This is a genomic window from Streptomyces sp. NBC_01267, assembly GCF_036241575.1.
GTDB lineage: Bacteria > Actinomycetota > Actinomycetes > Streptomycetales > Streptomycetaceae > Streptomyces.
The window spans coordinates 1-54989 of sequence record NZ_CP108457.1; the positions used below are offsets into that span (position 1 = coordinate 1).

At 69.0% G+C, this 54989-nt stretch carries 68 protein-coding genes and 1 pseudogene (1 of these 69 running past the window's edge); 48 read left to right on the forward strand and 21 right to left on the reverse strand.

What is annotated here, in order from left to right; all coding sequences use genetic code 11:
- Positions 1 to 971 precede the first annotated feature (971 nt).
- The 6 genes from OG709_RS35600 to OG709_RS35625 all read left to right on the forward strand — a co-directional run bounded on the left by OG709_RS35600 (position 972) and on the right by OG709_RS35625 (position 3957).
- A complete protein-coding gene (locus OG709_RS35600; RefSeq protein ID WP_329169374.1) occupies positions 972 to 1673 on the forward strand; it encodes a hypothetical protein in 702 nt (233 codons plus the stop codon).
- A complete protein-coding gene (locus OG709_RS35605) occupies positions 1670 to 2116 on the forward strand; it encodes a helix-turn-helix domain-containing protein (RefSeq protein WP_329169375.1) in 447 nt (148 codons plus the stop codon). Before OG709_RS35600 ends, OG709_RS35605 begins: the two co-directional genes overlap by 4 nt.
- A gap of 345 nt (positions 2117 to 2461) precedes the next feature.
- Positions 2462 to 2944 carry a hypothetical protein gene (locus tag OG709_RS35610; protein ID WP_329156310.1) on the forward strand — a complete coding sequence of 161 codons (483 nt, stop codon included), beginning with the start codon at positions 2462 to 2464 and terminating at the stop codon, positions 2942 to 2944.
- A gap of 28 nt (positions 2945 to 2972) precedes the next feature.
- Entirely contained in the window at positions 2973 to 3320 is a 348-nt protein-coding gene (locus OG709_RS35615) for a hypothetical protein (protein WP_329156311.1), read from the forward strand.
- Positions 3321 to 3348: 28 nt separating this feature from the next.
- Positions 3349 to 3537 (forward strand): hypothetical protein, encoded by a 189-nt coding sequence (locus OG709_RS35620; RefSeq protein WP_329156312.1) that lies wholly within the window; start codon positions 3349 to 3351, stop codon positions 3535 to 3537.
- A gap of 27 nt (positions 3538 to 3564) precedes the next feature.
- Entirely contained in the window at positions 3565 to 3957 is a 393-nt protein-coding gene (locus tag OG709_RS35625) for a hypothetical protein (RefSeq protein ID WP_329156314.1), read from the forward strand.
- 253 nt (positions 3958 to 4210) lie between these two features.
- On the opposite strand, the gene OG709_RS35630 is transcribed toward OG709_RS35625, so the two are convergent.
- The 3 genes from OG709_RS35630 to OG709_RS35640 form a co-directional block, all read right to left on the reverse strand.
- Positions 4211 to 4468: a hypothetical protein gene (locus OG709_RS35630; RefSeq protein ID WP_329169377.1), complete on the reverse strand. Its 258-nt coding sequence runs from the start codon at positions 4466 to 4468 to the stop codon at positions 4211 to 4213.
- Positions 4458 to 4688 (reverse strand): hypothetical protein, encoded by a 231-nt coding sequence (locus tag OG709_RS35635; protein ID WP_329169379.1) that lies wholly within the window; start codon positions 4686 to 4688, stop codon positions 4458 to 4460. The genes OG709_RS35630 and OG709_RS35635 overlap by 11 nt, the downstream gene beginning before the upstream one ends.
- A gap of 140 nt (positions 4689 to 4828) precedes the next feature.
- Entirely contained in the window at positions 4829 to 5224 is a 396-nt protein-coding gene (locus tag OG709_RS35640) for a hypothetical protein (RefSeq protein ID WP_329169380.1), read from the reverse strand.
- A gap of 1213 nt (positions 5225 to 6437) precedes the next feature.
- On the opposite strand from OG709_RS35640, the gene OG709_RS35645 reads away from it, so the two are divergent.
- A complete protein-coding gene (locus tag OG709_RS35645; RefSeq protein ID WP_329169382.1) occupies positions 6438 to 7727 on the forward strand; it encodes a hypothetical protein in 1290 nt (429 codons plus the stop codon).
- A 110-nt stretch (positions 7728 to 7837) separates the two neighbouring features.
- Here the strand turns inward: OG709_RS35645 and tpg are convergent, their stop codons facing one another.
- Entirely contained in the window at positions 7838 to 8398 is a 561-nt protein-coding gene (gene tpg / locus OG709_RS35650) for a telomere-protecting terminal protein Tpg (RefSeq protein ID WP_329169384.1), read from the reverse strand.
- 42 nt (positions 8399 to 8440) lie between these two features.
- Positions 8441 to 8704 (reverse strand): annotated as a pseudogene (locus OG709_RS35655) (helix-turn-helix transcriptional regulator); the annotation flags it as partial.
- Between the two features lie 190 nt (positions 8705 to 8894).
- Here OG709_RS35655 and OG709_RS35660 point away from each other — a divergent pair.
- The gene (locus OG709_RS35660) at positions 8895 to 10697 is read left to right on the forward strand and encodes a zeta toxin family protein (RefSeq protein ID WP_329169386.1); all 1803 of its coding nucleotides are present in this window, start codon (positions 8895 to 8897) and stop codon (positions 10695 to 10697) included.
- Here the strand turns inward: OG709_RS35660 and OG709_RS35665 are convergent.
- On the reverse strand, positions 10661 to 10942 hold the full coding sequence (locus tag OG709_RS35665; protein WP_329169387.1) for a hypothetical protein: 282 nt from the start codon (positions 10940 to 10942) through the stop codon (positions 10661 to 10663). The two genes, OG709_RS35660 and OG709_RS35665, sit on opposite strands and share 37 nt — an antisense overlap.
- A 186-nt stretch (positions 10943 to 11128) precedes the next feature.
- Between OG709_RS35665 and OG709_RS35670 the strand changes: the two genes are divergently transcribed.
- Positions 11129 to 13810, forward strand: coding sequence for an ATP/GTP-binding protein (locus OG709_RS35670; RefSeq protein ID WP_329169389.1), 2682 nt, complete (start codon positions 11129 to 11131; stop codon positions 13808 to 13810).
- A 43-nt stretch (positions 13811 to 13853) separates the two neighbouring features.
- On the opposite strand, the gene OG709_RS35675 is transcribed toward OG709_RS35670, so the two are convergent.
- From OG709_RS35675 to OG709_RS35700, 6 genes are all read right to left on the reverse strand, one after another.
- Positions 13854 to 14093 (reverse strand): hypothetical protein, encoded by a 240-nt coding sequence (locus tag OG709_RS35675; RefSeq protein WP_329169391.1) that lies wholly within the window; start codon positions 14091 to 14093, stop codon positions 13854 to 13856.
- A gap of 137 nt (positions 14094 to 14230) precedes the next feature.
- On the reverse strand, positions 14231 to 15148 hold the full coding sequence (locus OG709_RS35680) for a hypothetical protein (protein ID WP_329169393.1): 918 nt from the start codon (positions 15146 to 15148) through the stop codon (positions 14231 to 14233).
- Positions 15145 to 15777, reverse strand: coding sequence for a 2'-5' RNA ligase family protein (locus OG709_RS35685; RefSeq protein WP_329169394.1), 633 nt, complete (start codon positions 15775 to 15777; stop codon positions 15145 to 15147). The genes OG709_RS35680 and OG709_RS35685 overlap by 4 nt, the downstream gene beginning before the upstream one ends.
- A gap of 203 nt (positions 15778 to 15980) precedes the next feature.
- Positions 15981 to 16205 (reverse strand): hypothetical protein, encoded by a 225-nt coding sequence (locus OG709_RS35690; RefSeq protein ID WP_329169396.1) that lies wholly within the window; start codon positions 16203 to 16205, stop codon positions 15981 to 15983.
- 62 nt (positions 16206 to 16267) lie between these two features.
- On the reverse strand, positions 16268 to 16474 hold the full coding sequence (locus OG709_RS35695) for a hypothetical protein (RefSeq protein WP_329169398.1): 207 nt from the start codon (positions 16472 to 16474) through the stop codon (positions 16268 to 16270).
- Between the two features lie 68 nt (positions 16475 to 16542).
- A complete protein-coding gene (locus tag OG709_RS35700) occupies positions 16543 to 16812 on the reverse strand; it encodes a GntR family transcriptional regulator (RefSeq protein WP_329169400.1) in 270 nt (89 codons plus the stop codon).
- 151 nt (positions 16813 to 16963) lie between these two features.
- On the opposite strand from OG709_RS35700, the gene OG709_RS35705 reads away from it, so the two are divergent.
- Positions 16964 to 17218, forward strand: a complete 255-nt coding sequence (locus OG709_RS35705; RefSeq protein ID WP_329169402.1) for a hypothetical protein — start codon at positions 16964 to 16966, stop codon at positions 17216 to 17218.
- Positions 17219 to 17394: 176 nt separating this feature from the next.
- Here the strand turns inward: OG709_RS35705 and OG709_RS35710 are convergent, their stop codons facing one another.
- The 4 genes from OG709_RS35710 to OG709_RS35725 all read right to left on the reverse strand — a co-directional run bounded on the left by OG709_RS35710 (position 17395) and on the right by OG709_RS35725 (position 23832).
- Positions 17395 to 19044 (reverse strand): zinc finger domain-containing protein, encoded by a 1650-nt coding sequence (locus OG709_RS35710; RefSeq protein WP_329169471.1) that lies wholly within the window; start codon positions 19042 to 19044, stop codon positions 17395 to 17397.
- A gap of 181 nt (positions 19045 to 19225) precedes the next feature.
- Positions 19226 to 20932, reverse strand: coding sequence for a hypothetical protein (locus OG709_RS35715; protein WP_329169403.1), 1707 nt, complete (start codon positions 20930 to 20932; stop codon positions 19226 to 19228).
- A gap of 1578 nt (positions 20933 to 22510) precedes the next feature.
- Positions 22511 to 23035, reverse strand: coding sequence for a GNAT family N-acetyltransferase (locus OG709_RS35720; RefSeq protein ID WP_329169404.1), 525 nt, complete (start codon positions 23033 to 23035; stop codon positions 22511 to 22513).
- Positions 23032 to 23832 carry a GntR family transcriptional regulator gene (locus OG709_RS35725; protein ID WP_329169406.1) on the reverse strand — a complete coding sequence of 267 codons (801 nt, stop codon included), beginning with the start codon at positions 23830 to 23832 and terminating at the stop codon, positions 23032 to 23034. The genes OG709_RS35720 and OG709_RS35725 overlap by 4 nt, the downstream gene beginning before the upstream one ends.
- A 207-nt stretch (positions 23833 to 24039) precedes the next feature.
- Between OG709_RS35725 and OG709_RS35730 the strand changes: the two genes are divergently transcribed.
- The 32 genes from OG709_RS35730 (at position 24040) to OG709_RS35885 (ending at position 44707) form a co-directional block, all read left to right on the forward strand.
- On the forward strand, positions 24040 to 24444 hold the full coding sequence (locus OG709_RS35730) for a hypothetical protein (RefSeq protein ID WP_329169407.1): 405 nt from the start codon (positions 24040 to 24042) through the stop codon (positions 24442 to 24444).
- A gap of 573 nt (positions 24445 to 25017) precedes the next feature.
- Positions 25018 to 25644, forward strand: coding sequence for a hypothetical protein (locus OG709_RS35735; protein WP_329169408.1), 627 nt, complete (start codon positions 25018 to 25020; stop codon positions 25642 to 25644).
- Between the two features lie 557 nt (positions 25645 to 26201).
- Positions 26202 to 26378, forward strand: coding sequence for a hypothetical protein (locus OG709_RS35740; protein WP_329169409.1), 177 nt, complete (start codon positions 26202 to 26204; stop codon positions 26376 to 26378).
- 32 nt (positions 26379 to 26410) lie between these two features.
- Positions 26411 to 26620: a DUF5999 family protein gene (locus tag OG709_RS35745; protein ID WP_329169410.1), complete on the forward strand. Its 210-nt coding sequence runs from the start codon at positions 26411 to 26413 to the stop codon at positions 26618 to 26620.
- Positions 26621 to 26873: 253 nt separating this feature from the next.
- Positions 26874 to 27080, forward strand: coding sequence for a hypothetical protein (locus OG709_RS35750; protein ID WP_329169412.1), 207 nt, complete (start codon positions 26874 to 26876; stop codon positions 27078 to 27080).
- Positions 27081 to 27185: 105 nt separating this feature from the next.
- The gene (locus OG709_RS35755; protein WP_329169413.1) at positions 27186 to 27641 is read left to right on the forward strand and encodes a hypothetical protein; all 456 of its coding nucleotides are present in this window, start codon (positions 27186 to 27188) and stop codon (positions 27639 to 27641) included.
- Entirely contained in the window at positions 27641 to 29776 is a 2136-nt protein-coding gene (locus tag OG709_RS35760; RefSeq protein ID WP_329169415.1) for a hypothetical protein, read from the forward strand. The genes OG709_RS35755 and OG709_RS35760 overlap by 1 nt, the downstream gene beginning before the upstream one ends.
- A 293-nt stretch (positions 29777 to 30069) precedes the next feature.
- Positions 30070 to 31410 carry a hypothetical protein gene (locus OG709_RS35765; RefSeq protein WP_329169416.1) on the forward strand — a complete coding sequence of 447 codons (1341 nt, stop codon included), beginning with the start codon at positions 30070 to 30072 and terminating at the stop codon, positions 31408 to 31410.
- Positions 31407 to 31589, forward strand: a complete 183-nt coding sequence (locus tag OG709_RS35770) for a hypothetical protein (protein ID WP_329169418.1) — start codon at positions 31407 to 31409, stop codon at positions 31587 to 31589. Before OG709_RS35765 ends, OG709_RS35770 begins: the two co-directional genes overlap by 4 nt.
- Positions 31590 to 31740: 151 nt before the next feature.
- Complete coding sequence (locus OG709_RS35775; protein ID WP_329169419.1) at positions 31741 to 32238, forward strand: hypothetical protein; 498 nt, start codon at positions 31741 to 31743, stop codon at positions 32236 to 32238.
- Positions 32225 to 32650: an RRQRL motif-containing zinc-binding protein gene (locus OG709_RS35780; protein WP_329169420.1), complete on the forward strand. Its 426-nt coding sequence runs from the start codon at positions 32225 to 32227 to the stop codon at positions 32648 to 32650. Before OG709_RS35775 ends, OG709_RS35780 begins: the two co-directional genes overlap by 14 nt.
- A 128-nt stretch (positions 32651 to 32778) precedes the next feature.
- The gene (locus OG709_RS35785; protein WP_329169422.1) at positions 32779 to 33363 is read left to right on the forward strand and encodes a hypothetical protein; all 585 of its coding nucleotides are present in this window, start codon (positions 32779 to 32781) and stop codon (positions 33361 to 33363) included.
- 88 nt (positions 33364 to 33451) lie between these two features.
- The gene (locus OG709_RS35790) at positions 33452 to 33919 is read left to right on the forward strand and encodes a Pycsar system effector family protein (protein WP_329169423.1); all 468 of its coding nucleotides are present in this window, start codon (positions 33452 to 33454) and stop codon (positions 33917 to 33919) included.
- Positions 33916 to 34056 carry a hypothetical protein gene (locus tag OG709_RS35795; RefSeq protein ID WP_329169424.1) on the forward strand — a complete coding sequence of 47 codons (141 nt, stop codon included), beginning with the start codon at positions 33916 to 33918 and terminating at the stop codon, positions 34054 to 34056. The genes OG709_RS35790 and OG709_RS35795 overlap by 4 nt, the downstream gene beginning before the upstream one ends.
- Before the next feature lie 2 nt (positions 34057 to 34058).
- Positions 34059 to 34625 carry a hypothetical protein gene (locus OG709_RS35800; RefSeq protein ID WP_329169426.1) on the forward strand — a complete coding sequence of 189 codons (567 nt, stop codon included), beginning with the start codon at positions 34059 to 34061 and terminating at the stop codon, positions 34623 to 34625.
- A 108-nt stretch (positions 34626 to 34733) separates the two neighbouring features.
- Entirely contained in the window at positions 34734 to 35114 is a 381-nt protein-coding gene (locus tag OG709_RS35805) for a hypothetical protein (RefSeq protein ID WP_329169427.1), read from the forward strand.
- 95 nt (positions 35115 to 35209) lie between these two features.
- Entirely contained in the window at positions 35210 to 35896 is a 687-nt protein-coding gene (locus tag OG709_RS35810) for a hypothetical protein (protein WP_329169428.1), read from the forward strand.
- A 79-nt stretch (positions 35897 to 35975) separates the two neighbouring features.
- Positions 35976 to 36605 (forward strand): hypothetical protein, encoded by a 630-nt coding sequence (locus OG709_RS35815; protein WP_329169430.1) that lies wholly within the window; start codon positions 35976 to 35978, stop codon positions 36603 to 36605.
- Between the two features lie 76 nt (positions 36606 to 36681).
- Positions 36682 to 37257 carry a hypothetical protein gene (locus OG709_RS35820; protein ID WP_329169431.1) on the forward strand — a complete coding sequence of 192 codons (576 nt, stop codon included), beginning with the start codon at positions 36682 to 36684 and terminating at the stop codon, positions 37255 to 37257.
- 53 nt (positions 37258 to 37310) lie between these two features.
- Positions 37311 to 38102, forward strand: coding sequence for a hypothetical protein (locus tag OG709_RS35825; protein ID WP_329169432.1), 792 nt, complete (start codon positions 37311 to 37313; stop codon positions 38100 to 38102).
- Positions 38103 to 38185: 83 nt separating this feature from the next.
- Positions 38186 to 38614, forward strand: coding sequence for an NUDIX hydrolase (locus tag OG709_RS35830; RefSeq protein WP_329169433.1), 429 nt, complete (start codon positions 38186 to 38188; stop codon positions 38612 to 38614).
- Between the two features lie 102 nt (positions 38615 to 38716).
- Positions 38717 to 39016 carry a hypothetical protein gene (locus tag OG709_RS35835; protein ID WP_329169435.1) on the forward strand — a complete coding sequence of 100 codons (300 nt, stop codon included), beginning with the start codon at positions 38717 to 38719 and terminating at the stop codon, positions 39014 to 39016.
- 88 nt (positions 39017 to 39104) lie between these two features.
- Complete coding sequence (locus OG709_RS35840) at positions 39105 to 39779, forward strand: GGDEF domain-containing protein (protein ID WP_329169437.1); 675 nt, start codon at positions 39105 to 39107, stop codon at positions 39777 to 39779.
- A complete protein-coding gene (locus OG709_RS35845) occupies positions 39776 to 40222 on the forward strand; it encodes a hypothetical protein (RefSeq protein WP_329169438.1) in 447 nt (148 codons plus the stop codon). Before OG709_RS35840 ends, OG709_RS35845 begins: the two co-directional genes overlap by 4 nt.
- Entirely contained in the window at positions 40219 to 40779 is a 561-nt protein-coding gene (locus OG709_RS35850) for a WhiB family transcriptional regulator (protein ID WP_329169439.1), read from the forward strand. The genes OG709_RS35845 and OG709_RS35850 overlap by 4 nt, the downstream gene beginning before the upstream one ends.
- 2 nt (positions 40780 to 40781) lie before the next feature.
- Positions 40782 to 41588 carry an Lsr2 family DNA-binding protein gene (locus tag OG709_RS35855; protein WP_329169440.1) on the forward strand — a complete coding sequence of 269 codons (807 nt, stop codon included), beginning with the start codon at positions 40782 to 40784 and terminating at the stop codon, positions 41586 to 41588.
- A gap of 2 nt (positions 41589 to 41590) precedes the next feature.
- Positions 41591 to 42079, forward strand: a complete 489-nt coding sequence (locus tag OG709_RS35860; RefSeq protein ID WP_311314931.1) for a hypothetical protein — start codon at positions 41591 to 41593, stop codon at positions 42077 to 42079.
- A gap of 7 nt (positions 42080 to 42086) precedes the next feature.
- Positions 42087 to 42803 (forward strand): hypothetical protein, encoded by a 717-nt coding sequence (locus OG709_RS35865; protein WP_329169442.1) that lies wholly within the window; start codon positions 42087 to 42089, stop codon positions 42801 to 42803.
- A 63-nt stretch (positions 42804 to 42866) separates the two neighbouring features.
- Positions 42867 to 43463: a hypothetical protein gene (locus OG709_RS35870; protein ID WP_329169444.1), complete on the forward strand. Its 597-nt coding sequence runs from the start codon at positions 42867 to 42869 to the stop codon at positions 43461 to 43463.
- Positions 43460 to 43867 carry a ParB N-terminal domain-containing protein gene (locus OG709_RS35875; RefSeq protein WP_329169445.1) on the forward strand — a complete coding sequence of 136 codons (408 nt, stop codon included), beginning with the start codon at positions 43460 to 43462 and terminating at the stop codon, positions 43865 to 43867. The genes OG709_RS35870 and OG709_RS35875 overlap by 4 nt, the downstream gene beginning before the upstream one ends.
- Entirely contained in the window at positions 43864 to 44232 is a 369-nt protein-coding gene (locus tag OG709_RS35880) for a hypothetical protein (protein WP_329169446.1), read from the forward strand. Before OG709_RS35875 ends, OG709_RS35880 begins: the two co-directional genes overlap by 4 nt.
- A gap of 4 nt (positions 44233 to 44236) precedes the next feature.
- Positions 44237 to 44707, forward strand: coding sequence for a hypothetical protein (locus OG709_RS35885; protein ID WP_329169447.1), 471 nt, complete (start codon positions 44237 to 44239; stop codon positions 44705 to 44707).
- A 62-nt stretch (positions 44708 to 44769) separates the two neighbouring features.
- Here the strand turns inward: OG709_RS35885 and OG709_RS35890 are convergent, their stop codons facing one another.
- The 3 genes from OG709_RS35890 to OG709_RS35900 all read right to left on the reverse strand — a co-directional run bounded on the left by OG709_RS35890 (position 44770) and on the right by OG709_RS35900 (position 47198).
- Positions 44770 to 45771, reverse strand: coding sequence for a ParB/RepB/Spo0J family partition protein (locus OG709_RS35890; protein WP_329169448.1), 1002 nt, complete (start codon positions 45769 to 45771; stop codon positions 44770 to 44772).
- 1 nt (position 45772) lies between these two features.
- Positions 45773 to 46510, reverse strand: coding sequence for a ParA family protein (locus OG709_RS35895; protein ID WP_311314938.1), 738 nt, complete (start codon positions 46508 to 46510; stop codon positions 45773 to 45775).
- Positions 46511 to 46754: 244 nt separating this feature from the next.
- Positions 46755 to 47198 (reverse strand): NUDIX hydrolase, encoded by a 444-nt coding sequence (locus OG709_RS35900; protein WP_329169450.1) that lies wholly within the window; start codon positions 47196 to 47198, stop codon positions 46755 to 46757.
- A gap of 220 nt (positions 47199 to 47418) precedes the next feature.
- On the opposite strand from OG709_RS35900, the gene mobF reads away from it, so the two are divergent.
- Positions 47419 to 49377, forward strand: a complete 1959-nt coding sequence (mobF, locus tag OG709_RS35905; protein ID WP_329169452.1) for a MobF family relaxase — start codon at positions 47419 to 47421, stop codon at positions 49375 to 49377.
- A 219-nt stretch (positions 49378 to 49596) separates the two neighbouring features.
- On the opposite strand, the gene OG709_RS35910 is transcribed toward mobF, so the two are convergent.
- Positions 49597 to 50040 carry a hypothetical protein gene (locus OG709_RS35910; protein WP_329169454.1) on the reverse strand — a complete coding sequence of 148 codons (444 nt, stop codon included), beginning with the start codon at positions 50038 to 50040 and terminating at the stop codon, positions 49597 to 49599.
- Positions 50041 to 50719: 679 nt separating this feature from the next.
- Between OG709_RS35910 and OG709_RS35915 the strand changes: the two genes are divergently transcribed.
- The 5 genes from OG709_RS35915 (at position 50720) to OG709_RS35935 (ending at position 54055) form a co-directional block, all read left to right on the forward strand.
- Entirely contained in the window at positions 50720 to 52354 is a 1635-nt protein-coding gene (locus tag OG709_RS35915) for a replication-relaxation family protein (protein WP_329169456.1), read from the forward strand.
- A 133-nt stretch (positions 52355 to 52487) separates the two neighbouring features.
- Positions 52488 to 52757 (forward strand): hypothetical protein, encoded by a 270-nt coding sequence (locus OG709_RS35920; RefSeq protein ID WP_329169458.1) that lies wholly within the window; start codon positions 52488 to 52490, stop codon positions 52755 to 52757.
- A gap of 51 nt (positions 52758 to 52808) precedes the next feature.
- The gene (locus tag OG709_RS35925; protein WP_329169459.1) at positions 52809 to 53453 is read left to right on the forward strand and encodes a 2'-5' RNA ligase family protein; all 645 of its coding nucleotides are present in this window, start codon (positions 52809 to 52811) and stop codon (positions 53451 to 53453) included.
- Entirely contained in the window at positions 53450 to 53752 is a 303-nt protein-coding gene (locus OG709_RS35930; RefSeq protein WP_329169460.1) for a hypothetical protein, read from the forward strand. The genes OG709_RS35925 and OG709_RS35930 overlap by 4 nt, the downstream gene beginning before the upstream one ends.
- Positions 53753 to 53830: 78 nt before the next feature.
- The gene (locus OG709_RS35935) at positions 53831 to 54055 is read left to right on the forward strand and encodes a hypothetical protein (RefSeq protein ID WP_329169462.1); all 225 of its coding nucleotides are present in this window, start codon (positions 53831 to 53833) and stop codon (positions 54053 to 54055) included.
- Between the two features lie 49 nt (positions 54056 to 54104).
- On the opposite strand, the gene OG709_RS35940 is transcribed toward OG709_RS35935, so the two are convergent.
- On the reverse strand, positions 54105 to 54989 hold the 3' portion of the coding sequence (locus OG709_RS35940; protein WP_329169464.1) for an abortive infection family protein. 24 nt of this gene lie beyond the right edge of the window; 885 of the gene's 909 nt are visible here — the last part of the coding sequence; its start codon lies beyond the right edge, outside the window — the gene reads right to left on this strand; the stop codon is at positions 54105 to 54107.

The following is a 54989-nucleotide window of genomic DNA, read 5'->3' on the forward strand; positions in this document are numbered from 1 at the left end:
ACCGCACCCGGCTTCGCCGGGAAGCCCCTTCCGCTTCGCTCCAGGGACAACAGCAGGGAAAGCAGGGCGCGTTGCGCCCTGCGGGCCGGGCTTCGCCCTGCCTGGCGGCCTCCGCTCCGCTCCAGCCACCCAACTACGCGCCAGCAACAGGTGGGGGCGTTCGCGTGGCTCACCCACGGGGCTCACACCACAAGCAACAGCAAGGGGGAGGGGTGGTGACGGGTCGTGGGGCGGGTGAAGCAGCGAACAGAAGTCGGAGAGAGCCTGGGGGCGGAACCGGGCGCGTGCTTCAAAGATAGCAGCTAGATTAAGACTGGAATGGAGCTGCACCACCCCCGACCAGCAAAAAGGGTTGCAGAATACTTCGTATATGGAGTTGGACACGAATAGAGGAAAGCTGCTCGCTTGATGAATGAGAGTTCAGCCAGTAAAGGCCGTGGAATGTGAATGGATACGTTCGCGAGTGATTAGCAGAACTGGGATGGATGGCACTCGAACGCGCGAATTCGTTGAGGCTGGCGATCCGGGTGCGACCGCGCCTGCTGCCGTCGGTGGTGGCCGCGTTCGGGGCTGAGGTCCCCGGCAGGGAGGAGCTTCCGCGAAGGTCGTTGCCGGAGACCTCAGCCCACTCATATATGGCGAGATCAAGAAACTGCAGGTCAGAGAGTCGCAGATTGCGAGATACGTACCGGCTGAGGGGACGTATCTCCGTCGATGTGTCTCGACTGAGGGGGCACATCGACGGCTCAATGTCACCTGTACGCGACATGAATCACTTCCGTATGTCAACTGGAGGCGACATCGAGAGACGGATGTGTCCCGGGCGGGACCGCCCGGCGGCCAGGGGGGAGATCTGTCCCCCCTGGGGGGACACAACTCGTAAGGCATGTCGTGTTGAAGCGACATCCATGTCAAGCCCAGGTGACATACTGCTTCGCGTCGCAGAGATCAACAGCTTGGAGAGCAGCCTCGTGTCGACAGAGCCGCAGCGCCGCCGAAGCCCCCGCGGGGCGCCGCAGCCCAAGCTGCCGCTGGGGGATCCGTCCGACGCCTGGAACCAGCCGCTACGGCCCGTCAAGGATCTGGACGACGTCGCCCGCTCCTACCCCGGCCGCAAGCTCACGCTGGACAGCGAGCGGAAGCCGCTGGAGTTCTACGGACCGCCGGATGAGCCGAACGCCTTCTCCATGGACAGCCTGGAGTTCTTCCTGGTCATCGCTCAGTTCTTCCGCGAGGCGCTGCCGCTGAGGCTGATCCTGTTGATGATCGCCTGCCAGAAGGCCGGCGGCCGCATCCCTCTGACTCAGGATGAGATGTCGATCGTCCTGGACGTTGCGCGCACCAAGGTGAACGAGGCGCTGCAGGAGGTCATGTCCCACGGGATCGTGTTCCGGGTGAAGCGCGGTGTCTACCAGTTCAACCCGCCGTACTCCTACCGGGTTGCCGAGTTCATCCCGGGCACAGAGACCACGGAGGCGCGGTACGTCCGTGTCGACCAGCACGAGACGATCGCGAAGATCCGGTCTGACGAGGCGCTGCCCGACCTGGTGCGCTTCCCGTCGCTGGAGCGGATGCGCCAGGAGATTGAGCAGATGCGCGAGGACCGAGCGAAGATGCGTGCTGAGCGCCGCGCTGAGCGGGCGCAGCAGAAGGAGAAGGGGGCCGAACAGTGAGCGGTCTGCATTTCGCCGCAGTGAACGCGGAAGGGATCGTCGCCGATCTGGACCTGTTGCCCGCGGCTTACCGCGTGCTGCTGAAGATGCGTGCCCACAGCGAGCCGGGCGGGCGGATCGAGGTCGACCAGGTCACCCTCGCGCAAATGCTCGGGCTGAGCCGGGCCGCGGTGAACGCGGCTCTGCGGGACCTGGACTTGGCGCAGCTGGTGAAGAAGCAGCGGGCCGGCGTCTACCAGCTCAACCCGATGCTGGCCGCCTACCTTGCCCCCGAGGACGCGGTCGCGGCGGTGAAGGCGATGCCGAAGGGCCAGCGCCTGAACTCGGCTGGGTTCGTGGAGCAGTACCGACAGGCCGTTACGGACTACCAGGACCAGCTCGCCGAGAAGCGTCGGCAGCGCGAGGACGTCAAGCGCCGCCAGAACCTCAAGGCCGTGTCCTGACCCACTGCTCACCCCGGCGGCGCTGCACTCATTGGTGCAGCGCCGTTCGTGTTCCTGGTGTCGAGGCTGACACCGAAGGTCCCTGTCTGGGTGGACAAAGATCCACCGGTGCGGGGCCAAACAGCCTGTCGCCTGCCTCGTTCGGCGCTACGTCCTCTCGGCAGGGGCGTGGCGCCGCTTTCGTGCATGGGTCGTGAGTGTCAGATCCGGACGCACGGTTCCCGCTGGCGGGAAACGCCCAGGTCAGAAGCAGTGCGAAAAGAATCATGAGCGGCCCTCTTGTGCCGTCTCCCCTGTATGGACTTCAATACATGTATTGAAGTCCATACAGGGGAGGAACCCACCGTGTTAGTCACCCTCGTCACCGCCGCCCTCGCCATCGTCGGCACCCTGCTCGGCTCGATCGTCAGCGGCCGCTTCCAGGAGCGCGCCGCCGAACGGACCGTCCGCGTGAGCCACGGCGAGGCGATCCGCCGCGACCGCCTGGAGGCCGTCACCGCCCTCGCCTGCGCCGCCAGCGACCACCGCACGGCGATGTGGGTGCGCGGTGACGCTGTCCTCAAGGGCGACGGGCCCGAGCGGATCCAGACCCTTCGCAGCGCGAGCCACATGACCCGGTCCGCCGTCACCCGCCCGATGGTCGCTCTCCGGGTGCTCATCGAGGACCCGGCGGTGCGCGCCGCGGCCGACGAGATGATCACGCTGACGTACGCGCTGCGCGACGCCTACGCCACCACCGAGGACCTCACCGCCGCCCGCGAGGCCGCGAAGGTCGCCCACGACTCCTTCGTCGACGTCGCCGCCGGCTACCTCAGCCGCACCGCCTGAGCCCTTCCAGCCGAGAGAGAGGCCCGTCATGGAGCGCACGTCCACGGAGATCGTGAAGGCCGCCGACATCACCGCCATCGAGACCAGCGCCGACCGGGGCGCCGTCGACAGCGAGCTCGCGTACCTGGCCCCGGCGGCCGCCGCCGCGCTGGGGCTGCTCGCCGACGCCATCAAGCGGGGCACCGCCGACCGCGACACCGTCGTCCAGGCGCTGAAGGAGGCGGCCGTTCACGAGCGCTTCGCCGACGTCCTGGCGGCCGCGTCCGAGGACGTCATGGACGAGACCGAGGACCCGTTCGACTTCGACGCCCGCCTGGACGCCGACAACCTCTCGGGCGCGGCCTCCCAGGTCCGCGACCTCTTCCGCTGGCTGTAGGCCCCGCCCGACCCACGAGGGAGACACCGTGTTCACCGGAACCGCCGAAGAACTCCGCGCCCGCCAGGCGCAGGCCCGCGAGCTCGCGGAGCAGGCCGCCGCACTGCTGGACCAGATCGACGCCCTGGGCCTGGGCGCGGGCGGCGGGCAGCTGCACACCCCCGGCGGCATCATCCGTATCCGGCCCGGCCAGGGCTGGACCGTCGCCGACCGCTGACCGATCCACCCAAGGAAGGAGACCGCGGTGACCGACCCCGCGTCTGACACCCACCGCCAGGAGCAGCTCCTGGTCCCGCTCGCCGCCGAGGACGTCGCCGTGCTCGGCAGCGACGGCGAGCAGCTGGCCGCGCTGCTCGCCACCTCGCTGCACGGTCTGGCGCTGCTGCGCACGGGCCGCGCGAGCGCCGCCGAACTCGCGGCCGTCATCGAGGGCACCACCGGGCTGCTGGAGCGGCTGGAGGCTGTGCGGGACGCCGCCGTACGCCAGGACGCGGCCCGGGACGTCTCCATCTCTCATAGCGACCTCGCGGCCGCCATGCACCTGAAGAGCCGGGCCACCGCCCAGACCCGGCGCCGCACGCTGCTGCAGACGACGCCGGGCGAGCTGGAGCGGTGGGCCACCGGCACCACCGGCTGACCGGATGCAGCGGCCCCTTGCAGCAGACGAACGACCGTTTGCTGCAAGGGGCCGCTACCCGTGCAGCACCCGTGTCCCGCCCGGGGCCGGCCTCGAAATGTCATCGCTCTCCGGCAGCACAGAACACCACCACCCACCCACCGAGCAGCACCCCACGACCCCCGAGCAGCACCAAGTGCTACCCGGGGCAGCACACACAGCAGCGCCCCGGACCTTCGCGGTCCGGGGCGCTGTTTGGGTACTCGGGAGGCCCCTACGCCTCAACGTACGACACGATCGTGATCGTCCGCAGGGCCGTCACGTAGAAGATCACGCGGACTCCGTCGATCTCGTCCGCGTAGTCGCGCAGCAGAGTGCCGGGCACCTCGGTGCCCAGCTCCGGGTTAACGCTGATCGCGACGATCGCTCGGTCCAATCGGTGCGTCTCGCCCGCGGTGAGCTTGGACAGCTGGGTGAGCGCTGGCTCCACCACGATGACCTGCGAGCGCCGTGGCCCGTGCTCAGGCGACACGGGGCTGCTCGTCAGCAAGACGGGCGAGATGCGCGTCGCGGGCGGTCTCCCACGGCACCCCGGTCTCCGGGGACGGGTAGCCGTTCGCGGCGATGTCCTCCAGCACCGAGGCGAGGATGTCGACCTTCGCGCGCTGGTCGGCCGCGTACGCGCGGACCGATTCGGCGGCGTGCTCATCGAGGGGCTGGCGTTCGGGCGCGGTGGCCGGCTGCTGGCTCATCCGGGGCTCCTGGGCTTCTCTCTGGGGTGTGCCACCACGGTATCGCCGGAGCGGGGCGCGGGAGCCGGTATGGACCAACCGGCTCGTGCTCGCCGGAAAAGGGCCTCAAGAGCCGGTGCGAACAGTCCGCGCGACACGACTTACAGACCCCGATAATGGCATTCATCGAGTCCATTATTGATATTCACACACATGCTGACGCCAGTGGGTTTTTTGTCGAAGAAGTTGTCCTTGCAGCCGTCGTTGTGGGCCGGAGCGTTTGCCCTGTATTCGGTCCCGTTGGCCCCTCCACTGAAATACCAAACGGCATACATAGATTGACCGTCGGACAGATCATCGCATGTCCAACCATGGTTGGTCGAATATTTGTACCCTGCATGGCCGCTAGTTTCCCACCCGGCGGGAGGATACGCATAGACGGTGTCTGCCGCCTGTGCGGGGCCAGAGGCGAGAGCTAACCCGGACGCTGCAAACGCCACTGCAGTCAGCATTTTTGCCACCCTGCGGCCAGCACGGTTTGCCCGCTGAGAAAACATGCAATTCTCCTCGTTCGTCAAAGCTGATGCATGCGACCGCCATTCCGTCATGGCGACGCTTTCGGGATTCCATACTGGGTCCGGAAGACCCTTCGGTCAAGGAGTCTGCTGCATCTACGTGGTCTTGACAATGATTTGCGATCACCTCAACATCCCGAGCCATAGGGCGATTTCAAAGTCGAGTTGATCTAGCAGGTGTGCTGGTCACGATGGTGTGATGAAGTCCCGTGGATGCGGGTGACCTTGCTAAGCCGCTGCGCCAGGAGACGCCTCCAAGGTCCGTTCCGCCGAGCACGCCACGCCAGCATTGAGCGGTCACTGGATCTCCGAGGGATTAACTGACCAGCACCGATCCAAGATCATAAGGTTTTTCAATCGCTCTGGCCTCCGTCCAGCAATGCAGCTCGGCGGGCCGGTCACACAGGCCTACAGCACGCTCGAATTCGCGCTGCTAAAACCGTATTTCGAGCCACTTCACGTCTGTGAAGTTCACCTCCAGGCCCCGGGGGCGCCGCCGCCTGACGGAAATAGGCGTCCGCGATGGCCTCCGCGACCGCGTCATGTAGCTTGCTATCCGTCGCATCGTCCTCCTCTGCGGTGAGGATGGCAGCCGCGTGGGACGGGCTGACGGCCACACTGGTGTCCCGAACCTGACCCGCGCGTGAGGTGCCTTCCGGGCCGAAGCCGAAGTAGGCCTGGCAGGAGATGACCAGCCCGTCCGAATCAGTCATGTGATCATCAGGCCCGACCGGGCCTGTGGACAGAGGCCGGCGCCCGGCGGGCCGCACGGCGCTCGTCGGGGCGGGATGCGCTGGAAGTGCTGGGTGCGGGCCGTAACCGCTGGAACCGGTTTCCCCTACACCGAGCAGCTGCTGTCCCGCAGCCTCGAGGGTTGGGCGTCGGCCGCCCTCGGCTGGAGGCTGGCCCCCGCAGCGCAGCCCCGTTGTTCGACGTCGATGGCCGTCGGGTACTGGCCGGTCATCGGCAAATGTCTCCCCATTCACTGGGCCGCCTTCCTGGGCGGCCGCCTGACCGGTCATTTTCGGCTTCCGTTGGCTGGATGAACGCCACTCTGCGCCGAGTTGGCACGATTCCTCGGCAGAGTGAGGGCCACTCGGGCAGCATACGCAGCGAACGTGTCTGACTACTTTATGCAATTAGAGGGGGGCCGATGGCTCGGGGTACCGATACGGACTTCGCCACAACGCTGGGGATGTTGCACACCGCCGTCACGAACGCGGGCAACGATCTGCGGGACGCACTCGGTAAGAGCGTCGAGAAGCTGGAGACGAGCGGGCAGGCCGCCCAGCAGGACACGACCCGGGCCGTGGTCGACGAACTCGGACGGATGCGCGCCAATCTCCGGGAGACGCGGGACCGGTTGTCTGCCGGTGGGGAGATGCTGAACGCGGAGGTGCGCCAGGCCGTCACCGAGCTGCGGACCGAGATGCGCGACGTACGGACAGCCGTCGAAGGCATCGCCCCTGCGCCTGTGACCCCGGAGACCCACACACCCTCGTACCAGCCGGTCGCCCGCAATGCAGCCGGCCCTGAGGCATCTGGCTTCTTCGGCACCTCACCGGAGCCGTCCCCGGTGGCAACAGCCTCCGAGCACAGCGAACCTCCGGCAGCACCTAGCCTCTCTGTCACGATCCCGGCGCAGCGCGACAGCAGCGACACGGAGCCCCCGGGCGCCTTGCCGGCGGTGGAGCTGATCAAGCAGGCCGTTCGTGACGTCCTCGCCGAAGAGCTTGCCCCGCTGTCCGCCCTCCTGACAGAGCAGGCAGCCAGGCCCGGCGACGGACTCACCGTCGTACGAGACGACGTACGGGCATACCTGGGTGAGACGGTCAGGGAACTACGCGAGCAGCTGGACGCGGCCCGGCAAGAGGCCCGCGCCGAGCTCGCCGCGCTCAGGGAAGAGTCCGCCTCACTGCGAGACGGACTGGAGCAACTGCGTCCTCAGCCCGACGATGGGGAGCCCGCGGCCGCCGAGGTGAACGCGGAGCACAGCGAACTCCTCAAACAGGCCGCCCGGGTCTCCTCCATCGACCTGCTCTGCCACCGCGACGTGTGGGAGTTCATTACCGTTCAGGCCGGACGGCATCCACACTTCCGTGTACCCCCGCAGGTCACCGACGAAGGCCACGAACGGATCCGGGCCGCCCTTTCCGGACGCTCCCTGATCGCCATGCTGATCAGCCTGCACGCCGTCGGACACACAGCCAAGAAAGGCGACGGCGACCGAGAACTGGCCGCCACCCTGTACGAGCGGATCCAGGCCAGCCTGGCCCGTCTCACCCCGCAGGGGCAGCCGGTCACCATCACCCTGGACGACCGCTCCGTCGCCTCCGACGACGTCCCTCCTTCCGATGACACAACCCCTGGCGATACCCCGGAGCCGATCACCAGCCTCCCCGCCACTGCCACCGACGGCAGTCACGAAGACGAACTCCAGCAGGGCCCCTCCGGGAAGGGCGCCGACGCCGGCCGGACCCCCTGATCAGCGGTACGCACTGCGGCTGCCCACAGATCGTGGGCAGCCGCAGTGTGGCGCCGGTGGCGGGGGCTCCCACCCCAGCGTCGGTGGTCGAGGATCCGGGTGTAGCCGGGCTACAGGTCGATTTCGATCTGTTCCACGTCGGTGAATTCCACCAGCAGGTCGTGGGCGCGGTGCCCGTCGTCGCGGAAGTAGTGCTCGCCGATGCCCTGCGCGGCAATCTTCAGGAGTTGCTGTTCGGTGGCGCCCTGGTCGCGGGCCTCGAACAGTCGCTCCGCCCAGCGTGGGGCCAGTGCCTGGGTGATGTGCCGGATCCGGGCGTCATCGGTGGTCCCCGGGGCGGCGGTGAAGCCGAAGCGGGCCCGGGTGGAGATGACGATGCCGTCCGAGGCCGCCGCCTTCTTCTTGGCCTTCTCCCTGATCTGCGGCTGCCAGCGCTTCTTCACTTCACGCTCTATGCGTGCGGCGAGGTCCTTGCGGGGTTTCTTGATCTCGTTCTTCATGTACCGCTCCACGGTGCGCTGGGACACCCGCAGCATCCGAGCGACGGCCTTCGTGCTCTTCAACTGCTTGACCAGGTACCGCATCTGCGCACCGGCCGACTTCGGAATCGGGCGGGTGAACGCCTTCTCCACCGCCTTGTCCAGGCCGTCCCCGAGAAGTTTGTCGACCATCTGCTACTCCTCGTCGTCGGCGGCCTTGGCGCCGCCCTCGATGATGGCGGGCGTGCCGGTTCCGGGCGCGGTGGGGAAGCGTGCGGCGAGGCCCTCCAAGAGGCGGGCGTAGGCGGCGCGTTTCGGCGGCCGGGGCTCGGTGCGTCCGGCCTCCCAGTTTCCGATGGCTTCGCGCCGGGCGTTGAGGGCTGTCGCGATCTGGTCCTGGCTCAGTCCGGCTGCTTCACGTAGGCGCTTGCGTTCGGCGGGGTCTGGCAGGGGGGCCTGCGCGACCTGTTCCAGCAGGGCGTCGACCGCGCTGAACATCGCGTGTTCGTCATTGGGCACAGGGGTCACCTCCGTACGGCACCTTACATGAATCACTCACAAATGACGTGTGGATCGCGCATGGATCGCACATCGGTGTTACGTTCTCCGTACCTACTGGAGATCAACATGATTCAGGTGGTCGACGACCACGAATGAGGAGAACGTCCATGGCCATCCAGGAGCGCCGGTGAAGGAGAGCGAACACCAGGACGTGCTGCACCGCCTGCTCCTTCCGGAGGCGACCAGTGCAGCCGTGGAGCAGGAGCTGCCGGTCGTCGTCCTGGTCGCCGGTCAGCCCGGTGCGGGCAAGACCGAGATCGCGGACCTGGTCCAGGCGGCACTCGACCACCGGGGTGGGGCTGTGCGGGTCTGCCGCGACCTCTACAAGCCAGTTCACCCCGAGTACGCCGCGTTCCTGGCCGCCGATATCCGCACCGCGGGTGTGAGGGTGCGTGCAGACACGAGCCGTTGGCAGGCTCAGGTCGAAGAACGTGTCCGTGCGTGCCGGTTCGATGCGGTCGTCGAATCCGCTCTCGCCGACGCCGCGGAGTTCCGAGTCTCGTCTGCGGCGTACCGGCGGTCCGGGCACCGGATCGAGATCGTCGTGGTCGCGACCGCGGAGGCATGGAGCCAGCTGGGGACCCTGGACCGTCTTTTGACCGGGGTAGCCAGCGGCGATGGCGGGCGGTACGTGGCCTGGGACAACCTCGACTCGTGTACAGCAGAGCTGCCGGTGACGCTGGCGGCCGTCGAAGCGGAACAGCTGGCAGACCGGATCACCGTGGTCAGGCGCGACGGCACAGTCCTGTACGACAACGAGCTCGTAGACGGCGTGTGGCAGCGCCGAACCGCTGCTGACCGAGCTGTGGTGCACGAGCAGCGCCGCCCCTGGAGCGCCCGGGAGACGGCTGTCTTCACCCGTGCGCTCACGCATGCCGAGGTCCGTGTGCACCGTGATCTGCCTGAGGACGAGCGGTTGGCTGTTCACCGGGACGTCGCTCGGGCCGCAGCGCTCGCCGAGCCGGTCCGCCGTCTTGCCCAGTCCTGCCGTCAGTCTCCCGGGGTCGACTACCACCGGCTCTCCAGGGCCGAGCACGCGTGGGTCTTCGAGGAGCTGATCACACCGTCGTACCTGAGCGGGATCATCCGCCGGGACGATCCGCGTGCGGTGTACGTACTGGGCCAGCCCGGTGCGGGGAAGCTCCGGGCCGCCAGGATGATCCGGCGCGTGATGCGACCGGGAACCACTCACCTGGTCGGAGACGACTTCAAGGCATCGCACCCGGACTACCGGCAGCTGCTTCGCGATGACCCCCGCAATGCCGGGGCCGCGATCCGGGCCGACTACCGCGCCTGGGTCGCCCAGGCGGAGCAGTACGTACGCCGCCACCGTGGTGATGTCCTCATCGAGGGGGCGCCCGGCAGCGCGGAGCAGTTCCTCGACAGCGCGCTTCCGTACGCGGCCGACGGCTACCCGGTCGAACTCGTGGTCCTGGGCGTACGCGAGGCGGACAGTCTGCAGGCAACGGCGCTGCGCTACGCCCGCTCCCTGCAGATCGGTGGCACCGGCAGGTTCACCACACGGGCTGGGCACGGCACATGCTTCCGCGCTCTGTCCGACGTCGTCACCCTCGCCGAACACCATCCGCAGATCGCCGCCGTCACCGTGATCCGCCGCGACGGGCAGGCCCTGCTGCGCCACGAGGCAGGCGGCCCGGGAAGCGCATCGTGGGCGCTGGCCGCGGAGCAGCTGCGCCCGTACACCGAGCAGGAGGCGGCCGGGTTTTTCAGGCTCCATCAGGGGCTGCGCCGGGCACTGCCCCGGCACCGGGACGAGCTCGAGGAGATGGCTGCGCTCGCCCGCCCGTTGATGCCCCCGCAGGTGCAGCCAGCCCGAATCGACCGGCCACACCCCACTGTCTGGCCCCTGCCCGTCCCCCACCGGGCAACGGCCTACGACTCGTTGAGCTCCCTGAGCCGGGCCGCGTAGACCGCGGCGATCTGGGCCGCCTCCTGCGGGTCGGCGTTCACCAGCTGCGCCTGATCAGCGAGCGCGGCCTGACGGCCCGCCTTCAGTTCCTCGATCCGCTCCTCGTCGGGCACCCCCGAACGGTGCTCAGAGGCGAGCTGGGTGCTGTACCAGAGCACCACATCCCGGACGATGTCTGCGGCCTGCTCGTCTTCACCGCCCTCAAGGTGCGAGAAGTCGTGGGGTTCTGCATACGGGTCGGACACGGTGCTGACCACCTCTGATGCGGATCTTGAATGGAGGTTGGTCATTGTCCTCCCCGCTCCACAGTCCGGGCGGAGCCTGGCGGGGCGCGGACGGCCGGTGAGCGCCGCTGCTTGGGGGGATGCTTTTCCAAGAGGCCCCGGGCGGACATAGGTTGGGGCGAAGGTGATCATCTTTCGGGGGTTGATGTGGCGGGTAGGGATCTGCGGGCACTGTTCAGCACGAACGACCGCGGTCTGGCGAGCGCGGAGGCGTTCACCAACCGGCAGCTGCAGTGGGAGCTGGTCGCAGCCGCGCTGACCGGGCATCTGCGGCACGTCACCGACGCCGGGTTCGACGTCGAGGACCTCCAGTGCCCGCGGAACAACATCATGGTGTTCCACGGAGTCGGCGGGATCGGTAAGACAACACTGTCCCGCAAGCTGGAAACGGCGCTCACCGGCGGCAGCCAGCGGCCCGCCCAGTGGGACGAACCCGCCTGGTCCGGTGAACGGATCCTGCCCGTACGCATCGACCTGGCCCGCTCCGCCGGCACCGATTTCGAGCACATCGTGCTCACGATCCGCGCCGCGCTCGCCGAACTGGGACGCCCGCTGCCCGCCTTCGACATCGCGCTGCGCCGCTACTGGGAGCACCAGCACCCCGGCGAAAGCCTGGAGGAGTACCTGCGCCGCGGTGGCCTGGCCGCCCGGTTCGGCGAGGCGCTGCCGCAGCAGATCCAGTCCGCCCTCGCCGACGTCGCCCAGACGCTGCTTCTGCCGGGGACCGTCGGCTCCGCGATCGGCCAGATCACCGGCTCCCTGGCGCGGGCGCTGCGTGAGCACCGGCAGACCGTCCGAGCGCTGGCCGGATGCGCGCGCCTGTCGGACCTGCTGGAAGCCGAGGCCGACCTGGAGGCGCTGTCCTTCTACCCGCACCTGCTGGCCTGGGAACTCGCCCAGCTGCCCGCAGCCAAGAAGGTCCTGCCGGTGATCCTGCTGGACACCTTCGAGGACGTGGGGGACCGCACCCACCGCGACCTGGAGCGCCTCATCCAGCGTGTGGTCTGGCTGATGCCCAACGCGTTCTTCATCGTCACCGGCCGCTCACGCCTGCAATGGGCCGACCCCGCTCTGCAGGGGCAGCTCGACTACACCGGCCCCACCGCATGGCCCGGCCTGGTCTCTCCCGCCGCCGTCCCGGCCGCCCGCACCGCCCGGCCGGACCGGGGCCGCGGGCGGCAGGTCCTCGTCGGCGACTTCTCCCCCGAGGACTGCGACGACCACCTCGTGCGCCGGCTCACCCGCGACGGACAGCCCCTCATCGACGAGGAGATCCGCCAGGTCATCACCGACCGCTCCCACGGGCTGCCCCTCTACCTCGACCTGTCGGCCATGCGGTTCCTGGAACTCCGCCGCACCGGGCACACCCCGGCCCCGGCCGACTTCGACCACGACTTCCCGGCACTGATCGCCCGTACCCTCTCCGACCTCACCGCCGACGAACGCCACGTCCTGCGCTCGGTCAGCCTGCTCGATGCCTTCGACCTCACCCTGGCCACCGCCACCGCCGGCCTGGCCCACGAGGCGCCCGCCCTGCGGCTCATCGAGCGGCCCTTCGTCCGGGAGAGCCCCTTCGGACTGTGGCCGTACCACCTGCACGGCCTGATCCGCTCCACCGTCCGCGGCGCCGACGACCAGGCCGACGACCGCTGGTCGCCGCACGACTGGGAGCAGGCCGCGAAGCGGGCCCTGGCCGCCCTCGGCGAACAGTGGCAGGCACACACCGGACGGAACCGGATGCTGCTGGTGGGCTGCCTGCGCCAGGGCCTCGCCCTCGCCCGCGACTTCCGCCTCGACCTCGGCTGGCTCGCCGACGCCGCCTGGACCTACGTCAGCGACTCCGTGTGGGAGCCCCTCGCCCCGCCCGCCCCTCGGCACCGGACCACGACCACGCCGGAGACGGCTGCCGACGCCCTGGTCGAGACGCTCAGCACGCTCGCCCGCCGCCAGCACGAACACCGGGAACACACCGCCGACCGCCTCAACGCGGTCATCGCCACCGGCCTGCTCCCCACAGAACTCCACGAGATGGCCGTCTACTACCTGGCCAAAGCACAACGAGATCTGGGCCGCAGCGACGACTCCCGACACGGGATGCAGCTCGTGGCCGCTGGCGGCGGCCGCCTCGCCCCCGCCGCGCGCCGCGGCCTCGCCCACCTCGCCCGCCTCGCCGGAGACTTCCCCACCGCCCTGGCCACCGCAGAAACACTCGGCTGGCCCGGCCGCCACCACCGCGTCCTCGGGGACGTGTGGTGGGTTCAGGGCGACATGGACCGCGCGGCCGGCGCGTACGAGGCGGCACGGACCGAGGCCGAGCAGCACGGCGTCGCCGGCGAACGGGCCACATCCCAGGCGCAGCGCGCCTTCGTCCTCGCCTTCAGCCACCCCGGCCGGGCCGACGACGAGCTCGACCTCGCCCAGCAGCTGCTGTCCGGACTCGACCTGCGCGCCACCACACTCACGACCCAGATCGCATCCCTCGCACGCGATGCCGGAACCGACAGCAGCGAGCTCGAAACCCGCGCCGAGGCACTGCGTACCGAGAGCAGCGTCGCCGGTCTCCTCCCCACGCAGGTCACCCTCGAACTGGCGATGTGCTTCCACCACGCTGTCGTCGGCGCCGACGACGTTGTGTCCGCGACGATCTCCCGGCTGCGCGACCTCACCCGAAACGGCGACTACGCCTACTACGCCGACATCGCCCGCTTCATGGCCGGACTCCCCCTCGACGGTCCCTCACCAGCGCGGTGGCTCGACGGAGAACAACCCACCCGCAGGCGGTGGCGGCACCTTGTCACCGCCCGGCGCGAACACCACGCCCCCCGGTGACACACAACGGCCCCACCGGAACAACCGGCAGGGCCCGAAATGCTCAGTCCGTGCTGGCGTTCTTGCCGACCAGACCGGACAGCAGCTCGACCAGCTTCGCGTTCACGCTCCGCTGCTCAGCGATGAAGTTGTCGAGCTTCTGGTCCAGGTTTCCGACCTGGAGCCGGAGCGCGGTCAGGTCACTCTTGACGATGCCGAACTCGCGGTCGGCCTTCTGCGTCGTCTCTTCGTAGCGGCGAGTCAGCGCGGACAGCTCGCTCTGGGCGATGGGGTCTTCAGGCATGGTCGGCTCCCGGGTGTGTCGTGGCGGCGAGGCCGTCCGGCCTCGATTGTCGCAGGCCGCCGTGCAAGGACGGTAGCCGGTCCTCAACGGCAGCGGCCCGGTCGAGGAACAGCGGCACCGTCCGGTAGGCGGCGGGCCTACCGGACGGTGGCGTACCAGGTGGTGTCGTCCTCGAAAACGCGGTCGTCCAGCCGGAACACCCTGATGTCCTGGTCCGGGTCGTAGCGATCCTGCTGGAGGACCTTGAGCCAGCGGTGCGCGATCTCGATGTTGTAGGCGACCAGATCCGTAGCGGTGCGAGCCCAGCGATCCCAGTCATCGGGCGACGATGTCTCCAGCCGGTCGATGTCCGTAACCCGCAGATGGACGTGCTGGTCGGGATCAACGGCCAGCGGCCGTACCTTTCTGAGCGCTGCGGAGCGTCCCGGCCGGAGCAGGGCCGCTACGTCGGCCAGTGGCAGTTCGCGGATCCGCTCGACCCTCGTGAGGTAAGACGCCTGGTACATCGCGAGCGCGGCCAGCAGCACGGACATGTGCGCGTCCAGGGCACTCCCGCCCGCGGACGGGTAGAGGCGGGCGTAGAGGTCGCCGTCGCCGGGCAACGCCCGGAAGGCCAGTTTCCGCGCCTGATTCAGGCATTCGGTGAAGACGGGCACATGGTTGGCCACGCCTGCCCGGATCTCCCACCAGTCCTGCTCGCTGCTCTGAGTTCCTTCGCCGTCCGGGGGCATTTTGGCGAGCGTGTGTGGCTCGTCCAGGACAGGCTGCAGCATCACCTGGAGATGGACGCCGGGGAAAACGACGGGTTGGCCGGTGGTGACCAGGTGCATCATCTGCCGCACGGCCGAGGCAGGGATGTGGTCGTCTGCCCATTCGTGGCCCTCCCCGCACAGCAGGCGGGCATCTCGACCAAAGGCGATAAGAGTGATTCCGGTGGTCGCGCCGCAGGACGGGCAGCTCACCGGCTCCTCCAACTCCCCCGCCACTTCCGGGGTGTACCTGCCGATCACCAGCCCGCACTCCGCGGTCAGGCGTACCTCTCCTGCCTCGGTCACTGCCCGCCTCCCAGCAGCGGCACGTCCACTATGTGCTCCCAGGTGATGAACTGCCGGTCGTGTGCCTGGGCGACCAGCGAGAGCTTGTCCGCACGCAGCGTCACCGGTTCGCCAGGGTGGTCAGACATCAAGACTTTCATCGCGCGCCGGTCGGCGCGTACCTCTCCCGCCATGCCGTATGCGAGCGACTGGTGAGGGTAATACCCGGCAGGCATCACGGGGTTGCGCCCACCAGTGACATCCACATCGATCTGGGTCGTCAGCTGCCAGAGGCGGCGAGCGGGAGCGCCAGGACGTGCCGCGCATTCCACGGCAACCCGGCCGATTGCCGGGCGATCAAATGTGAGGTCGAACGGTGCGATGGTCGCGCACTCCTGGCGGACCAGCTCGACGATCGTGTCGAGCTCCTCGTCTTTGTAGTCCGCGACGGGCCCGCCGTGCATGACCGTGGTGTGCACCCAGCGGGCCTCCACCGGCGCCAGGCCCGGCCGGTGGGTGAGTTCCCGGTACGGTCCGACGAGCTTCTCCTCTACGACCGCCGGGTCGAACAGGATGTGCCAGTGCAGGTCCGGCCGGTTCGCCGGCCACGCATGAGCGCGTGCCTCGACCTCGGCATAAAAGTCTTCCACCAGTAGTGCCCCTCCCGTACGGCTGATGCGCAACCCACGCTACTGATCAGAGCACCGGCCCGACCGCTAGTTCTAACAGGACGCCCCAGGAGTTGCCGGACGGGACACCCGTGCGGCTCGGTGTGTGGCTCTCCAACGCCCGCACCCGGCGAGGCGGCACCGCCCCGGATCACTGAACCCCTTACCGACCTCCTGGCAGCCGCTCAGAGCAGCCCGAGCGTGGTGTGGACGGTGACGGGTCCGGCCCGGACCGCCTGCGCGATCCACTCCGGCCGCGGCTGCGCGGCACGCTCCAGCCGGTACTGCTCCTCCTGCGCCTGGCGCTCCGCGTCCGCAATCCACCGCCGGGTGCGCTCCAGGTCCTGGAGCTGTACCCGCTCCAGGACCTGGAGGGCGTAAAGACGATCGACGGCGAGCGATTCGGACATGCGTTCGATGTTACGTGGGCCGGGATTGCCCAGCGACACCAGCAGCGGTCACCGACCGGCGGTCAGCCATCCTCCGGCTCGGGGTGCCGAACGAGACGTTTAACCGCCTCCTCGATCTCCCGTCGGCGCTGCGGATTCCCGGCGGCGAGCTCCACGATCCGGGCCCGCACTGCCTCCGCCGTCTCCACGGTCAGCTGCCCTTCCTGAATCTCCATCCAGGCGGAATGTTCCAGCGCAATCAGGTCTTCAGGGATGTCGTCAGTTGCCACGCCGGGATCTTAAGCGGCGGGTCTGACATCGGCCCGGAACGCCGTCAGGCGGTAGGGCAGCGCAGATTTCAGTCGCCGGCCGGGGGCTCGGGCTCTGCGACGAATGTGCCCTTGCCGCGGACGGTGATAACCAGGCCCCGTTCCCGGAGTTCCCGCACCGCCCTGCCCGCGGTCATGCGGGCGATGCCGTAGGCCTCCGCCATGGCCAGCTCGCCCATCAACCTGGCTCCGACTGGCAGGCGGCCGTCCGCGATCTGCTGCGCAATGTGGTCCGCGACCACCACGTACACCAGCTGCGGGCCGGCGGGATTGATGACCGGCATGTCGTCGTCAGGCATACAACTGACCGTAGAACCCCCCTCACCTGCAAGGACACACATAGTGCTGCACATGGCCCTATAGGGCGCTATAGGGTGGTCGCCTCAAATAAGACCCCCGCAGCCGATTGCGCGGCCCGGGGGTATGGACCACCTGAAGAAGCAGGCAGCCATGGATGAGACTACGCAGCAACGGCAGGACGCGGGAAGCGATCCCGGCCACACGCAGGCCGCACTCGGCACGAAGAAGATTCGGATGGACGCCGCGTACAAGGCGTTCCTCGACCACGCACAAAGCTGTACTGGTTCCTGCGCGACCGGGGTGAACTGCGAAGCGGCCACAGTCCTGCAGCACGCCTGGCGCGACTTGAAGAACAACGTCACCTCCCACCACACCGGTAGCGGGGCCGGGGCCGGTCGTACATAGTCCCCGATGATGTCCTTTCCGGCTTGTGCCGACTGCAGATAGAGCGCCGCGAGCGAGCAAGAGGACTGTGCCTTTGCCTCCGCCCCTTCTTCCATGCTGTGGCGCGACCGTATGCGGGTGCTTCGGGGACGATGTTCAGCTGGCCCGGCCCGAACACGGGGCGCCCCGCTGAGGGCTTATGGCTGCTCGCTGGACGCGGGGTGGGGCTCGTGGCGGCGGGTGAACTCCTTGGCCAACTCGACGCGGGAGCGGTGCGGGCCCCCCGAGGTGGTGCACCGGGCCTCGATGCCTTGACCGCAGTCGGGGCAGGCCACCTCGTACACTCGCCACGGCCGCTGCGTGCGCTGCGTGCGCTGCCGCTCTTTACGCTCCTCGATGATCGGCCGCATCCGCTCATCGTGGGGCACGCCCTGCGCCTCATCGGCTGTGGTGTCCGCGAGGCACGGCAGCCCCTTGCCGGCACCACAGCGGGGGCAGCTCCCCTTCAGCCGGCCCTTGCTGTCGACCTGCCGGTAAAGGCGTCCCTTTCCCGATCCCCGCGCACGTCGCTGCTGTCCCTGGCCGGGTTCGGCCGGAAGCCCTGCGCGCTCCCTCCACGTGTCGATCTGCGCCCGGCGCTGCGGACTGATGCTGACCTCATGCGCCGCCTGCACGAGCGCGTGGACCTTCGCGTAGAAAACGTCCGGGTCCATGAATCGAGGGAGGCGGTTGAGACCGTCGAGGAGGGCGTTCAGATGTTCGCTCCTGGCCGCCGCGACGGCGGCCAGGTAGTCGGTGGCCGCCGTGATCACGTGGTTCTCCGACTCGGAACTGTCGTCCTTGGCGACCGCCTTGGCGAGCTTCAGAAGCCTGCTGGCCTTTTTGTGGCGCCGATCGGCCGCGGCCCGGCCGAGGCTGGCGAACAACTGCTGCCGCTTGGCGACCTGCTTCTCAATCCAGAGGCATCCATGACGCAGGGCGGCATCCACCTTTTCCTGCAGACCCGGGCTCACACCCGTGAGGCCGATGATCTCGCTGCACACCGACTCCGCCAGGGCGATGGACTCGGTCCGGCGCGCGTAGAGCAGCTTGCGGATCAGTTCTTGCGCCCGGGTGTCCTGCGCCGATTCCTGCTTCTTGCCCGGCGTCCACTTCGGTGCCGGGGGCGTTTTGCGGGCCTGGATGATCTGTTGGACCGCCGGCGTCGATAGGCCTCGGCTGGTGATCTCGCAGTCCTCGAGGCCGAACCACTCGGTGGGCCGGGCGAAGGCCTCGGTTCCGATCCGGACCTGGCGGGTTGTGCCCTGGCTGTCCAGACGGATGCGGTGCACGTACCAGCGCTCGATGAGGGTGTCGCGGTCTACCGGCACGGACAGGCCGAGCACCGGCTCGCTCTCCTCGTCCCATACCGGGGGCACCGTCTGGTCCAGGTGCATGCGCAGGCGCTGGTGTGGGAGGTGGATGTCGACAACTGAGCCGATCGGTGCCCCGTCGGGCTGGGTGAACTCGAAGTCGGCCTGTTCGCCGCGGTGGTGCAGCCACGCCGCAGCCGCGGATTTCACGTACAGGTGGTCGGCGCTGGAGACGCCGCGGGCCCGGCGCCCGCACACGTGGGGATGTCCGTCGGGGCCGGGGTGGTGGGCGAAGTGGCAGACCCGGTCGGTGTACAGCTTCGTGGTCAGCTGCAGGCCGCAGCCGCCCAACAGCAGTCCACACCAGAACGAGTCACCTTCGTGTCGCTGCCGGAACGCGTCCAGCTCGATCGCCTCGAGCGGCAGCATGAGCGGCTCGTCGGAGTCCACACCGCCCAGGACTGCCGTCTGGATCTGCCGCCTGTCGTCCACCATCAGCACACCCCTCCCCCAACGCATCTTGCCAGCCAGTCTGTTGGCGACGCCGATTCCAACGCAACCGCTCATTAATCGGGATTACTGCTGGGCGGGCGGCGCGGCCGCGATCATTGGGTAGTGACGAACTGAGGTCAGCGGCCAGGAGTTATATGGCATGCGCTGTCTGCCGATCGTCACTTCACGACGCCATGTCCTCGCTCAACGGCTTCCTGGCGAGCTCGGCCAGGTGCTGCGACCAGTCATCGGAACGCACCGGCTGCGCCACGGCGGGACTGTCTGCACCGACGGGGTCAGCCAGCTCGGTGCGGCACGGCTTGCACAGCCCGTCCTCGCGGGCCGGGCCGGTCAGGAAGATCCGGCACCCGCACTCGCCGCAGGAGCCGCGTGGCGGGCCCTCCGGCTCACGCGATGCTGGCAGCGGCGTGGCTCCCCCGTCGATCGCCTGCTGGAGCTCGCAGTCCCGGCAGACCTCGGACGGTCCGGACCTGCTGCCGTGCTCAGGGCACAGGCCCTGGGCGATGCGCTGGGCTCGCTGCCGGGCGTCGGCCTTGTCCTGGACGATCTCGGCGCAGACCTCGCAGGCTGCGCCAGTCCGCCAGATCACGCCGGACTCACAGTCCTGGTAGCCGCAGCCCCAGCGCGGCAGCGCCACACCAAGCAACCACCGGCCCGGGTCGCGGATGTCCAATGCCAGCACCTTGGCGAACCGGGTGGTCAGCCGGTGGTGCAGCCGCTCCGGGTCGATCCCGCCCGCCAGCTGACGGCCGACCTCCCGGGCGATCTTCCGCTCCATGAATGGGTTGTTCACCCGGGCCAGCAGCCAGTGCACCGGCTCCAGCACCGCGTAGATCTCCTGGCTCATCGCCAGCTGCGGCCCGGTGTAGGACAACCGCACTGACCCCCCGCCGTTGCTGCGCTTTTCGTCGTTCGGCTTAGAGAGGACGGGCTGGCTGTTCTCATCCGCGCGCAGCGCGAGACCACCATCAGCTTTCGTACGCGTCTTCGCGTCAGCCGGGTTTTCCACAGCTTCAACTACCGGTACCTCGCCTACGGCGGATGAGAACAGCGCGCGCCCGTCATCAGGTGAGTCAGTCCTAGGTGATTCCTTATACGCGAGGGATCCCTCATCAACCGACAGACCCGATCCCTCACCAACCAACGGACTTGCAGAACTCTCCGAAGCATCGTCCACAGGCTCCGGCGTAGTGTCCGCGACCGGTCCACCGAGCTTCACAGCGGCTGACGGAGCGATGTCGTGGGCGACGAACTGGTGACGGCCTTGCGCGCCCGCGCGTCGCTGTACCGTCACCCACCCAGCCGCCTCCAGCTCGTCGACGACCACACCGGCCGCAGCCGCCGTGATGGGCTGGCCGGCCTTCTTCCCTGAGTGGTGCACCAGGTGCCCTGCCAGTTCGCCCTCGGTCAGCGCGATGCGCATCTGCTCCGCGAACGCGATCACCGCGAACGCGCGCAGCTGCCGGGGCGTGAGGTCCTCCGCTGCCGCCACCGGCAGCCACACGAACGACTCCGCACGCTTCATCGGCCGCGTCATGCGCACCGCCGACGTGCCACGGCCGCCGGGCAGTGTCCGGCGCTCCGACTTCAGCTCGATCACGCCGTCCGGCGCCGGATACGAGAGCAGCTTCAGGCCCCGCTCCACCGACGCCTTCGACAGCCCCAAGTACGAGGCGATCGTCGCCGCCTTCGCCTCGCACCCCTCCGGGCGCGCTCCGAGCGCCTTCACCTTCATGTACACAGGCAGCGCGACATCGCCGTAGAACGGTGACGACACGAGCCGCATCGGTACCTTCACCCGCTGCCGGCGAACCGGCGTGCCATCGCCATCGGTCGGCCCCTGTGCGGCCTCAGCCGCCCGGGAGCTCATCGGGCCACCGCCACGGCAGGAGCGGTGGAGACCGCAAGGGCCGAACATTTCAACGCTGTCTGTGTCGCCTTCGGGCCGGTGTATCCGCCGAAGCGGGCACCCCCGTCTGGAGCAGTCCGAACCTGTGTTTCCTCATCCATCCGCCGACCCTGCAACGGTCGACCTGTGGACAGAGGCTGGGAAGTCGCGGCCAATGTCTCCGCTCCCGCAGAAATCTTGAGACTCGTCCCGCCACACGGGACGACGACCTCGCGAACGCCGCCGTCGATGTAGTTGTTGATGACCACCGAGAGCGGGTGCACGAGTGGGGCGGCTGGCGCGGCGGCCGCGCTCATCGATGCGTCCAGCGCGACTGGGGGATACACCGGGGGATGCACTCAAAGATGTGTGTGATGTGGGACACATTGCCTTGGGGTGGGATGCTGTTGCACAAGGGCATTCGGCCCGGTGGCATACGCCGCACGCCATGGCGGAGCTGACAAGGGGACACCAGGTCGTGCACTATGACAACGACCTCCTGTTCTTGTGTAACGGCAACGGAGGGCCGCTCCGGAAGGAGCGGCGGTGCTGCGAGGGCCCTGTGGTGGGGACCTTGTGGTGTGTGGCCTTGGTTAGGGGCCGTCCCGCTGGTTAGTGGCGGGGATTTTGCAGTTGAGTTGAAGAACGGGCTCGATGAGCCGGAGCTCGGAAACCGGGTGGTACCGGATTCTGAGCGGCCGACCTGGGTGGTGAATCCAGGCGGCAGACGGGCCGCAGATGCGCTGTCGTGGGTGGTAGAGCCACTCCAAGCGCGGCGGCCGGTGGCGTTAGGTCACCCCAACCCCCTTCCGGAGGCTGGCGTCAGCATGCGCGACAGCGGCCGGAGCAACATGATCACGTTGCTCAAACGGCCTAGCTGCGAGAGTAGTTCCGCAGGGTTGGGTAACCTGCATATCGCGCTCACCCTTCCCTTTCCGAAGGCTGGTCGACTGGGTGGGATCTTCTCCCACCCCGAGAGCCTCCGTGGACTTGCTCAAGGTCCTGGGGGCTTTTGCTGTTGTCGATCAAGCTTGGCGCAACCCTATCCCCTGATTCCGGCATACCGGGGCGGGGAAATCGCAGTCTGCCCGACCTGCCGGAACTACAGCGAAGGCTGAGAGCGCGGTTGGCCAAACAAGCTGAATCTTCAGCAGGCAGACGGGCCGTCACTATCATCGACCACCCCGAAGTTTGCGTAGGTGAGTCACGAACGTGCGGGTACTCAGCCTGCAGAACCTGGCCAAGGTCGCTGGACACCATCGACAGGGATGGCAGTGAGTGGCGGTCGCCCCGGAGGGCCTGCTTGCCGAACAACAGGGCACTATCTAGATCACCTTGGCGCGCAGCTACGACCTCGAGCGTCACCCGAGCCTCCGCGATTCGTATTGGTGCACGCTCGACACCATCGAAGTCCGTGCGGGCTCGGATTACCTCGTTCGCCAACTGCTCAGCCATACGGTCCTCGCCCATCTTCCGATAGGCGTCCATCCGGTAGAAGTCGAATTTTTCGGGGTCGACCATCCAGCAATAGCCGGCCCTTATCGACAGCCACTTCAGTCATTAGGCAGTCACCAGGCCATGGTCGGCAGGAAGCGCCGACCGCTGAGCCGCCCAGCCCGAAACGACATCAGGATCTGTCGACGTGCGGACGTGCTCAAATCCCTGGTCACGGTAATAGGCATGCAGCCGCGGGTTGGTAGTCCAGGCATCGAGGCGAAGCCACAAGGCACCTTGCTTCGCCGCCTGGTCGCCTGCCCAATCGAGGATGCGCGCACCCAGCCCGGTCCCGGCGTACTTCCGATCGACCGTCAGCTTGTGTACGTAACGAGCTGGCTCTTTGCGCTCCTCTGGAGTCCAAAGGCGAAGATCAGCGTCTTGGTCCAGTGTGATCGTCGCAACCGCATCAGCGTCGATCGACTCCTTCACCAGGAACACCTCGCCAGCGCGGATGCTGGAGAGGATATTTTCAGCAGGGAACGGCTTGGACCACTGGTCGATGCCCAGCGGAGCGAGCCAGGCCGCGCTGTCCGTACGGAAGCGAAGCAGACGGTGCAGGTCTGCCTCTTCGGCGCGGGTGATGATCACTCCGCTCCCCACTCGGATCGGGGGCGCTGCTCGAAGTCGTCGGGGTTCTTGGTGCGCTCGTACACGATGACGTGTCTGTCGCCCGGCACGACGTTGAGGGTGCATTGAACAGGCTCCCCGTCGGTTGCGAACGTGGTTACCACGTGCTCAGCCACCGGTGTTCCAGGTCCGAGCTGCAGTCGGCGAACCTCTTCTGGCGTGGGCATCCGCACGTAAATCTCATCGAGGGCGCGGACCAGCTCCTTGTCGAGCTCGGCAAGGACTTGGTTGGTGCCGCGGGCAACATCGCGGGGAGTCATCCACTCGGTGCCCTCTACCAGGGAAAGCGCCACATACGAGTCATTGAGGTTGTAGGGCTCGCCGTCCAGTCGCCTGGTGCGCCGGCGAGCAGCGACCAGCTGGCGATCATCGAGCTGGAGACGCTCCTGCACGATGCGGCTGGGTTGGACGATCGAGACCTCGATGTCCTGGCTGGGACTGCGTTCGTCGCCTTCGGCAGCCAGCAGATGGGCGTAGATGTCGACCTCGGGCGGCTTACGTCGAAACTCGCCTTGCGGTCGATAGACCAGCGGGCGGATCTCCCTGACGAAGTATCCCTTCGGCCGCTGGGGAACGATCAACCCTTCATTGACCAGCAGAGTCAGGCCCTGACGGACGGTCGAACGAGCGCTGGTCCCATACGTCTCTCGAAGTTCGGCCTCGGTCGGCAGCTTGCTGCCAGGCGGCAGCGAGCCGTCGGCGATCTGCTTGCGGAGGTCATCCGCGATGCGCTGGTAGATCGGTGTTGTCGCCTTCATAGCCACATGTTTACCCCTCAGAGATCGCCATTGTCCAGTCAATGGAAACGATCCGTGCGTTCGGCTTGACGAGCCCTGACTGAGAGTGCCAGTCTCTGCACATCAGGCATTGTCTGGTCAATGCGCATCGTTCCTGCGGTGCGTAGTGGCCAGTCATTGCTTGCCCGTCCCTCCGGGGCGGGCTCCTACTGAAGGGAGCACCACCTCATGAACGTCACCCGCCGCCCCGCCGCCAGCCTCGCCACCGAGCACTTCGACACGGAGACCCAGGAGCTGCTGGACGCCATCGACGTGGCGCTGCCGGATTTCGGCGACATCGACCTGGACATCGCCTTCGGTACGCCGCTCGAGATGTACGGGCTGGTGACGTCGGACGAGTTGGCCCGATGGGACGCCGCGGCCGCGGTGACGAAGGGCAAGACCAAGGCGCGCGACGAGGTCATCGCGGAGTCCGGGGCGCGGCGGGAAGCGGCGAGGGACATCCTCGCGGCCGACCCGTCGATCACCGAGCTGGTGCGTGAGCGCCTGGTCGACGTCCTCCTCCCCTACGCAGCGCAGCTGCGCATCGCGCCGCTGGCCACTGCCACGGACCCCTTGCCGCTCGCGGCCTAGCTCCAGCCGGGTCCTCACGGACCCGGCTCCCCCACCCGGAACCGCCCCCGCGGGCGGCGCCGGATGAGGGAGCCGGACCCTCGGTCCCTGATTGACCGCTCGGAGGAAAGCCCCGCAGGGGTGAGTACGAAGGAAGCGGCCGTTATTTGAGAACTCAACAGCGTGATCCACCACCGCAGTACTGGCCGTGAGTACACCGGCCGGGGTGAGTGGAAACCCGTCGTGAGGCGCCATTACCCCTGGTGGTGGCAGTCGGCACGTGCGATGACCCGTCAGGCGCTCATTACTGATGGCGAGCACGGAGGGCCGACATCCCCACGACGTAAAAGAACGACGCGACACACTCCCAGACCCTCGGCACCCGGTCCCAGCCGAGGCGAGGAGGCGCGTCGGGACTGAGGGCACCTCGCTTCCCTCCAGCACAACAAGGCGAGCAGCGCGGCGGCAGAGGCCGCGCCCCCTGTTTGCAGCCCCGTGCTGCCCAGTCGCTCACCGCCCCGCCCTTCCCGGGGCGGTTCCGGTGAGCGGTGGAGAGCGCTGGGATTCCCCGCCGCCCTATGGAAGGACGCGCACATGATCGGCACCGAGCTCACCAAGCAGGACAACAGCCCCGAGCACGTCTTCACCGGCGCCGGCAGCTACACCGGACCGGTCCTCGCGGACATCACCTGCCCGGACGGCACTGTGCACGTCACCGTCGACCCGGCCGCGACCGTCGCTCGTGTCCAGGTCCGCACCGACGACCCGACGGGTCCGGTCGCCAAGGCTGTGAAGAACACCCGCATCCACCAGACCGCGGAGCGGCTGACCATCGTCGTCCCGCCGATCCCGCCCACCACGCAGCAGTTCAACCACGGCGGCGTGTTCGTCAGCGGGAACAGCTACTCCACCATGCAAATCAACGGCGTCACCTTCAGCGGCCAGGGAACCACGGTCATCGGTTCGACGGGCGTCGAGGTACTCGTCACGCTGCCCGCCAGGTCGGGCGTCAAGTACATCAGCGAGAACGGCAGCATCCACACATACGGCGTTCTCGCCGCGCTGAAGGCCGAGGCCACCAACGGCTCCGTCAAGGCCGAGACCGTCGGCCGCATCGAGGCCGAGGCAGACAACGGCAGCGTCAAGCTCTACGGCGTCCGCAACCGCAGCGACCTGGACGTCCGGGCTTCGGCCGGCAACGGCACCGTCAAGGAGTTCTGACTCACAACTGCCGCTCACCGTCCTGCCTTTGGGCAGTTCGGAGGCCTGACGGTTGCCTGATCCGCTCGCACCAGCCCCCGGGCCGGGACGGGCGGTGACGGGGAGCTGGACAGACCGTCCCGCACCACAACGACAGCCCCGAGGATCGCACCCCCGGGGCTGTCAGGACCTGAAGTGGAGGCCCAATGAACATCATCACACGCAACCAGGCCGACGAGGCCCTGCGCCGGGCGGAGGAGGCCGACCGCCGCAAGGCCCAGAACGGCGGTGGTCAGCGATGACGGACGCCGAACGCGCGGAGATGGAGCGCAAAGTGGCTGAGGCCAACCGGCAGTCGCAGGGCAACTCCGGGAAGAACGGCTGACCAACGGTGGAGACGCCCGGCATACGCCGTGCCCGGACCGCTCAACACCGGGCGGTCCGGGCGATCAGCACCCGCGGGCTGGCCCACCCGACGACCCACATCCTGCTCGCCGCCGCAGCAACAGCGGCCTCGACCGCGTGGGACGCAGGCCATCCCGTCAGAGACACCCACCCCATCCCGCAGGAAGACCGCCGTGGCCCGACCTGACGACCTGTACGCCCGCTACATGGCGGCACATACCGCCTGGGCAGCTCACCGCACCAACTGCACGAACTGCCGCACCCGGCGTCCCTGCCCGGCCGGCGCGCAACTTGTCGAGCGGTTCGCCCGGCTCCAGGACGCCTACCTCCAGCACCAGCGCAACCCCTGACACCTCAACGAAGAGGGACTCACATGACTGCCATGACTGCATGCCTTCACCAGCCGCAGTGCCCCTCGGCTATCGCCCCTGACCGTGAGGCCGCCCAGATCGTGGCGCACCACCCGGAGCAGGGCTGGAGCCTCCTGTGCAACGGCGTCCTGACCTTCGAGGACACCGGCGAGGTGCTCCCCGACGGACGGGTCGTCGCCCCGCACCGGCCGCTCACCAGCGGCATCGCCATCGCGGCCTGACCTGTCAACACCTCCCGGAAGAAGGCGACATGAGGTTCATCTACCTGCTCGGCATGGCCAGCCCGTTCGTCGTCATCGCCGCGGTCCTCCTGGCCCGCTGACCCCGCTCAGCGTCCTGCGTTGCCCAGTCGCCACCGGCCCGCCCAGCGCGGCCCGGTGGCGGTGGAGAGCGAAGGAGCACCCGCTTCCCCAGCTCTGTTCGGCCCTCGCGGCTGGAGAGCACCGTCCCGACTCCCCGTCCCTGGAGGACCTCGTGATCGCACTGCCCCTGTTCCTGCTCGCCGGTGGCGCCACCTGGCTGTTCTGGCGCTCCGACATGCGAGCGGGCGTCATGATCGCCGCGCTCGTCTGCGGCTACGCCCTGGCGACGTCGCCGCTCGCGACCGCGATCGACGGCATGGGCACCGGCATCGGCGCCGCCATCTCCAGCGCCAACGACAACGCTGCCGCCAGCAAGTGACTCCTGCCGCTTGCCCGTGGCTCCGCACCGCGAGGTGCGGGACCGCGGGGAGGTGACAGCCCCCGATCCCGCACAACCCTCTGACCGAAAGGAACCCACCCCGACATGAGCGACAGCGACGAGAAGTTGGGCTCGAACCTCTCCCAGCTCATCCAGCAGCTGGAGAAGATCGAGTTCACGACGGACCGCGACCTCTACCAGTACGCCCGGATCCTGCGGGCGATCGGCATGGAGCTCCACATGCGGATCGGCATGGACGCGGACATGGTCGGCGCCATCCTTGCCCAGTACAAGGGCAAGTGGTGGACCTTCGGTGCCCAGTCCAAGATCCGCGCGAAGCTGGTGTCCGCGCACCTCAAGGGCGGTGCTTCCGCTGCGAAGGTCCTCGGGCTGAGCGGCATCAAGATGTACGCCTCCTTCGTCAAGCACTTCATCCAGCCCGAGATCGAGGCTGAGCGGAAGGCGCGCGAGGGCAAGGGCTCGAAGAAGCCTGGATTCTCCATCGGTGACGAGCCCAAGGGCGCCGCCGGGCGTCCGGGCGAGGCCGGAAGGGCAGCGTGATGGCTCGCCGTATCTCCGCACGAGCGAAGAAGATCGACACCCGCACCGAAGCGGAGCAGGAGTCCTCGAAGAAGGCGTGGGTCACCTACGGCGGGCCGTGGGGCATCAACATCGGCGGCTGCATCGTCGCCGAGACCGCCCACGTGCTGCTCGCGACCACCCCGGCCTCCCTGGCGCTCGCCGCGCTCGGTCTGGCCGGTACCGGCGCGGCCCTGGTCAAGCTGATCAGCCACATGGACGTCAAGGCCAAGCGCGAGAAGGACGTCCGCTACCTCCACCAGGTCAACTCCATCGCCACCACGGCCGGGATCACCCTCGGCACCGTGGTGGGCCTGGAGACCAGCGCCACGATGGGCACCTGGGCGCTTGCCGGGTCCGGCTTGTGCATCGCCAACCACCTCTGGTCGGCGCTGCACAAGAAGGGCGCGGGCGAGAAGACCAACAGCAAGTGGGACAAGCTCGAATCCGAGATCGGCCTGGCCAAGCACGAGCTCCAGGAGGCCAAGTCCAACGGCAAGGGCACGGTCGTCGCCAAGATCGAGGCGAAGGACGGGGCTACGGCGGACGAGTTCGCCCGCCGTATCCCCGCCATGACCTCCGCGCTCAAGCTCGGGTCCGGCCGCATCACCCACATCGTCGACGACGACGACGCCTCACTGATCACCATGCGCGTCCAGGTCGCCGACCTCCTGAAGGAGGGCTTCGCCTGGCCCGGCCCGAGCGCGTTCGGCGCCGGGTTCGGCGACATGCCGATCAACCTCGGACGGTACGAGGACGGCGAGACGCTCAAGCTCAACCTGCCCGGCATCCTGAGCGACCCGCAGGAGGTCAAGGGCGGCGAGAACGTCGAGCACTGCGTCGCCCAGGGCGTCAACGGCGCGGGCAAGACGGTCGGCAACTCCATCATCGTGACCGAGGCCGCCACCCGCACCGAGGTGTCCGTCATCGTCATCAACTGCAGCAAGTTCATGCAGGACTACGGGCACGTCCGGCACGCCGCCGACATGGTGATCACCAACGAGAAGGACGCCCGCCGGTTCTTCAAGCAGATGCACACCGTCATCAAGGCCCGCGGCGACTACCTCGCCGCCAAGGGCCTCTCGAAGTGGAAGCCGGGCTGCGGCCTGAACTTCCTCCTGATCATCGGTGAGGAAGCAGCCGACTTCGCCGACGGCGAGGCGTACAGCAAGGTGCTGCGCACCCTGCGCTCCACCGGCGGCTGGTTCCTCTCCTCCATCCAGCGCGCCACGCACGATCAGATGGACACCACGGCACGCTCCAACCACCCCGCCGGTATGGCCTACGGCCTGTCCGACGGCGCGGAAGCCCAGTACGTCCTGCCGCCCGAGGCGATCGACGCCGGCGCCTTCCCCGGCTGGGCGAACAGGAAGCCCGGCTACCTGTACGCGGCCGGGATGGGCATCAAGGAAGACCGCTGGGCCGTCACCGCCCGCACCTACAACGCCGACCGCCCCACCCTGGCGGCCGCCGTCACCGCGGGCATGAACGTGCGCACCCCGATGGACGCCACCACCGCCGACGCGTTCGGCGCGCTGTGGACCAACCGCACCGTCTACACGACCCCGCTCCTCGAGGGCGACACGGACGGCGCCGGGGCTTTCCCCCAGCAGCCGGCCGCACCCGCCGCCGACGCTGCGGACTCCGAGTACACCGCCGACGAGTACGAGGAGGACGAGGACGTGGAGATCGACCCGGACCTGCTCGCGAAGGAGACCGAGGACTTGGACGAGGAACTGCGCCAGATTCTGGCCGCCGACCCCGAGCCCGGCGCGTACGACCACCTCAGCGTCGAAACGGACATCGAGCCCCCGGCAGACGACGCCCCGGTGTTCTCGCTGCCGGGCCTGGTGGACGAGTCGGAGAAGCTCTCCCCCGACGACACCAGGGCCGCCATCTTTGCTCGCCTCGATTCCTGGGTGCGCGAAGGCAAAGATAACTTCGAGCCCAAGGAGCTCAACGACCTGTGGATGCGGGTCAACAAGAAGGGCGCCCGCGACTGGTGGAACCGCCTCAAGAAGCAGCTCCTGGACGACGGCGTTATCGCCAAGGACGAGTCCGAGGAGGGCTACGGATCGTACGACCTGATCCGCTCCCCGCTCGAAACTGGCAACTGAGAGTAGTCATTCTCGGGCGGGGTCGCACACCGCACAGCGCACTGTGCGACCCCGCCCTCTCCCTAGGGAAATTCCACTGTGCAAGCCCGCACACAGGTGATTGATCCCGTTTTGCGCCCTGTGCAGTGTGCGTCGCACACCCGTCCCGCACATTACGGAAGGTAGTCACGATGAGTCCCCCGACCGTGCCCCGGCAGACACCGGCCGGGCAGCCCGCGACCCCCGCCCCCGTCAGCGCCGACGACGCCGCCAAGGCCAAGAGGTCCATCGCCAAACTGGACGAGGTCCTGGCCATGGTCACCAAGGCGCTCCTCACCCTCGGAGGCGGCGCTTTGATCTTCACTTGTGTGAATGTGACCCGGTTCGGTGTCTCCCACGAGATCCCCTGGTACATCGCCTGGATGCTGGACCCCCTGGCCAGCCTCGCCCTGATCACCGTCCTGTATGTCGACGGTGTCCTCGCGGAGCACGGCGGCGACTACAAGCCCGGCGGCTGGCCCTTCCTGCTCCGCTGGACCGCCGGCCTCTCCACCTGGGTCATGAACTGCTGGACGTCGCTCTACCCGGACGGACACTTCCACTTCATCCCGCAGAAGCCGGACGCCGGCGGAATCCTGCTCCACTCCGTCGCACCAGCCCTGCTGATCCTCCTCGCGGAAGCCGCCACCGGATACCGCAAGTACGCCACCCGGCGCCGCGGCGAACTCACCGCGACCATCGCGCAGTTCGAAAGTGCGAAGGCCACGGAAAGCGAGGCCGCCAAAAAGCGAGCCCGCGAGGAGGCAGAACGCGAGGCCGCCGCCAAGCGCGCGGAGGCAGAACGCGAGGCGACAGCGAAGCGCGCGGAGGCAGAACGCGAGGCCGCCCGCCGCGAACGCGAGGAAAACGCGAGGCTCGAAAACGAGCGGCGCGCCGCAGAAATCGAGGCCGCCGACCGCACCCGCCGCGCAGAAATCGAGGCAGAACGCGAGCGGCTCCAACTCCAGGAACGCGCAGCAGAAATCGAGGCGACACGGCGCAAGACCGAAGCCGAGATCGAGACACGCAAGCGCCGCGAGCAGTGGGAACTGGAACAGGCAGAGCGTGACCGTGATGCCACCCGCCAGTCCCAGATCACCAAGGCAGAAGCCCAGGCAGAGGCGCTGCGAACGGAGGCCGCAGCCGCTGCGGAAGCGGAGCGGATCAAGGCTGAGGCTGAGGCCCGCACCCTGGAGGAAGCCGAGAAGCTCAAGCGGCAGCGTGCCCTTGAGCGGGCCGCCGCCAAGACTCGCGGAACCTCGGAAAGTGCAGTCGCCCGCGCCTCGATTTCTGCGGGGCGCGCCTCGGAAAGTGGGGTCGCACTCAGCGCGGTTCCCGCCCTGGCCGCCTCGGAAAACGGCGGCCGGGTTCCTCGCGAAGTGCGCGAGCAGCAGCGAGACGAAGCCGAGCGGTACATCGCGAAGTGCTCGCTGTCCGGTCTCGCGCCGGACCTGGAGCGCCTCGGAAACCAGTACGGCAAGGGCGAGACGTGGGTCGGAGACCGCGTTCGCGCCGCAAAGAAGCGCCTCGCGGAAGAGGACGGATTCGAGGCGTCCGTGATCGCCGACGCCCTGGACGTCTTCGAGGACGACAGCAACAGCGTCGGTGCGGCATGACCCACCGACCCGAAGAAGAGGAAGAAGGAACCGTGGGCACGGACGTCGAGTTCGACTTCACCCACCTGGGCACCGAGCCGGTCGCCCTGCTCCCCCTGGTCGGCCCCGAGCACCCGCCGACGATCCTGCTCCGTCGGGATGCCCTGCTGCCCACGCGGTGGCGCCAGCTCACCGACTGAACACCGATCCACCGAGCTTCGACGGCTCCACTGACCCCCGGGGATGAATCAAGCACCCCCGGAGGCCGGTGAAGAGGCCGAAGCCTCCCCCGGGCGAATCTCACGCCAAATGAACCCGCCCGAGCTCCCCAAGCAGAGGAGAGACCCCATCATGCCGTCTTACGGCGAGCAGCCCCAGCCCACCTACTACCCGACGCCGCTGCCGCCCCAGTACGGCCAGGCGCCCGCCCCTCAGTACGGACAGCACGTCGTCCCGCTCCCCCACGGCAGCGTCGTCTACCCCTCGACTGCCGGCATGGACGGCGTCGTCATGATGCCGGGCCCGAACGGCCACCCCGTCGCCTACTACACGGCGCCGCCCGCCCCGGCCCCGCAGCCCTACGTCTCCCCGCTCCTGGTGAAGGCCGCGCTGGTCGCCGTCATCCTCGGGATCACCGGTGCCGGCGTCTACTTCCTGGCCGCCGCCCTGCTGGAGCTCGCCAAGGCGCTCGCCCTCCTCGCCGGAGTCGCGCTGATCGGGTTCGTCCTCATCAAGATGCTCGCCACCGGCCCCGGCCCCGGCCGGCCGCTCAACATCAACGCCCGCGGCCGCGCCAAGGTCCAGGTCCACACCGGCCGCGGAAACAACCGAGGCCGTGGCCGCCGCTGACCCCGCGTCCCCGCCGGCCGTCCGGGACGTGTACGGAACCGACGACTTCCCCGTCTACCGATGGCGGCAAGCCCCGAAAGGGCTCGCCACCCGGCGGCAGCTGCGGGAGCGACGCTTACGGCCCGGCGGCCAGGCTCCGGTCGCCGCGATCGAATGCCGGGGCGGCAAGCGCAAGGCGTGGTTGTACGAGATCGCGTGTGCGCTGCCGATTCGGCCGATGACCCTGGCCAAGGAGATCGCCCTCGACAAGGCCATGGCCGCCAGGCAGACATGCCCGGCCTGCTCGAGGCGCTACCACCACTGCATCCCGCTCAAGTCCCTCGGCAGCTGCCTGGAGTGTCACGACGGCACACCCGCCGCCCCCGGCAGCTACATACGCCCGCTGGCCCACGGCCTGGCCGCCGCAGCCTGAACTCCCCTACGACGTCTGCCGGTTGCCTGATCCACCTGCCAGTGGCGGGTGGTGAGGGGGAGCCGGGCAGCCCGCCCCCGCCCACAACACTGCCCCGTCCGTTGAACACCTCGAAGGAGAAGACCCCGGTGAGCGAGTCGACCGAACCGCGCGAGCCCGAACCCGTTCCGCCGCTGGAAACGATCTCCGACAGCCTGCGGATCCCGCCGCCCCGACGGCCCGCACCGCCCCGGCCGGAGCCGATCAAGGCAGTCAACGACATTCCGACCGGCGCCATCATCACCTTCGCGGTCCTGGCCATCGGAGCCCTGGTCATCGCCCTCGCCTGGGGAGCGCCCAAGGCGATCGGCTGGTCCCAGCACCAGGACTGGTCATGGGCCACCCAGTGGGCCGCCACGATCACCGACCCCGTGCACGCCTACCTGGGCGCGCACACGGTCGGCCTGCCGATCACCGCCACGACCGTGTTCATCATCTGGCAGGCCGTCGGCGTCGGCACGCTTATCGTCGCCTGGCTCTCCAACGGCTTCGGCCCGCGCAGCACATGGCTGGCCTACGGCGCGGCCACCGTATTCATGGTGTGGGACGCCTCCCCCGCTGCCGGGCGCACCGTTGCCGCCGGGCTCGCTGTCATCGCCTGGACGATCCTGTCCTCGCTCGCGCTGCGCGGCTTCTCACTGCGGCCTGTGGTCAACGTCTTCCACCGGTCCTGACGGCTGCCTGATCTACCCGCCCCGCACTGCGGGCCGGGTGGTGACGGGGAGCCGGACAGCCCGGCCCGGACAACCCGGGGAGCCGCCTGTGACCACCGCACCCGCCACGATGACCGACCGGAACCTGGACGCCGCCTGCGTCTCGGTGACCAACGAGATTGGGCGCACCGACAGCAAGGCCAGTCTGCTGCTCGCGTTCGACGGCGCGGTCCTCGCCGGTCTGGCCAGCGTCGCTGACAAGGATCTGTCGCTGTCCACCCAGGTAGTCGGAGGCCTGGCCGTCGTCGCCCTTGGTGCCGCGGCCGTCTTACTCCTCCTGGTCGTCAGGCCCTGCCTCACCGTGCCCGGCCGGATCGCCCACGGCACGTTCCCGCAGTGGGCGCGCATGGAGGAGGGCGCCCTGCAGGAGTCGATGACCCAGGACACCCGGACCTCCCGGGTGAAGGCGCTGTCGGTCCTCGCGGTCCGCAAGTACCGGCGCCTGGCCCGCGCGGTCGACGTCATCCTTGCCGCGCTCGCCCTGCTCGCCCTCGCCGCGATCGGGGCCCTGACGTGAACAGTTTTCAGCAGACGGCCGCACTTCTGATCTCCCTGGCCAGCATCGCGGGCGCGCTCGCCAGCCCCTTCGTCATCATCGCTGCCCGCCGCACCGTCGCCCGCATCAACGCCCAGTCCGACCAGAAGGAGCAGTAGCCATGGCACTTACCCTCTTCGTCCGTCGTCCCGAGCCCGTTGAAGCGCCGGCCCCCGAGCTGTGGCCGGAGATCGGTGAGACCTGGAAGCCCGAGGGAATCAGCATCGTCGAGCGGTACTACAACCTCGGCCACGCGGTCGTCCTCGTCTACAGCGCCGACCGCGACGGCTACTACCACTTGGTCTCCTGCCTCGGGTGCCACTACCTGGTCACCCGCGACAAGAGCCGCACGTACAACACCCGCTACAGGCTGGAGGACGCGGCCCGGGTCGCCAACGAGCACGCGTCCATCTGCCGGGCACTGCCCCGCGAACTCCCTGCCCGGCCGGACGACGACACCGCCCGCCGCATGCTGCACACGTGGGTGCTCGGGCTGCCGCGCCGGGACGAGGACTTCTACCTCGACCTCTGGGACTTCGACTCAGGTCGTCTGGAGCTTCAGCGCACCAACAAGTGGATGCAGAACGAGCTCGTGGCCTTCGCCGCCGAGCGCGGCGACGTCCTGTCCGCCAAGCCATCGGACTACGGCTCCGGGATCAACTACACCGTCCTGCGTCAGCCAAGCTGACCGGCCGTTCTCCGTACGGCCCCGCCCGTCGCGCGCCAGCGGCCGGGGCCGTGCGGTGTCCGCCCGGTCAGCCGAGACCGGACGACCGGCCCTCCCCCGGAGGTCACGGTGTCCCTCGCCCGCCGCTCCCTGATGGAAGCCGCCGCCGCCCGCTTCGGCTGGCGCCGCGCGTACTGCAACACCGCCCCGATCAACGTCGTGCTCACCGAGCAGACGGAGAACGCGTACCTCGAGGCCGCCGACCACGTGCGGCGGGCGACCGAGAAGAACAAGGATTCCCTGCACATTCAGCCCGGCGTGCTCGACGTCCGCGACCGCGTCTTGACCGATGTCCTCTACCTCGAAGTCGTCCTGACCGGCGCCAAGAACCGCAGCCTCCCGAAGGAGCTCATCGAGCGCCTGGAGGACGTCGTCGACCACGGACACGAGCTGACCTTGCTGCTCGCAGAGAAGGCCCGCACCACCGCGGCCGTCCACGCGCCCCACTGAACGCCCGGGGCGGCCGCAGGCATCGAACCCGGCCGCCCCGGAGCAGCCCCTCCCCCTCCCAGAGCGCATCCGACAGACGAAGGAGCACCAACATCATGACCGCAAGTCTTCGCCAGCAGACAATCACCCTTGCCAGCGCAGCGATCGAAGGCGCCAGCATGGCGGCCGCACTGATCGGCGGTGCCGGCGGCGCATACCTCGGCTACCAGGTCTCCCCCACCACCTGGTCCGGCGACGTCCGCATCCTCGCGGCCGGAGCCATCGCCGTCGTCGGAGCCGTCGCCATCGACGGACTCGCCGAAACGCTGGCCCTCACCTCGTTGCGCCGCATGCTGATGAACCTGCGCACCGCAGTGACCAGCACCCGGCCGAAGGCACCCGCCCCGGCCGCCACGCTGGGCGAGGCCCTCGACCAGGTCGTCACCGCGACCGAGGAGGACGCCGCACACCGCGCCGCCAACGCCTCCTTCCGTATCGACGACGGCGACAAGTTCCTGCGGAACGAGGACCGGTGGCGCGGCTACGAGGACGGCGAGGCGTCCTTCTACCTCGCCCCCGGCGTAGTGCTCCACTACCGCGGTGAGAAGGACGAGTACAGGCACCACTTCACGCTGCTGACCGGAGACAGCGAGCAGCCGGTGGCCGTCACCGGTATGGAGGAGATCCGCCACCACCTCGCCGCCCGCGCCGCCGGCCTGCCCGCCGTTCCGGTCACCGCCGACGGTGACGCCGACAAGGACGACGTCCTGGACATCGACCTCACCGGGCTCAACGCGGTCTGACGGACTGCCCGTTCCGCCCCGGCCTCCCGGCCGGGGCGGTGCGGTGGTCAATCAGCCCATCGAGCCGGAAGGCACCCGCATGCGAAAGTCTGCATCCGCCCAGCTGTCCATCGCCCGCGACGGGCTGTTCCTCTCGCGCCGCCTGGCCAACGACATCACCGACTCCGCGCCCACCGCGCGGCGCCTGGTCAAGGACCACTTCGGCCGACGCCCCCTCAAGGGCGTGGAACTGGTGCTCACTTCCGCCAAACGAATTCCGGTACTCGCCGCCCTGTCACAGGGCACAGCTGCCGGCGTCCCCGACGACGTCTACGCCCACAAGACGCTCAGCTTCACCCGCAACCCGCGCGACCTGTACTCGGTCGCGGTGATCGCACCGAACAACACGATCGAGATCCTCCTCAACGCCAAACGCCTGCGCCGACGGCCGCAGGAGCTGGGCGCCACCCTGGTGTTCGCCTTCGTCGAAGTCGAGCAGCTGTGCCGCAAGGGCGCCTGGGACCGCCGCATCGCCCTGACCCGGCACGAGATGGGCACCGAGACCCTGCCCAAGAGCAAGGCCCGGAGCCTGTACCGGATCGAGGCCGAGCTCGAGGCCGAGGCCGAGGCCGTGACCCAGAAGATCGTCGGCAAGGTCATCCGGCAGAACCGGCAGGCCGAGAACGAAGCCGCACACGAAGTCCGCCAGGCCGAGTCCGCCGCCGCCTGACGAAGCACCGTGCCGCCCCAGCCACCCAGGCCGGGACGGTGCGGTGCCCCGTCAGCCCGCTGCTCAGGAGGACTCGTTGCCCCGCACCCTCACCGCGTTCCCGACCGACCGCCTCATGGCCGTCGTCACCGGCATCCTCGGCACCGAATGGACGCCGCCCGCCGTCCCCGAGTGGCCCGTGACCTTCATCAACGAGAGCGCCGACCGCGAACTCAGCTTCCATCCGCAGCCGAAGAACCACCGGATCGTGCTCGAGGTCGCCCCTGCCGGCTTCGCCGACACCTTCGGCCGCCGCCGGTACGCGAAGTACACCCCCGACACCACCGGCCACGACTCGCTCGGTGCCTGGCTTGCCGACGGCGACCTGGACGCCGTCGCCGACGCCCTCGGTGTCGTCGTACGGCGGTTGGTCGACCAGCCGCTGCCTGAACCGGTCGCCCCGCACCCCGACCCGATCGGCCGCGAGATGGAGCTCCTCGCCAAGCACGCCCAGGAGCTGGCTCGACTTACCGCCCGCTTCAACGCCGGCCTGATCAGCGGCGAGCCCGTCGCGGACGAGGCCAGCCGGATGCTCTACCTCGCCCAGTTGACCGAGCAGGCCGCCATCCGCGTGGACGAGCTCCGCGGACCGGCCGCTGCCGCCCGCACCTGACCTGCACGGAACCGCCCATCACCTGCACGTTCCTGACCGACCTGGAGGAAGTCATGGCACACAGCACCCGGCCCGTCGTCCACTACATGGCCACCCGGCCCGACGGCACCGTCCCGCCCAGCATCGGCGACGCCGCCGGGTACGCGTACCCGGCACGGACGGGCGACCCCATCCCGACCGTCAACCTCGCCGACCACATCGGTGAGGTCGTCAACCACCCCACTCCGGGCAAGCCCTGGTACGACGAGACCGCCTTCAGCTACTTCCGGACCTACACCCGTCCCGGCGAGCTTCTGGAACGCGTGCAGTGGCCGGCACGGCTGTGGGTCGTCGAGCCGCTCGGAGAGACCGGCACCTGGCACGGGTACTCGTACTGGGTGCTCTGCCACCAGCTGCGGGTGATCGAGGAAGCCGATCCGTGGCACGCGTTCGGACACCGCGGCAAACAGGTCATGGCCGTCCTCGCTCAGCTGCCCGACCTCGTCCGGCAGTGGGCCGACCAGTGGGTCGCAGACCCCGAGGGCATGCACCGCATGTACAAGGTGTGGGAGACGCGGGTGCAGGAAACTCGCGCGCTGACCAGCTGGGCGAGCTGCCGAGCGGAGTACTCCCGGCGAGAGGCTGCCCTACAGACGGCCACCCAGCTCGCCGGAGCTGCTGCCACCCAGGCCGCGACCGACGCGGGCGCCGACCCTCACGCCTTCGCCCTGATCCAGCTGCGAGCCCGCTGCCTGGTAGCCGGTCAGCTCATGTTCGACCGGATCCGCACCGGCGAGTACGAGCAGTCGATCCGCGGCCTGCTGCTCGGTTCCGGGCTCGACACCCCGGCCCCCGTCCCGGCCTGACCACCCTGCAACGTACTCCGCGCCGCCCCGGCCCACCGGCCGGGGCGGCCCCCTCCATCCTCTTCGAGACCAGGAGACATCTGGTGATCACCGACACCGTCGACGTCGACGTCGACGAGACGATCCGCTACACCGCCGACGTGGTCCTGTTCGCCGCAGGTCACGTCCTGCTGATCGAGCGGGGCTGGGACCCGTTCAAGGACCAGTGGGCTCTGCCCGGTGGCCATGTGAGCAGGGGAGAGGCCAGTCGGGCCGCTGGATCCCGCGAGCTCGAGGAGGAAAGCGGGATCTCCGTCCCGGCCATCGAGCTCCGGCAGGTGGGTGCCTACGACGCACCCGACCGTGACCCGCGCGGCCGGTACGTCACCGTCGCTTACACGGCCACCCTGCCGTCGCCGGTCCAGCCAACGGCGGGAGACGACGCCACCGCCGCCCGCTGGTGGCCCCTGGACGCGCTCCCGGACCTCGCGTTCGACCACGCTGAGATCGTCGCGGACGCCCTCAGCCGCTGATCCTCCCGCGCGAGCGCGGCGCTCCTCCGTGCCGCCCCGGCCTCACCGGCCGGGGCGGTCGCGGTGTTCCGCCACGACCAGCGACAGGAAGGAGAGGGCGTCATGCACTTGGAGTTCTACGAGGTTGACGTCCCGATACACACCAACGACCGGGCGCGGCATGGCTTGCATGTCTTCACCGGCCAGGCGACCTCGGTGACCGAGGCACTGACTCGCGCCCACCAGGTCTACGACGCGGCACTCTCCGCGCGGCAGGCCGGACTCGAGAACCCCGGCCAGCAGAACGGCGGCTGGGGAGCGCGCGGCACGCGCGACGGCTGGGAGTTGGACTGGGCGGCGGCGAAGGCCGGCCTCTGGCCCAACCCGTTCAGCTGGAGCAGCAAGAAGCTCTACGAGCTGTAGTTACGCCCCGGAGCAGGCGCCATAGGCGTCGAAACCGTCGCCTGCCCCGGGCCACCCATCCCGTACGAGACGAGAGGGAGTCACCAGTATGACCTCCATCGCACGCGTCCAGGCCCGTCCCGGGCAACGCGCGCTTCTCATCACCACCCTCGCGGTCCCGCTCACCGGCTGGACTGTCCACGCGGTGGCCCTGCACCGCCAGCTCGCCAACGCCAACCGCGATCCCCTGACCGGTGCTCAGCTCCGTGCGGATTTCGAGCGTCGGGCACAGCACCTCATCGACCGGTACGGCGACACCGTGATGGTCGCCTTCATCGACCTCGATCACTTCAAGGCTCTGAATGACGGCCACGGCCACGCGGCTGGCGACCGGGCGCTGACCGCGACCGGTGAGCGCCTGATCGAGTGGGCCGGAAGCCGCGGAGTCGTCGGCCGCCTCGGTGGAGACGAGTTCGCAGTGGCCACGCGGATCGGCCCCAGCCGCCGCGCAGTCCGCCTCGCTCAGCTCGCCCGGACGTTGTCCGAACCGGTCGACGTCGACGGCCACCCGGTCGATGTCGCCGCCTCGGTGGGCGCCGCCACCCCCGACACCCTGCGCACCCGCGACCTGTCCGCCCTGCTGCGCGGTGCGGACGCCGCGATGTACGCGGGCAAGCACACGGGCACCCCGGTGGTGGCCGGCCCCGAGCACGCGAACGTGGCCAGCATCAACGGTCGCCGCGCCGGACGCCCCGGCACCCACGCGACGGCGAGGGCCGCATGAGCCAGACACGCGTCGACTGGATCCGGGGCATCACGGTCCGCCAGCCCTGGGCGACCTGCCTCATCACCGGCGACAAGACGATCGAGAACCGCCCCTCCCCGGGCTGGCCGCTGGGTCTCTACCTTCTGCACGCCGGACTCGCCGTCGAACGAGCCGCGCTGCGCCTGCCGCTGGTCGCCACCACCATCCGCGGCCGCCATCTGGAACGGGGCGCGGTCATCGGCGTCGCTCGCCTCACCGACGTCCACCCCGGCGACGGGCGCTGCACCCCGTGGGCCGAACCCGGCAGCCCGTTCCACCTGGTCTTCACCGACGTCCAGGAGCTCCCCCTCCCGATCCCCATCCCGGCGGGCGCGCTCGGGCCGTGGAAGCCCAGCGAGGACCTCGTGGACCAGGTACGCCTCCAGCTCCCCGACCTGCACGCCCCGGAGGGAACCCCATGAACGGCAACCGCACCGGCGTCCCCAACCCGCCGGCCATCGTCCCCGCCGACGCCCGCATCCCCTTCCCCCACACCGAGGAGGTCCTGCGCTGCCGCACCAGCCCCGAGCTGTTCGGCATCGAGGACATCCATAACACCGACGAGGACCCGCACGCCCGCGAGAAGGCGCTGACCCAGGCCAAGCACGCCTGCTCCGGCTGCCCGATCGTTCAGGGCTGCCTGAAATGGGCGCTCGCCAACGAGGACCTGACCAAAACCGGGGTGTGGGCGGCGACCACTGCCCGCGACCGCAAGCAGCTGCGCAAGCAACTCGCGGCACGCCTCGGTGGCGACTGGGTCGCGGTGGTCGCCGAACAGGACCGCCGCCGTGCGCAGCGCCGGCAGGACGCGCGGCTCGCCCCGCCGACCGTCCGCACCCGCGCCCTGTCCCGCCTCGAAATGGAGCTCATCCCGACCCGGCCCGAGCCGTACAACCGCTGGAGCCAGCCGATCACCCCCGAGCAGGCGGCCAGCAACCGGCACGTGCTGGAACTGTTCGTCAGCGGCAAGGCGGCGTAGCCGTGTTCACCGACTGGCAAGAAGCCCTCGAAGCCGAGTCGCTGCCCCTCAACCCGAACCACGAGCAGCAACTCGCCGCCGCGGCCCGGGTCACCGCGCACCACTCCCACGACCGCGACGACCTCGCGGAACTCCTGGACGCCATCGGCCTCCCCCACGACGACACCACCCTTACCGCCCTGCTCCCCCTCACGGAATCCGGAGACGCATCCACCATGACGACCACCACCGCCCCGGCCCTGTCCGCGCACGCCGCCATGGCGATCTCCATGCACAACAACGGCGACGGCGCGGACACCATCTGCGAGGCCACCGGCCTGAGCGCGACCGAGCTCCACGACCTCATCGCCGACCAGGTCCTCGGACTGCCCGCCACTCTCGCCGTCCCGGTCTCCACCGAGATCCAGGAGCTGCTCGACTGGGCGGGATCGCACAGCCTCGCTGGGATCCGCAGCCGCGCCGCCCGCATCACCGCCGACCTGACCGAGCTGTCCGAGCGCCGCGACTCCGAGGCCGCGCAGCGCGAGGCCGAAGAGAAGGTTGCCAAGCTCAAGGCCGAACTCGAATCGGCACAGGAGCAGCTGCGCACCGCGAAGGCCGGCGCCCGCACCGCGAACACGGGAACGGCCACCGCGCCCACCCCGATCCGCTCCAGGCTCGGTAGCGGTCGCAGCAAGGACGAGCTCGCCGAGATCCGGGCCTGGGCACGGAAGAACGGCTACACGGTTGCCAACGCCGGGATCGTCCGCAAGGAGATCCTGGACGCGTTCGACGCCGCCCACCAGGCGCCGGTCGCCAAGGCCAGCTGACCATGGGCGACGCGATAGCCCTGGACGGGTTCCTGGACGAAGAGACCGTGCCCGGCGACCTGCACGGCAGCACGGCGCGGTTCCGTCTCACCGTCTCCCCGACGGACGAGCGCACCGACGAGATGATCCTGCCGTGCAGCGTCGCCGACGCGGAGCTCGCGCACAGGGTGCTGCACGAGCTCGTCCCCGGCGACCAGCTGCGCGTCACCGGCTACCTCCGGCTGCCCCGCACGCCGGACGAGCCGATGTGGCTGATCGTCACCACGCTCGCCGTACTGGAGACCGCGCCCCTGCTGTCCGACCCGGCCGCCGTCGCCACGGCCGTGCTGGAGAGGTACGGGCCCTACATCTGCTACTTCGACGCAGAGGACAGCGGCGAAGTGCCGGTATGGACCGAAGCCGGCGTGTGGGTGGGCCACGCCGGAGACCCGAGCGCGCTGGGCGAACTGATCGAGGAGTTCGAGCAGCGCCAGGCCACCGGCGGCGAGTGACCCGGCCGTGCCCATCCGTCCCGAGAACCTCCACCGCTACCCGCGCGACTGGCCCCAGATCAGCGCGCGGATCCGGTTCGAGCGGGCGGGCGGACGCTGCGAGTGCACGGGCCACTGCGGCCTGACGCACCCCGGCGGCCGCTGCCCCGCCGTTCACGAGGAGATCCACCCGGACACCGGCTCCGTGGTCGGCCTCACCACCGCTCACCTCAACCACACCCCCGAAGACGTGCGAGAGACGAATCTGCTCGCCGCCTGCCAGCTGTGCCATCTGCGGATTGACCACGGGCACCACCGGGTCACCCGCTCGCTCACCCTCGCCGCCCGCGCGGCCGCCGCCGGACAGCTCGGGCTCCTCCCCGAGACCACGCTCGTCCGCACCGAGCCGCCCACCCCGCCGCGCCCCACCCGGGGCCGTGCCCGCGCGGCGGCGCTCCACCAGCTGCCCTTCCCCGAACCCGACCAGGAGAAGAAGCCCATGGCCCGCATCACCGTGAAGATCGCCCCGCTTCACCCCGACGGCACCGAATGCACCCACGCGGTCCGCCCCTCCGGCAAGCCCCGCGACGCCGACTCCGGGTGTGCCGGCCGCCGCAACTACGCCGTGGTGTGCAGCGCCTGCGGTCCGGTCGGTGAGCCGCACGGCCTCCGCGTCCTCGCCGAACCGGTGCAGAGCGTGCACCGCGACAGCCACAAGGCCGCGCTCGCCGCGACCTCCCGCTGACCCCACCCGCTCCGGCCGCCGGGACCACCACGGTTCCGGCGGCCCCGTCGAATGTGAGGGCCGATGCCCACCACCGTCTTCGACCAGTTCACCCGCCGCACCGCCGAAATCACCGCCCAGCTCACCACCCTGGGCATCCCGCTCACCGCGCCGGCCCCGCCGCCCGCCGAAGCTGACCCCGCTGACCCGTGGGCCAGCAACTACACCGTCCCGGTCGACCGCTCCAGCCTCGCCTGGTGCACCGCAGTCCAGATGCTCGCCGACCACCACCACACCGGCATCGACCGCCAGGTCCTCGCCGCAGACGCCCTGCTGCGCGAGCTGGGGATCCGCGGCCTCGCCCAGCTCCACTCGGACCTCCACCACGGCGCCCCCATCGACTACCGCTTCACTCGCTGCCCATACTGCTCCGGCATCGGCGAGGACCCCACCCGGCCGGATTGCCAGGACGCCGGCTGCGCTCCGTGGCTCGAGTTCGCTGGGCACGATCACGTGTGCCCGGTCTGCCGCGGCGATGACTATCAGCCCGAGTGGTTCGCCGAAGAGCAGATGACGGAGCTGGAGGAACGGCTCGCCGACGTCCTCGAGGAGCGCGAGGAACGCGCCTCGATGCGCTTCCGGCTCGGGGCGTTGCTGCGTCGCCGGGGAATGCGCTCGTGACGGCTCGCATCGTCGACGGCAAGCCCTGGACCGGGCGCATGCGCACTGCTGCGCTCCGGCAGGGGCTGGTCCGGCCTGCCGAGTTCTCTACGTGGGCCGGTGCCCGCCGGTATCACGAGCGGCACAGCCGCGACCGCCAGGTGCTGGAGAAGCTGCGCGCCTCGATCTCCACGGACGGCATCCGGGAACCGCTCCTGCTGGGCGTCCGCGCAGCCGACCGGCTCGTCTTCGTCTTCGAGGGCCACCACCGCGCCGTCATCGCCCTCGAACTGGGGGCGCGCGCCTTCCCCTTCCGGTGGTTCTGGGACCCGGACGTCCAAGCCGTTGAACACGAGCCGTTCCCGCACCACGCGCTGGGCCGGGACGGACAGGCGTGGCTGAGCCACCAGGAGGCGCGCCCATGACGGCCCGCTTCCGCAGATGCGGCCACGGCAGCGGACCGATGCACCCCGGCGACCAGAAGGCGGTCGCGGAGTTCACCGCCATGCTCGCCGCCCGCCAGCACCCGGCCCCGTGGACCGGCCGCGGTGACACCGCCGTACGGATCGGTGAACGCGGCTTGGAGCGCGGTCGGCCGCTACCCGACCAGCGGCCGGACGCCGACCCCGTCGCTCTGACCCTCATCCACCCCGACACCGAAGCCACCCTCACCGGCACGCTTCCCTGCGCCCGGAGCCTCATCCACGGCGCCTGGACCGACTCATACCGGCTCCTCAGCCACGCCCTCGCCGGGCGCACCATCGACCCCGATCTCACCCTGGAGGCATGACCCCGTGCAGCAGATCCGCCGCACCGCAGCTTTCGCCGCCACCGCCATGGCCGTCGTCCTGACGCTCACCGCGTGCGGCGCGACCACCCAGTCCCCGGCACACCACGAGAGCCGCATGAAGAAGGCCGCCGGCATCGGCTCCCTGTCCATCATCTGCAACAAGGACATCTGGGAGAGCACCCGCCCGGACGGGCTGAAGAAGGTCACGACCACCCCCGCCGATGGCCCGCGCGGTCAGCGAGGCATGGTCCGGATCACGCTCACCGGTGCCCAGCTCGTCACATACCTCGATCAGCTGGACCAGGACGCACACCCCGGCTGGATGGGATCAGACATCCCCGACCAGGAAGCCGTCTCCGGACGCGTCTACGACGGGCTCGCGCCTGCCATCGACAAGGCCGCCACCGCGCGTTCCGCCGCCGACCCAGCCCCCGAGATCCTCATCGACGACACCCTCGCCACCAAGGCACCCTGACCACGAAGCGGCCCTCCGCCCCGGACAAGTTCCGGGGCGGAGGGCCGCTTTTTTGTTGTGCCTCAGAGGCGGCTGGTCAGGATGTCGAGCATCGCTTCCAGGTCGGCATGAGTCATGTTGGCCGTACACAAGTCCGCCACAACCTGCGGGTTAGTCCACTCCACCGTGACCGTGGGCAGCGCAGTCGCAGAAGAGGTGGAGTCATTCCGGGGCTCGGGGATACCGCTGCCCGCTTCGCCGTCAGTGGTTACCGCGGTAACCACTGACGGGCCGACGGAGGCGGTGTCCGTCTCCGGATCGCCTCCACCCTCGGGAGTGGTTACCGCGGTAACCACCGGATCCACAGACTCCGGCTGCTTCAGCTGCCGTCGCTGCTGAGGGGGTTGCTGCTTGCGCTGCTCAGCCTGCTCCTTCTTGCGCTGCTCTGCAGCATCCTGCTCGGCACGCCAAGTGGAGACTTGGTCCGCGGCTGGCACACGGGCCAGCCGCCGCGCATCCCGAACGGCCAGATCCCCAGCCCGCAGCATGCCCTGCATCTCGGGAGTGAGCTTGAGCAACGCTCGCCGCTGGGACACCCAGCCATGAGTCCAGCCGCGGGCCTTCGCGGCTTCACGGGTACTGGGGTACTCCGCGACGACCGCCTCGACTGCCCGGGCTTCTTCAATGATGTCGAAGTCTTGGCGGCCGATGTTCTCCTCAACGGCCGCGCCCAGCAGCTCACCACGGGACACCGCGACCGTCTCATCGTGAACGATGAGGAGCTCAGCGCGCCCGAACTTGTGCGCGGCGGCCAGCCGGCGGCAGCCGTTGACAACGACGTACTGCGCGTGGCCCACGCGCTCGGCATCCTCGGGCCACAGTGCGAGATAGCCCTTGGAAGTGACCACCAGGCACGGCTGGAGCTGCCGCTTGGCGATGGACTTGAGGTCTTCGAGATCCCCAAGGTCTTCGCGCGGGTTGCGCGGGTTGGCGACCAGGAGAGCAAGGGGTACGCCTGCAGACGTATCTGCGGCGACCGCGACCGGCTTGTCGTCGATGGTCGCCAGATTTACACGGCGACCCATCTCAGACCTTCCCCTTCGCGGTGGTGCGGTTCCGGGTTTGTCTGGGCAGCGGACGACCGCCGATCCCCAACTCCATCGCCAGGCGGAAGAAATCCTCCCGGGCTTCCAGAGCGATGCGTCCCTTGGGGTACTGGGTGCAGACCAGCCCCTCGGCCGACGCCCGGGTGTGAATCTTGTAGTGCCGAACGACAGTCTGCAGCCGCGGCCAACCGTTGTTGTCGACGTACTCCTGGGTCTGCTCCAGGTCCACCGTGCCGTCCCGCGGGTCCCAGTCAGTGATCAAGACCCGGTACGGGATGCCCTTCGGCTCCAGCACCTGCTCGATGGTCCGCTTGGTCGGTGGGTACGCCATCGCCTCTGGGGGCATGGGTACAACCACTTCGTCAGTGGAGTCGAGCGTGGCCGAGAGGATCTTCTCGTCCTCGATGTTGCCGGGGGAGTCGACGAAGACGTACTCGTACTGCTCCAGCGACTTCAGCCGAGCCAGATCCTCTGGCTTGTCGTGGCACTGGTGAAAATCAAAGGGGAGCTGCTCTTCATCCACCCGGTCCGACCACCAGACCGCAGAGGCTTGAGGGTCAGTGGAAACGACCAAGACTTGGCTCTGTTCCGAGCGGATACCGAGCGCCTGACCAGCGATTGCAGCGAGGTTGACCGTATTGGTGGTCTTCCCCACGCCGCCCTTCTGGTTCACGAACGCGATTACGCGTGCCATGTTGAACTCCTCGGGCCCGTCCATTTCCCGGACTCTCCGGTACTCCGGGCCACGGGCAACTATCCCAGACCAGACAGCAGACCAAGTCCTGCAACAGACGCGGCGCGTCGTTCTCCTCGCCGCGCCACACCCGGCGCGAGAGGACGATCAGTGGGCGCACCGTCCCGAGTCGCCTGGCGGCCCAGAGAGAGAAAGCTGGCCGCTGAGCTGTGCGCCCAGTTCGCGGGCGTACTGCGGGCACGGTGAACCGCATCGGTGCGGTGGTCGATCAGTCGGTGTGTTCGGTGGACATCAGTAGTGGGGGCACCATGTAGCCGGTCTCAGCGGGGTTTCCGGGGAGGGGGACCCAGCTGAGACCGGTCATCCGGGGGCAGTCGCAGGTGAGCTCGGCATCCACTCCCAGGCAGGGTTCACCGGGTGCTACGTCCATGCGGTAACAGGCGGTCCATCCTGACGGATACGGCACGTCGTATACGTACTGCACTGCCACGCCGACCAGGCCAGTCTCTTCAGCCACCTCGCGGGCCACCGCGTCCTCCGGTGACTCGCCGGGCTCGATGCCGCCTCCCGGCAGAGTCCAGTACTCCTGGCCGTCGTGGCGACCCGAGGGGCCCTTGCCTCGCTCACGCACCATCAGGACGTGTCGGTCCCGAATGATCACCGCTGCCACCCGCCGCCTGCTTGTCACAGGGCCATCATGACGGTGCTGCACCGCTCTCGAAGCTGCTTCGCACCTCGCAGAGATTGAGCGAAGCGGGGGAGCCGGGGAGAACGTGATGGCTGCCAGAGAGCGATGACATTCGCTTGCCGGACCGGAGCCGCTTCCCGCCTGACGGGCACCTGAGAAGAAAGTTCGGCCGCTGCCCCCGCCTGGCGGGAGGTACGGCTGTCCGGCCTTTTCTTGCAAGTCAGGGCCGTGTGGCGTGGTCTCCATGATGGATATCGCGATCATTCGAGCCGGTCAGATGTACCGCTACTACCTGCGCCAGGTCGTCGTCGGCGACGGCCGCCGCCCGGCCCGCACGCCGCTGCGCGAGGCTCAGGAGAAGGCCGGTGTCCCGGCCGGGCGATGGATGGGCCGCGGCCTGGCCGCGCTCGGGCTGAGCGCGGGTGAGGAAGTCACCGAGGCGCAGCTGCGAAACCTGTTCGGCGAGCGGGGCCGGCACCCGTACGCGGACCGGATCGAGGCCGAAGAGCTCGCCGCGGGGCAGTCCCCGAAGCAGGCGTTCAAGGCCGGCGCTCTGGGGCGCCGGGTGACGGTTACCGGGTTCGATCTCGTGTTCCGGCCGCAGCCGACGATCTACCTGCTGTGGGCGCTGGGTGATGAGGAGACCCGGCAGGTGATCGAGGCCGCGCACGAGCGGGCGATCGAGCGGGTCCTGGAGTGGATTGAGGACGAGTCGGCGGTGATCCGGTACGGAAAGGACGGCATCTACAAGGTCCGGCCGCCCGGCGGTCTGGTCGCAGCCCGCTTCCGCCACTACGAGGCACGCTCCGGAATGCCGCTGCTTCATGACCATGTGCTGCTGTCGGTGAAGGGGCAGCGCCTGGACGGGAAGTGGGGGTCGATCCACTCGGAGGTCGTTTTCGAGAACACGGTCGCCGCGTCAGCGCTCTACAACGAGATCGTGGCTGCTGAGGTCTGTGAGGAGTTGGGCCTGGCGACCGAGCCGCGCGTGGTGAGCACCGGGCGGCGTCCGGTCATGGACATCGCGGGCGTGCCCCACGAGCTGATCCGCTGGACCGCCAGCCGCGGGGAGCAGATCGCCGCCTGCCTGGCGGACCTGGAGCACGAGTACGTCACTGCCGTCGACGACGAGGGCGAGCTGAAATACCTGCCCGCGGTCTCCGAGCGGGCCCGGGTGGAACTGATGCGGATCGCCGCTCACAAGACCCGGCCGCCCAAGCAGAAGAAAGCCCGCTCTCTCGCGCAGCTGCGCGCTGATTGGAAGCAGAGCGCGATTGACACCTCGAAGGTGGCCGCCGGCGTCATCAACTCGCTCCTCGAGCGCGCCCGCGCCGCAGCCGCCGCGATCCGCGCCCGGGTCGCCGCCGTGGTCGACGTCGCCCTGGCGGCCGTCGACGTCGCCGCGGTGGTGTTCGTGATGAACGGCGGCGGCCGGTTTCACCGCCGGCACTTGCTCGCCGAATCCCGCCGCCACCTCGCTCTGGTCCTGCGCGGCCGCCGCCGCGACCCCGGCCTAGACGAGGACATCGTGCGCGCCGCCATCTCCACGTACTGCGTGGACATCAGCGAGCCGAAGTCCACCCGCGGCCTGCTGGCGGACTACCGGCTCTACACCGCCCGGTGGGCGCTGTCCGATCTCGTAACCGCCCGGCGCCCGCCTGCCGCTGTCCCCGACCCGGACCGACTGCCGCCGCCGGGCACACCGGCCTCGTTGTCCTTGGCCATTCCCCGGCCACCGGGCAGCCAGGCGGTGGGGGAGCGGGCGATACCCCGTGTCCCGCTGAGCTACGACCGTGCCGTTCTCGCCGGTGCGGCCGTACGGGAGAAGCTGCGCGCCTCCGTCGTGCGGGGCCCGGCGTACGACGTCGTCGCGCACCAACAGGCGGAGATGCCCGAGCAGCTGCTCGCGCCCGAGGACGACGACCAAGAGCCGGATGCCGGGCCCCGGGAGGCGATCGACCTGACGGCGCTGCGGGCCTTGAGGGAGTCCCGCACGGACGTGGAAGCCCTCGATCTCACTGCCGAGCGGCTGCGTCACCTCCAGGACACGTTCAACAAGGCGGCCGACGACTCCCGCACCCGCGCGGCCTGCTACACCGAACAGGACGACGTCGACGCGGTACGCCCGGTACGCGAGGACGACCAGCAGGCGCACCGCCGGCCGGAGCCCGGACCGCGGGGCCGGGCTCCGGCGGGCCACTGAGCGCACTTTGATGTCGCGCACCCGGGCGGTGGTGCGCACCGACCATGCCCGGCGTCCGCTCCACCCAGTGGAGCCCACTGAGTGGAGTGGCCGACACCGAGGGGGCGGTGCCGGCCACTCCACCCGGTGCGCACACGTCGCGTTTCCCCTTGACCTCAGCTCAGGTCAAGGGGAAACGCGGCGCCCACTCCACCGCACCAGTGCGCCTCGTGCGCGTGGCTACGGGCGCGCGGTCAGGGACTGCACGGTGCGGGCCCACTCCAGGTGTTCGTCGCGCATGGTCTCCAGGGTGGCGGCGGTGTCTCCGTGGTCGTCGGGGTCGGGGGTGACGTTTTCGACGAAGCGGATGATGCTGCGGGCGGTGCCCAGCACGGCCGTAGTGGGGGAGTCACGCGTCCAGTCCCGCAGGGCAGACAGCAAGATGCACCCGACCTCGTCCAGGGCGAAGGAGTCCGCGTGCGGCTCCCCGTCGCCCAGGGCCCCTGTGACGGGGAAGACGATGTTCTCGGCGAGCCGCAGCAACAGGAAGGCCAGCTCTGGAGTGGCCGACGTGCGGCCGGAGGCGTAGTTCCCGCCGCCCATCTGCAGAGCGAGGAGGTAGTCGAAAGCGAGGTCGACTTCCTCTGTGGTGAGCGGGGTACGGGACGGGATCAGGTACGGCATGGAGGTCTCCTCAACTGGGTGGTCGCCGCGCGGATCGCGACGACTCCCAGCAGCCTCGGACGATCGCCCTGTGGACAGTGGCCAGGGATTTCTCCCCCACCCCGCGAGATCGGACGAACGAGACTGCAAGGGGCAAACCTGGCCCCCTTGTCCACCTGCCGACTCGGATGGCGAACCCGGCCGCCGACCCCTTGTCCAGGTCGGCCGCACTGCCGCGAGCGCCACGTTTCTCCTTGACCACCCCGGCTATCGGCCGCCGTGAGACAGCGGACAAGGGGTCCCCCTGCACGCTGCTCCTTCGGACCGGACGCCCCGGCCGGGGCAGCGAAGGAGAGAAGACGATGACGACCACCCACTCAAGGGCCGGGGACAGGCAGGCCACAAGCCGGCCAAGCCCAGAAGGCCAGCTCGTGGCGGGCAAGCCGCGGCAGGCTCCTGCGGGCCCCACTGCGGAGGGCCCTTGGGAACCCCCTTTGGTGCCCGACCCCCCGAGGCGAGGGAAAACCCCTGCTCAGACCATGAATCGGCGCGAATTCCGCACCGTCACAACCCTCTTCTCTCCTCTTATGTCTGTAGTGGAGGAGATCATCGGGTCCCGGGGGGCCCGCACGCCCTCCCAGACCGGGCGCGGTCGGCACTCAGCCGGCAGCCGACCGCGAGTGACGAAGGAGCAGAGCTGATGGCGGGGAAGCGGAAGAACAACCCGGCGGGGTCGACGAACAACTACCGCGGCGACGTGCTGCGCGTGCTCGGAGCGCTGAAGGTGGCCACAGCCGATCAGATCCAGCGGATCGGCGCACCGCACCTGACCCACCGGCACGCCGACAAGGAGACCCCGTCGAAACGGAAGCAGGCCCGCACCGCCTCGCACACCGGCGCACTCTCCGACATGCGCAAGCACGGCCTCTCCGAAAACGGCGGCTCCACCGACACGGGGGAGACGCTGCGGAACCTGACCCTCAAGGGCCTGGAAGCCGCCTCCTACGAGATGCAGCGCCCGATAACGGAGATGGGCTCCACCGCACGCGGCGCGGGCTCCTCCGGCGCCTCCCACCCCATGTCCGTCAACGAGACCGTCATCGCGATGCTGCGCCCGAAGCCGAACATGGCCCGGCTCGCCGATGACCTGCCCGAGGTCCGGGCCGCCGCCCAGGCCGACGTCGACACACCGGCCGGAGTCGGCACGATCGCCTCGTACTGGACCGAGGTCCCGCTGCCCGCCACCGGCACCTGGAACGCACCCGGCAAGGGCGGCGCCCAGGCCGACGTTGTCCTCACCGCTCCGCAGGACGGGATGCCGCTGCTGTTCATCGAGGTCGACAACTGCCACGAGACCCCAGAGGAACTCGCCGCCAAGCTGGAGAAGTACGCCCGGTTCTTCCGGCGGAAGGTGAAGGACACCGACGGCAAGGAGCGCCCGATGTGGCGCACCCGCTGGACGGTTCCCGAGGGCCGGTACGGCGATGCGCCGCATCCGCCCGTGCTGCTGGTGTTCAACCGGATCGGCGAGCGCAACTCCAACCGCACCGTCCCGCGCTTGATGGAGCTCACCCGGCACCTGTGGCAGGGAGAGCGGCAGCGCGATCACCATCTCTACGACGGACGGATCCCGATCATCGCGACCGGGCTGAAGAACCTCAGCGAGCACGGCCCGACCGGCCCGGTCTTCCTCCGCTTCGGCCGCGACCACATGCAGCCCCTGCGGGAGGCGATCGGCAACGCCCGCCGCGAGGCCGCCGACACCCGCGCCCGGGAAGAGACCGCGCGCGCTCAGAAGGAGCACCAGGCGAAGGTGCAGCGCGCGGCGCAGGAGCAGGCCGCGAAGAAGGCAGCCGAGCGTGAGGCGCGCCGTCCGGTGTGCGCCGACTGCGGGGCGAAGTTCACCGACGAGCGGTGGGAAGCGGCACAGGCGACGGACTGGGGCACCCCGAAGGACTCCCACCCGCAGCTGTGCGACGGCTGCAAGCAGAAGGCCGGCGCCGTCGTCAGCCCAGCGGCTGATACCCAGGAGCGCCAGGAGCCGGTACGCGGCGAGGCAGGGCCGGACGACTTCTGGAACACCCCCCAGCGCCCCGTCTGCACCGAATGCGGTGCCGCGTTTACTGACGAACGATGGAAGGCGACCGCGCGCGTCGGCTGGAACCATTCCCCAGCGAAGCGCCCGTCTCTGTGCGGGGACTGCGACCGGCGGTTCGAGTCCGACTTGGAGCAGACCTGGGGTGTGGATCACCGGCAGGAGCAGCGCGACCAGGAGCAGGACCAGGCCGCGCCCAAGCAGAAGGCCACCGGCTGGTTCTCCCGCCTGCGTGGCTGAGCCGGGCAAGCCGCTGGCGGGCGCGGGCAAGCCCAAGGACACCTTGGGCAAGCCTCGCCGTCGGCGGCGGCGAGACGATGGGTACACACGTACCGGGCCCCGGCTGTCGGCGGTGGCTGCAAGGCTGGTGCGCATGGACAGGGATGAGGAGTTGCTGCGCGGCCGGGTCTACGGCACCGACCACGACCACCCGGGGCCGCTGCCTCACCGCGACTACGCCGAACTGGTCGGCGGTCCGCTGGATGGCCTGCTGCTCGACATCACCGGCTGGACAGCGGACGAGATCCAGACCGGCGTCGCGCTGATGACCGAGCTCGGGCAGTTCGGCGCCGGCGGCCGCGCTCTGTACGACCCGCGTCCCGGCGAGCGGAACCGCTGGGACTGGTCCGGCGACACGCCCTGACCGCATCACCGGCAGGTGGGGTGTAGCGCAGACCTGTGTGGTGCCGCGAGGATGGGCGGAACACAGGCAGAGGCGGGGGCGCAGATGGAAAGTTTCTTTGAGCGGGTGGGGCGTATCTGGCCGGTGGGTCGCCGTGACCTTCACTGGCACATCCTGCCGACCCCAGATGAAGCTGGCGTGCTGGCCACGTCGTATCAGGGACTCGCCACGAAGGGGCTGCAGAGCGTGCCGCCGGAGTGGATGCACTGCACGCTGATGCACGCCGTCGGCCTGGACCGCTCCGACATCGACCTGGACGTGCTCCTCAAGGACGTTGCGAGCTTCGCGCAGAAGGTACGACCCTTCAACCTCACGTTCGACCGGCCCGCCGTGGGCAACTTCGCTGTGGAGATCAGCGGATGGCCCGGACGGCCGTTCACGCAGCTCGTGGATGGCCTGACCGAGGCGATGGTCCGCACCGGCGGCGCCGTCACGGCCGCGCCGAGCCGCTTCCCTCATCTGTCCGTGGCCTACGCCTCGGACGGTGCTGAGAGTATCGACGCCGTCAGCCTCAAGGCGGCGTTGGCGGACATTGAGCAGCCGCTGTCCGCAACCGTGGTCGCCGACAGACTGCACCTCGTTGAGCAGTGGCACGACGGCGCGCACATCATGTGGAAACCCGTCGCGGCGGTGCCTCTCGCGGGGGTGACCGGATGACCGGCTTTCCTGGTCCGCGGCCGATGCACGGCGACGAGGTGCGGCTCACCACCAACACGGCCTCGGCGACGTTCACCGGGAACGTCATCTCGCAGGGTGTCCTCCGCGATGGCAGGGGGTTCGTTGAGCTCACCCTGCCCGACGTCGACCCGCAGCAGCGGCGGGAGGTTGAGTGGGCCAAGCGATTCCAGTACGAGCTGTACCGCAGTGGCGCATTGCTCTACTCCTCTCCACCTCTGACCCTCAGCGAGACCCGGCGGACAAGCGACGGCTCCCTCGTAATCGCCGGATCCCCCTGAACGATGCGGGATAACGCTGCCGCCCCCTGAGCCCCGGCTGACTCGCCCGTCGAACCGGACCGGGGCACGCTGGGAGGCGTGACCAGCGCACCGATCGTCGTACACCGGCCCTCCCGTACGGGCGGCCGGAGAGTCACGGTGCACAGCAGTGGCCGGGACGAGATCCTCGGCACCGCATACAGCGACCACGACCTGGTCGTGTTCCTCGAAGGCGCCGGCGTTGCCGACCCGGACGCCATCTTGGACGACCCGCAGTGCGTGGAGTGGCGCGGCGGCCCCGCCCACCAGTTCAGCGCCGCCTGACGATCGAGCGGTGCGGGGAGAGACCTCGCCGGGGACCCAGGATGTTGACTCAACGATCTCCGCGAGGGGCTCGGGCTTCGAGCTCGTCGATGATGCTCGCCCAGATTTCGGTTGCCTGGGCCGGCACTTTCGCCTGCGCATCCTTCATGGCCGTAAGGATCTCGACTTGCTTGTGCTGGAAAGTGAGCGACCACGAAGCCGCCGCCAGCAGGGTAGAGAGCTCAGAGAGGACACGCTCGGGCTCGGAATGATGTTGCAGCAGTTCGGCTACACAGTCCGCGCTGGCTGCAGCGTATGCATGCGCTTGCCCGTCCTCGTTGACGAACAGCCCCTGCACCACTCCTTCCCGGTAGGCATCCGGCCACTGTTCCGGCTGGTTCGCACACGCACGGATACCTTCCACGCGGACATTGTTCGTCTCGTTCGCTGCTCTTTGCCCGACGGCAACACCCAGACGATGCTGCTCAGACTTCTCGAGCCTGGGGACGTTAGCTGCCTCCAGCCGAGCCGCGAGATCGCCCCCATAGAAGACAGTGCCGCTCTGTAGATCAGACACCAGCGGCGATACCGCGCCCAGGAGCACGGTTTGAAGCCGGCTCAACGCCCATCGCGTCCACAGCAGCGCTGCATGGACGGCTGCCTCGGCAACCTCGTCCGTGATGCCGTGCACGACCGCGCGACCATGCCCAGTTCCGTAGGCATTGCGCAGCTCACGCAACTGGCCAGCCATCTTCTTCGCTGCGTCAGGTATCTGCCGCAACGGATGATTCCCTGGCACTGCCGGCCCGATGACATGCTCGATGACCCGATGCGCCAACCCCAGCACCTTGTCGTACTCGTCGCCGTCAGCGACCACGCGTCCATAGGAAACGAGCGTGACGCGAGCAACGCTCTCGACCAGCTCCTTCGCCGATCCGACGATCAACGGTCGGTC

Excerpts from the sequence above, each read along its gene's own strand:
- OG709_RS35890 (WP_329169448.1), bottom strand. The coding sequence starts at position 45,771 with ATGGGTCGCCGTGTAAATCTGGCGACCATCGACGACAAGCCGGTCGCG.
- OG709_RS35615 (WP_329156311.1), top strand. The coding sequence starts at position 2,973 with ATGGAGCGCACGTCCACGGAGATCGTGAAGGCCGCCGACATCACCGCC.
- OG709_RS35925 (WP_329169459.1), top strand. The coding sequence starts at position 52,809 with ATGGGCGGAACACAGGCAGAGGCGGGGGCGCAGATGGAAAGTTTCTTT.
- OG709_RS35690 (WP_329169396.1), bottom strand. The coding sequence starts at position 16,205 with ATGTCCGAATCGCTCGCCGTCGATCGTCTTTACGCCCTCCAGGTCCTG.
- OG709_RS35845 (WP_329169438.1), top strand. The coding sequence starts at position 39,776 with ATGAGCCAGACACGCGTCGACTGGATCCGGGGCATCACGGTCCGCCAG.
- OG709_RS35770 (WP_329169418.1), top strand. The coding sequence starts at position 31,407 with ATGACCCACCGACCCGAAGAAGAGGAAGAAGGAACCGTGGGCACGGAC.
- OG709_RS35765 (WP_329169416.1), top strand. The coding sequence starts at position 30,070 with ATGGTCACCAAGGCGCTCCTCACCCTCGGAGGCGGCGCTTTGATCTTC.
- OG709_RS35920 (WP_329169458.1), top strand. The coding sequence starts at position 52,488 with ATGGACAGGGATGAGGAGTTGCTGCGCGGCCGGGTCTACGGCACCGAC.
- OG709_RS35730 (WP_329169407.1), top strand. The coding sequence starts at position 24,040 with ATGAACGTCACCCGCCGCCCCGCCGCCAGCCTCGCCACCGAGCACTTC.
- OG709_RS35910 (WP_329169454.1), bottom strand. The coding sequence starts at position 50,040 with ATGCCGTACCTGATCCCGTCCCGTACCCCGCTCACCACAGAGGAAGTC.
- OG709_RS35735 (WP_329169408.1), top strand. The coding sequence starts at position 25,018 with ATGATCGGCACCGAGCTCACCAAGCAGGACAACAGCCCCGAGCACGTC.
- OG709_RS35645 (WP_329169382.1), top strand. The coding sequence starts at position 6,438 with ATGTTGCACACCGCCGTCACGAACGCGGGCAACGATCTGCGGGACGCA.
- OG709_RS35840 (WP_329169437.1), top strand. The coding sequence starts at position 39,105 with ATGACCTCCATCGCACGCGTCCAGGCCCGTCCCGGGCAACGCGCGCTT.
- OG709_RS35760 (WP_329169415.1), top strand. The coding sequence starts at position 27,641 with ATGGCTCGCCGTATCTCCGCACGAGCGAAGAAGATCGACACCCGCACC.
- OG709_RS35895 (WP_311314938.1), bottom strand. The coding sequence starts at position 46,510 with ATGGACGGGCCCGAGGAGTTCAACATGGCACGCGTAATCGCGTTCGTG.
- mobF (WP_329169452.1), top strand. The coding sequence starts at position 47,419 with ATGATGGATATCGCGATCATTCGAGCCGGTCAGATGTACCGCTACTAC.
- OG709_RS35850 (WP_329169439.1), top strand. The coding sequence starts at position 40,219 with ATGAACGGCAACCGCACCGGCGTCCCCAACCCGCCGGCCATCGTCCCC.
- OG709_RS35715 (WP_329169403.1), bottom strand. The coding sequence starts at position 20,932 with ATGAGCTCCCGGGCGGCTGAGGCCGCACAGGGGCCGACCGATGGCGAT.
- OG709_RS35915 (WP_329169456.1), top strand. The coding sequence starts at position 50,720 with ATGGCGGGGAAGCGGAAGAACAACCCGGCGGGGTCGACGAACAACTAC.
- OG709_RS35800 (WP_329169426.1), top strand. The coding sequence starts at position 34,059 with ATGGCACTTACCCTCTTCGTCCGTCGTCCCGAGCCCGTTGAAGCGCCG.
- OG709_RS35710 (WP_329169471.1), bottom strand. The coding sequence starts at position 19,044 with ATGGTGGACGACAGGCGGCAGATCCAGACGGCAGTCCTGGGCGGTGTG.
- OG709_RS35810 (WP_329169428.1), top strand. The coding sequence starts at position 35,210 with ATGACCGCAAGTCTTCGCCAGCAGACAATCACCCTTGCCAGCGCAGCG.
- OG709_RS35700 (WP_329169400.1), bottom strand. The coding sequence starts at position 16,812 with ATGCCTGACGACGACATGCCGGTCATCAATCCCGCCGGCCCGCAGCTG.
- OG709_RS35870 (WP_329169444.1), top strand. The coding sequence starts at position 42,867 with ATGCCCACCACCGTCTTCGACCAGTTCACCCGCCGCACCGCCGAAATC.
- OG709_RS35675 (WP_329169391.1), bottom strand. The coding sequence starts at position 14,093 with ATGCCTGAAGACCCCATCGCCCAGAGCGAGCTGTCCGCGCTGACTCGC.
- OG709_RS35860 (WP_311314931.1), top strand. The coding sequence starts at position 41,591 with ATGGGCGACGCGATAGCCCTGGACGGGTTCCTGGACGAAGAGACCGTG.
- OG709_RS35775 (WP_329169419.1), top strand. The coding sequence starts at position 31,741 with ATGCCGTCTTACGGCGAGCAGCCCCAGCCCACCTACTACCCGACGCCG.
- OG709_RS35705 (WP_329169402.1), top strand. The coding sequence starts at position 16,964 with ATGGATGAGACTACGCAGCAACGGCAGGACGCGGGAAGCGATCCCGGC.
- OG709_RS35835 (WP_329169435.1), top strand. The coding sequence starts at position 38,717 with ATGCACTTGGAGTTCTACGAGGTTGACGTCCCGATACACACCAACGAC.
- OG709_RS35635 (WP_329169379.1), bottom strand. The coding sequence starts at position 4,688 with ATGAGCCAGCAGCCGGCCACCGCGCCCGAACGCCAGCCCCTCGATGAG.
- tpg (WP_329169384.1), bottom strand. The coding sequence starts at position 8,398 with ATGGTCGACAAACTTCTCGGGGACGGCCTGGACAAGGCGGTGGAGAAG.
- OG709_RS35825 (WP_329169432.1), top strand. The coding sequence starts at position 37,311 with ATGGCACACAGCACCCGGCCCGTCGTCCACTACATGGCCACCCGGCCC.
- OG709_RS35930 (WP_329169460.1), top strand. The coding sequence starts at position 53,450 with ATGACCGGCTTTCCTGGTCCGCGGCCGATGCACGGCGACGAGGTGCGG.
- OG709_RS35745 (WP_329169410.1), top strand. The coding sequence starts at position 26,411 with ATGACTGCATGCCTTCACCAGCCGCAGTGCCCCTCGGCTATCGCCCCT.
- OG709_RS35755 (WP_329169413.1), top strand. The coding sequence starts at position 27,186 with ATGAGCGACAGCGACGAGAAGTTGGGCTCGAACCTCTCCCAGCTCATC.
- OG709_RS35725 (WP_329169406.1), bottom strand. The coding sequence starts at position 23,832 with ATGAAGGCGACAACACCGATCTACCAGCGCATCGCGGATGACCTCCGC.
- OG709_RS35815 (WP_329169430.1), top strand. The coding sequence starts at position 35,976 with ATGCGAAAGTCTGCATCCGCCCAGCTGTCCATCGCCCGCGACGGGCTG.
- OG709_RS35640 (WP_329169380.1), bottom strand. The coding sequence starts at position 5,224 with ATGTTTTCTCAGCGGGCAAACCGTGCTGGCCGCAGGGTGGCAAAAATG.
- OG709_RS35880 (WP_329169446.1), top strand. The coding sequence starts at position 43,864 with ATGACGGCCCGCTTCCGCAGATGCGGCCACGGCAGCGGACCGATGCAC.